The following is a 57671-nucleotide window of genomic DNA, read 5'->3' as shown; positions in this document are numbered from 1 at the left end:
CTTTGGCGACTTGCCGCCTAGCGGTTACTTCGGCCAAGCCGCGCAGCTCCGCGTCCGCTATCGATGACCACATGGTGGCCTTGCGCAGCAGTCCATGCACCTGACGAATACGAGCCGTAAATACTAAGCTCTCATGAAAAAGAGGACTTGTTTTCGCCAGATGATAAAATGGAGCGGAGCCCAGCCTCAGAACGGTGAGCTCGCCAAGTGCTTTAATGTCTGCCGTGCGCTTCTCCTTCAATAATAAAGCGATTTCGCCAACCAGCGCGCCTTCTCCGAGGACGCCAAGAAGAACGGGGCGACCAATCAGATTGCGCGAAGAAACGACGGCTTCGCCGCTCATAATAAAGTAGCAGCAGTCGCCGAACTCTCCCTCGGTGATGAAAACCTCACCATCCTGCAAGTGTAAAACCTCCATTGCGGCAGCGACGTTTTCCAGCTCAGGCAAGGGCACGCCGCGGAGCAATGGATTGCTTCTCAAAAAGGATACGATATCCGCCATAATCATCTCTCCATAAAAAAACGGAATTTGCCCGATAGACAAATTCCGCGCTATTTTGCCACAGATAGTCAGCCTGATTATAACAGAATTTCGTTGTTTAGAGAGAAAAAACTAACGCATATTGCCGATGATTGAGCTCCTGGAATCCTGCATTTTTTTGATGGTGTTGTTCAGCAGTTCAGTGGATTCCGTTCTTTTGTTGGCCAAGCTTTGTAGGCGCAGCATGTCCATTTGCTGAGCGCTATTGTTGGAATCGATAATAGATTTAAGCCTTTCGATAATTACGTACATATCGTTTTGGTCAAATGCGCTTTTTCTTTCGAATTGAACTCCATTTGCCTGTAGTTCATTTTGGGTAGCTTCGTCCAAAATAAACTTTTTATCGACAGGGTTTATCAAGGAGTTATTTACTTTGCCCAGGAGAAGATTCTGTTGCGAAATGAGCTCATTTCGTTTTTGAATGACTTCCAGTTGGGATTGCACCTGTTGCTCCAAAAGCTGGGCGCGCTGCTGCTGCACCGCAAGCATTGCGGATTCGATATCGATCGAAGCTGAGCTGCCGAAAGCAGCCGAGGTGCCAACCGTGTTTTTTGTGCCTCCGTCGTTGAAAACCCCTTTTACAGCGGTATAGGCTTGATCGTTCATCATAATCCCGGTTCCGATCACAACGCCAAGCATCGTCAATCCCATAGTGGATAGAATCTTTTTCTTTTGTGTCTTTTTTCTCTGCATGTTTATCGGCCCCAACTTTCGCATCGGTAATATAACATTCATTATATCGTCAAAAGGGTGAACGTTCTGTAATGCGAATTACATTTTGGGTGACAAAATGCACAGGTGGTTGAGGGTAGCCCTTGAATCATGAAAATCCGCCGCCCAGTGGTGGTCAGCAAACTCATGCTTGACAGGCATATCCCCATGGCGCGCAAAAAGAGCCTTCTGCACCCACGAATAAGTGGTTGCGGAAGGCCCTTGTGTTGTTATTTTTCCCATTCTTGCCCGTTTATAGGCAGTCATGTAGCGGGGCTGTGCCCGGCAGCTCTAGAACGCCCAGTTGCCTTTGCGGAATACCGGCTCGACTTGGCCGTCTTCGGTAATTCCGTCGATATCCATTTCGGCTGAGCCGATCATGAAGTCGACATGCAGGAAGCTTTGGTTTAATCCGGCCTGCTCCAGCTCTTCTTTGGACATGGCCGCGCCGCCTTCCACGCAGGTTGGGTACGCATTGCCCAGAGCCAAGTGATTGGATGCATTTTCATCAAACAACGTATTGAAGAAAATGATGTTGGCATCCGAAATCGGGGAACGATGCGGAACAAGCGCGGCTTCCCCGAGATAACGGGACGTGCCGTCCAGATCGATCATTTCCTTCAGGGAGTCGTAGCCTTTTTCGGCTTTGAAATCCACAACCCGGCCGTTTTCGAAAGTGAGGCTGAAGTTTTCAATCAGGTTGCCCTGGTAGCTGAGCGGTTTAGTGCTGCTCACAACGCCGTTTGTGCCGTCCTTATGCGGGGCAGTGTAAACTTCCTCCGTCGGAATATTGGGGTTAAACGTGCCGCCGCGCTCATTTTTGGAAATGCCGCCGTTCCAATTGTGATTTTTGGGAAGTCCAATAACAAGATCCGTACCCGGAGCGCGATAATGAAGCTTCGTGTATTGCTTGGCATTCAGATAAGCGCGTTTGGCGAGCAGTGTGTTGTTGTGCTCCTCCCAAGCCGCGACAGGGTCATCCAGTTTGACGCGAACCGCTTTGAAAATGGCTTCCCACAGGGCTTCGACGGCGTCTGCTGTCTCCAGCTCCGGGAAAACCAGCTTGGCCCAGTTGTCCGATGGCGCTGCAACGATGGACCAGGAAACTCTTTTGGAAGACGTATATTTCCGCCAATTAACGAGTGCTGCCGAGGAAATGCGGGAATAATCCGCGATGCGTTTTGGATCGACGCCTTTGAGCAGCTCGGGATCGTCGGATTTGATCAACAGGTAGGCGCCGCCGCGCTCCGCGATTTCGTTCATGCCCTGTACGCGCCAGGAAGGGTATTCCTGGAATGCTTCGTCGGGCGCCAGATTGTACATCAATTTGGTTACTTCCTCGTCGCGCCATTCTACATGGACGTGTTTTGCTCCTACCTCGTAAGCGCGTTTTACGATCAGGCGGACAAGCTCCGGAATATGAATGGGGGCATTGACCCAAAGCTCTTGTCCCGGCTGGATATTAACCGCCGTCCTCACGACTAAATCCGCGTATTTTTCCAAATCTGCAGTTGCTGGCATATGTTTAACTCCTCCTAATCTCTATAAGTTGAACGAAAAATGGCGTATGGCGTTTATGCAATGAGTCAAAAAATCACTGAATCCTTCCGCTAACTGTTTGATCGAACAAGCATGGCTATTACATATCTTGTACAGTTCTTTCGTTCAACTTGCATAGGTTAGAGTGTAACACTTTAGCGCTGAAGAAAAAAGAACGACCGTCACACTTGTGCTTGGAAGCGGCTTAGTTTAGCTTGGAGTGAAGCATCAGGCAAAGCACTGTGCTTCGCTTGGCGCACCGCATCCGGTCAGGTGCTTAGCTTCGCTTGGCGCACCGCATCCGGTCAGGTGCTTAGCTTCGGTCGCGTAACGTATCCGAACAAGTGCTTAACTTCGTTCGGCGTACCGCATTAGACCAATCACTTAGCTTTGGTTGCGTAACGTATCCGAACAAGTGCTTAACTTCGTTCGGCGTACCGCATTAGACCAATTACTTAGCTTTGGTTGGCGTACCGCATTAGACCAATTACTTAGCTTTGGTTGGCGTGCCGCATTAGACCAATCACTTAGCTTTGGTTGGCGTGCCGCATTAGACCAATCACTTAGCTTTGGTTGGCGTGCCGCATTAGACCAATTACTTAGCTTTGGTTGGCGTGCTCATCCGGTTAAGTCTTTAGCTTCGTTCGATGTACCGCATCCGGATCAGCAGATCCTGCTCGTAGTTGCCGAAACCTCGTCCGTATAGCGTTAAGCCGCCACGCCCTTTTTTTAAATCCTCTGCACTGATGCGCAGCGTCCAATAGGGGGCTCCGGCATCCAGCATGTTTACAGTAACCTCCGATATTTTCATGCCGTCGATAAAGGTGCCGTGTTTGTTCAGACGCAGAACCTTCAGCATTCCATATTGATTGACGTCGGATTTCCACCATAGTGGAGTTAACCTGCCGCGCTGCTCGCCGAAGTCGCCCGGGCTGGTCCAAATGCCGACAGGTCTGCCGTCCAGAGAGAAAGAAATATCCGACGGCCAATGCTCATTGACTTGAGGAGCTTCCGAGCCAATTTCCATGGATATTTCCAGTTCCTTCACCGTTTGATCGCCTAGCAGGTAATTAGGAATGCGGTATTCAACATAACCCCGAGCAAACCACAAAATGCCTGCATGGACCCGTTCGGGATCAAGGAAGGTGACGGGATCGTCGTAATGTCCAATCAATCGTTCCGTTGTAGCAAGTCCGCAAGTCGGCGACGCCTCAAGCTCGGAGTAGTGGCCGACCGGGATGGACAGCTCTTTGACATTGATTTCTTTTGCCGGCGGAGAAAGCTTGATTTGCATAAATTCGGTCGTAACGAAGCAGAATTTATAGGTGCCGCCATTGATACGCCTCATGGCGCTGCCCACGATGCCTGCCTTCTCCAGCTTGCTGACGTGGCTGCTGACAACCGCGTTGCTGAGGTAGAGCTCAGTCGCCAACTCCTTAATGTGCATTTCTTTCATGTAAAGCAGATCGATAATTTTGAGGCGGATTTCGCTAGCCAGCGCTTCATAGACGGCCAGCGATTCCGAGTTTGTTGTCAGATACATAATGATCTCCTTCGTATGGATTGTAGGTTTAGGCGCAATCAAAGTGACTTTGCAGTTAGTATGAACTCTAATGGACATCCATTGTCCGCTTGGCGCAAACGTTCATCAATAGCCGTTAACCGTTTGGGTTTACATTAGAAGAACTCTTCGGAAGAACTCTTCGGAAGAACTCTAATGCACATCAATGACCGCTCGCCGTTTGAGGCTCATTTGCCAAGCGTAGCTACTTCGGATGAATTTTAATGGTCATCCATGTCCATTAGCGCCTACTTTTTAAGTAAATCCAAATTGTAACGGCCGCCGATGTCCGTTAGAGAGGTTTTTTGGCCCCAATATTGGTTGTTTGAGCTTCTAACGGTCATTTACTTCCGTTAGAAATCAAAAACCCTGCTTTTTTGAGCGCTAACGGTCATCCGTGACCGCTAGCGGTTTGGGGGAGCTGCGTAGGACGAAATCTATTGGACATCGATGGCCGTTAGCCGTTTGAGACTCATTTGCCAAGCGTAACTACAAAGTAATGAGCAAGTTAATCAGTGTTGCATGGGTACTGAATGAGCGTTGCAGCAACATTGAACTAGAATTGCATCCATGCTGAAATTGCATCCGTGCTGAATTGCATCCATGCTGAAGTTGAATCCGTGCTGAATTGCATCCGTGCTGAATTGCATCCGTGCTGAATTGCATCCATGCTGAAATTGAATCCGTGCTGGTGCTGAAATTGAATTCAAGGTGTAATGGAATCAATGTTGAGTTAGCAATCAAAACTAAATTGGTTTTCTGAGTTGAATTAGTTATTTACCGAATCCTAAGCAATTCGTGTTGTTTAGGTATCCCTATTATGATACAAATAGAGTGAAGTTATCAATATCAGGATTTTGCTTTTACCGAATTCAAAGAAAAAGAAAAGAGGCTGAAGCGATGACTGTCAAATCGACCATGTTAATTGATAAGAACTATGTTATTTCATCCGTAGACAAGCGGATTTACGGCTCGTTTATCGAGCATTTGGGCCGCGCTGTGTACGGCGGCATTTATGAACCGGGACATCCTACGGCTGACGCCAACGGCTTTCGGCAGGATGCTATTGAAGCAATCAAAGCGCTGAACGTGCCGATTATCCGTTATCCCGGCGGAAACTTCGTATCCGGTTACAACTGGGAGGACGGCGTTGGTCCCAAGGAGCAGCGCAGACGTTTGCTGGAGCTGGCTTGGTGGACGACCGAAACCAACGAAGTAGGCACAAACGAATTTGCGGATTGGGCCAAGCTGGTTGGCACCGAAGTGATGATGGCGGTTAACCTGGGTACTCGAGGCATCGACGAAGCGCGCAACCTGGTGGAATATTGCAACCATCCATCCGGCTCTTACTACAGCGACCTGCGTATTTCCCACGGCTACAAGGAGCCGCATCGCTTCAAAACGTGGTGTTTGGGCAACGAGATGGACGGGCCTTGGCAGATCGGCGCCAAAACGGCAGTTGAGTACGGACGTCTAGCAAATGAAACGGCCAAGGTGATGAGGTGGGTTGACCCCACAATCGAGCTTGTAGCATGCGGCAGCTCCAGCAGCGGCATGGACACCTTTGCATATTGGGAATCCACTGTGCTTGATCTGTGCTACGATCAGGTGGATTACCTGTCACTGCATACCTACTACAACAACAATAACAACGATGCAGGAAACTTCCTGGCGTCGTCTCTGAATCTGGACCATTTTATCGGCAGCGTGGCTTCCATCTGTGATGCGACACAAGCCAAGAAGCGCAGCAAGAAAAAGCTGATGCTTTCCCTGGACGAGTGGAATGTATGGAAAACGATCGGAACGAGCCGCATGGAAGAGCGTTGGGGCATCGCGCCGCCTGAATTTGAGGATGTGTACAACCATGAGGACGCTCTGGCTGTCGGCTGCTACCTGATTACGATCCTGAAGCATGCGGACCGTGTCAAAATGGCATGTCTGGCACAGCTCATCAACGTTATCGCACCAATCATGACGGAGAATGATGGTTCCCTGTGGCTGCAAACCACTTATTATCCGTTCCTGCATGCGTCCAACTTCGGCAGAGGCAACGTGATTCAATCCATCGTCAACTCGCCGAAATACGATGCCAAGGACTTTACAGATGTCCCTTATCTGGAGTCGACGGCGGTACATGATGAAGAAAACGGCTATGTGACCATTTTTGCCGTCAATCGCCACCTGAGCGAAGCAATGGAGCTGGACATTGATGTGCGCAGCTTCGGCAATGTAAGCCTTGACCGCCATATCGTGCTGGAGCATGATGATCTAAAAGCCTTCAATTCCAAAACAGCGCCAAATAACGTCGTGCCACACGAAGGCGGCAAAACGACAGTGGACGGCTCCCGCGTAACAGCTCGCTTGTCCAAAGCATCGTGGAACGTAATTCGTTTGAAAGTAAACTGATTAACCTAAACGCAAGTTGATCAACTTGAACTTGAAGTGAATCGCTTGAAATTCAACCTCAATTTCTGGGAAAATGTTCCTCATGAACATTCCAGGAATTGAGGTTTTTTATGCTGCAGAATATTGATTCCTACGACAAGCAGCCATGTCGGAACAGAAAGCAGCTTGTCCATTGCAAAACGGCCATGTCGGAACAGAAAGCAGCTTGTCCATTGCAAAACGGCCATGTCGGAACAGAAAGCAGCTTGTCCATTGCAAAACGGTCATGTCAAAACAAAAAGCCACATTGTTCAAAATAAAAAGCTACTTTGTTCAAAATAGAAAGTCGCAAGTTCACTACGGAAAGTTTCCGTGTTCACTAGGTGACGTCGTGTTGTTCACACGCTTTAGCCCGTTGTTCACATGCCTTGCCACTTTGTTCACTCGGGATATCGGCGCTGTTCACTGTTAAGCCAAAAGCCCTTGTCTACGCTGAATGTACTATGAACAAATTCAGCTAAAGTGAAGTTTCTTGCGTTTTTGTCCAAAAAATCCCCGGTTTGATTCAGTTCAGTCACGTTGATATTCTTCAGTTGCGAGAGGAAAAAGGATTCGTTATCATTCGTTGTGACGTTCCGAAATCCAACATGGAAGCGCATACAAGACAAGGGCGATCATTTTTGCAAAAGGAGGCAATACATTGCTGAAAAACAAAAAATGGATCTCGTTGGCGTTAAGCTGCATGCTGCTTGCGACGTTGTGGACGCCGTTTGGTCCAGCCTTTGCAGATGGAGGCGACAGCGCGTCTGTCTCGAACTGGACGGAGCAGGAATTGAAGGCTAACGACTATATTTTGTATTTCGTAAATGCGGGCGATTCGACGCCTGCTACAGTTGAAGGCAATGATAAGTTTGGTCTGTACGCCTCGGTGACGGAGCAGGTATATGGCCCTGACCCCGTTACGGGCAAGCAGTGGGGGCTCGTGACGACAACTACCGGTACAGCCGGCGCAGGAGCAGCCACCAAGGAAGGCAGTCTGAGATATTACAGCGGCTCTCAAGTCAGAGACAAAGCGCTGGAATACCGGTTTGAGCTGCCTGCCGGCGATTACGATGTAACCTTTGGTTTTCAAAACCCGTGGAGCGCCCGCAGCGTAAACCTGCTGCTTGAAGGCTCTAACGTATCCGGGGGCGATTTGGCCATTGGAGCTGATGGGGCTTTTAAGGAGGTTACCTATCGCAAAATCGCGGTGAGCGACGGCATGCTGGATTTGCGGGTACAAGGACCGGCGACGGGGACTTTGAGTCAATATAATGATCCTCTGGTCAACTACCTGATCATTCGGAAGTCGGTTATCGTGCCGGTTTCTGACCTGCAGGAGAAAGTAACGGAAGCCGAAGCTGCCATAAACGGCGGTGATTTCTCTCCTTACAGCGTTGGCATACTGAATGAATCCATTGCCTCTGCAAACACGCTGTTGAATCAGCTGGCGGAGCAAGGACAAGACTACGCAAGCCCGGATAATCAGGAGAAAATACGGGCTGCTATTGCAGATCTTGGCGCTGGAATCGCAGGTTTGGCTGCCAAGGAAGTGTATACGTCCTTTAAACCGGGCGCTGTTTGGAACGACACGAACGGGGCCTTGATTCAAGCTCATGGCGCCGGCGTGATCTATGATGAAAAAACAGAAAAATTTTATTGGTATGGCGAGGATAAAACCCACGGCTACTTGCCTGCAAGGGGCGTGCGCGTTTACTCTTCAACCGACTTGTACAACTGGCAGGATGAAGGTTTGGCTTTGACCGCGATCAAGGATATGGATGCATTCACCAATGATCCGCTGATCTCGTCTCTGTACGCCGGACGCCAGGACAAAGCCGACATACTTAACGATATCGGCATTGACCGGATTATTGAAAGACCAAAAGTCATTTACAATGATAAAAACGACAATTACGTCATGTGGATGCATACCGACGGGCCTTCGGCCACCTCCACGGCCAACTATGCCAAGGCGGAGGCGGGTTACGCAATCAGCGATTCCCCGACAGGACCGTTTGTATATGGCAAAAGCGAGCGGATGGACCGTGCGCCTGCGGGAGCCACAGACAACGGACAGCCGGATCAGCCGGGCATGGCCCGCGACATGACGCTGTTCAAGGATGATGATGGCACGGCTTATCTGGTGTATTCCAGCGAAGAAAATTTGACGATGTATATCTCCAGGCTGAACGAGGATTATACGGATGTTGTGGGCTGGCATAAGGATGGCAACGTGGAGCGGGATACGGAATACAAGGCCGTATACGGCGAGGACTATGTGCGCGTATTCCCGCTTGCCCAACGTGAAGCGCCTGCGTTGTTCAAATATCAGGGACTCTATTACATGATTACTTCAGGAGCAACGGGCTGGGATCCCAACGTCGGGAAATATACAGTAGCCGAGGATCTGATGGGTCCGTGGAGACCGATGCGCGATGTAGCGCCGGGAAGCTCCACGACTTTTGGGTCGCAGAGCACCCATGTTATCCCCGTGGATGCTGCCAACGGCAAGTTCATTTATATGGGCGACCGCTGGAACAAAAATGATCTGAAAAACTCCCGTTACGTTTGGCTGCCCATTGAGTTCGGGCAAGGCGACGAAATCGTGCTGCGCTGGCACGATGAATGGACGCTGGAGGAATTAAACGGCATGGGCCGGGTAGAGGTCAAAACGGCGCTTCCGGAGAGCACAACGGTCGGGATGTTGCCGCAGCTTCCGCAAAATCTCGTGGTGGAGCAAGGCGACGGCACGGAAGTAACAACGCCTGTGACGTGGACATCCACGGCGGCAACCTTTGCCAAGCCGGGGCCAGCCATTCTTACAGGAACGTTGCCTCAATTTAATAACAAAAAGATTCAGCATACGCTTTATGTCATTCCGGAAGGCAAGGCTTATTTTGTTCATGCGGGCGGCGCCAATACGGCGGATTATAGAGAAATGATCGAGCTGATGGGGACGGAAAACGTCCTGAACGGAAGCGTAATCGATCAGGCCTATAATGCGGCCGCTGCTCCCACATGGGGTCATGTAGGAGGAAATACCAATTCAAATGGCACGGACAGCGGCGACTTGTTCAGTTCGCTTCGCTACCTGTTGAGCAGTAGAGGCGATGATCTGACTTATCGCTTTGATGTGGAGGATGGCAAGTATGACGTTTATGTCGGCTTGTACGATCCTTGGGCTCAATATTCCAATGGCAACCGGAAGGCCAACATTGTGCTGAACGGGAACGTTGTAACGTCGGGTTATGTATTCACCTCTGCGCGAGACGTGTTGGGATACAATAATGTAACGGTATCCGACGGGAAGCTGGAGCTGACCGTGCGTCGCGCGGCAAGCGGCAACGCAGATCCGCAGATCAGCTGGATTATGATTGCCGAATCTGACGGGACGGTTGTTGTGCCGCCGCGTGAAACCCCCGAGCTGAAGCTGCATTATGATTTCGGCAAAGTGGAAGACAACACTGTAGTAGACCAAGCGGGCGATTTTGACGGCTCCTGGAAGAACAAAAACAAAGCTCGCCACATCGAAGCCGCAGGCAATGGGGTGGCGGAATTTGCGGGAGGCGCAAGCGATTCCTATATCGAAATTCCGCAAGGCGTTCTCGACGGCTTGCAGGATGTAACGGTATCCTCGCTCGTAAGCTGGAACAGCGCTCGTCCGGCGGAGTGGGTGTTTGCTCTGGGGCAAAGCAATACCCATTATCTCTACTTGACGCCAAAATACAACAATAACAACAATGCAACCAGCGGGACTCGCGCCGGTATAGCAACCAACGGCTGGATGAATGAGCAAAGCGCGATTGCTTCCTCGGTGCTGCCGACCAACACATGGAAGCTGGTGACGGTGGTAGTGCAAGGGCAGGAAGGAAAGCTTGCCTTGTACATTGACGGCCAGCCGGCCGGAACCGGCTCGACGGGCGGTTTTACGCTGGAGCAGATCAAACGCGCGACAGGGCCAAGCGGCTATATTGGCAAGTCATTTTATAGCGCAGACCCTTATTTTGGCGGGATGATCGCCGATTTCCAAATCTATGACGGCGCGCTGAACGCAGCCGAAGTAGAGGCTTTGTACAGCGGGTTTTCAACCAAGCTGACCGCACTGGAAGGACTTTTTGTATCGGAAGCGGCGGAGAAGCTTCAAGTATCCGCATTGCTTGGGTCCAACCAATCCAAGGATGAGGTGCGTGGAAATCTGACGTTGCCGGCAACTGCGGGGCAAGGCCTGACGGTTGCCTGGACCTCCTCGGATCCAGCTGTTATTAGCGTAAACGGGGCGGTTAACCGACCTGCGTATGGCGGACCTCCCGCAATCGTTACATTGACGGCGGAAGTATCCGATGGCACGCATCAGGCGAGCAAAAGCTTTACATTTACCGTGCTGCCGATGGAAAATGACCGTCAGCTGGCAGAATGGGATGCCGCGGCATTGAAGGTGCACAACATCGGTGATGTGAGAGGCAATCTGACGCTGCCGACGAAAGGCGAACATGGCGCCGTTATATCATGGGCGACAGGTGACGGCTCTATCGTAACCTCTACGGGAGAAGTGAGCCGGCCAACGCATGGAAGCGGGGATCAAAGCGTTGCTTTGACGGCAACGATCACCAAAGGGTCCGTTTCCTTGACGAAGGCGTTTGCCGCCGTCGTTCGCGAGCTTCCGCAACAGGAAGAGCTGGCGGGATATCTGTTCAGCTACTTCAAGGGTGAAAGCAGCGCAAGCGGCGAGCAAATCTATATGGCGCTCAGCAATGGGAACACGGCATTGGATTGGCGCGAATTAAACAACAGCCAGCCTGTGTTAACCTCTGTATTGGGCGAAAAGGGTCTGCGCGATCCTTCCATTATCGCCTCGCCTGAAGGCGACAAGTTTTACTTGATCGCGACCGACCTGAAAATTTACGGCAATAATGACTGGAATCGTGCTCAACGCTCCGGCAGCCGCTCCATCATGGTGTGGGAATCGACCGATCTGGTAAACTGGTCTCAGCAGCGCATGGTCGAGGTAGCGCCGGAAAATGCAGGCAATACCTGGGCTCCGGAGATTGTGTATGACGATGTCAACGGCCAATATGTTGTCCTGTGGGCATCCAAGCTGTACAATACTCCGGATCACAGTGATGCCAGTCAACAACGAATCCTGTATGCAACGACGAGGGATTTCTATACCTTCTCGGAACCGCAGGTTTATATGGACTACGGATATTCCATTATTGATACAACTGTGGTTCAGCATGATGGCAGCGTGTACCGCTTTACAAAGGATGAGCGGGACAACAGCCAGCAGGCGCCATCCGGCAAGTTTGTTTTCCAGGAAAAAGGAAGCAGCATTTTTGCCGATGATTTCGAGCTTGTGAAGGAAGGTATCGGAAAAGGACAGATTGAACGCGGAGAAGGTCCAACCGTTGTTAAATCCAATACAGAGAACAAATGGTATCTGTTCATCGACGAATTTGGCAGAAAAGGATACGTGCCGTTTGAAACGACGGACCTGAGCTCCGGAAACTGGATAATGTCAAGTAATTATAATCTGCCTTCCAATCCGCGCCACGGTACAGTCATTCCTGTTACCTCATCTCAATATGCGGCTTTGTCGGCTCAAGTGCCGGGCGTAACGGCGCCTGGTCAAGGCGTGCCGGTAACGGGAGTGGAGTTGGAAAGCGGCTCTGCCAGCTTGAAGGTGGGCGATCAATTGACGCTTAACGCTGTTGTATCCCCGGCAGATGCCACTAACAAGGCACTCCTGTGGTCCAGCAATGCTAGCGATGTGGCTGCTGTAGACGCAGCTGGCAAGGTAACGGCATTAAAGGCAGGAACGGCTGTAATCAGCGTAACGACAGCAGACGGCGGTTTTAGCGACTGGTTTAGTGTCGCGGTGGAAGAAGCCCCGGCTCCATCGACGGGACCAACTCCTACGCCGACATCGACAAGTCCAAATCCGACACCGGCGCCAACGACTACAAGTGGTCCAAATCCGACGCCGTCGCCAACATCGTCAACGGGCCCAAGCGCGACGCCATCGCCAACAACGTCCGCTAGTCCAAGTCCGACGCCTGCGCCAACGACATTTGTCGATACGGGCAGCCACTGGGCAAAAGAAAATATCTCGAAGCTGGTCTCCAGCGGTGTGCTGACCGGGTTCCCGGATGGCAGCTTTAAGCCGGAGCGTCAGATGAATAGGGCGGAATTCGCCGCCGTTGCGTTCCGATTGCTTGGGTTGCAGCCAACCAATGAATCGGCTTCCTTCACGGATGTAGCTTCGGATGCCTGGTATGGTCCTTATATTTCAGGACTGCATTCCGCCGGTTTGGTGAACGGCTTCCCGAACGGTGAGTTCAAGCCGGGCAATCAGATGACTCGCGAAGAAGTGTTTGTGATTCTCTATCGGGGGCTTAAAGATAAGCTCAAACCGGTGGAGGATGGAGCAAGCGAACGCGTCTTTACCGATGGAGGTACAATCTCGGCTTGGGCAAGGGAAGCAATTGCAGCCTTGACGCAAGCGGGTATTATCTCCGGTTACGGAGATGGCTCCGTTCGTCCGCAAGGCTTCATTACGCGGGCGGAAGTAGCGGCCATCGTTGCCAAGTTGGTGGAGTAAATTAGACGCACATCTTTAAAGCAGCTCATGCAGCGGCCAAGGCAGACTAAGCCTTGGCCGCTTTTTTTTGCCAGAAAGACGGAGGCTTGTTAGATACGCTTTGCTGCTGCGAGACGGGAAGTGGACTTCTTTTGAATAAAACGAACAAATACGTAACGAACCAAGGGACCTACAATCAATAATTGCAGCGGAAGGGCAAACATGACGTTTTTGCCGAAGGTCTGCAGATAGCTAATAAACAGATGTTCCGCTCCTGGGCCATTACTCCAATAGGACATTGCCAGGCCGTACAATGACATACATGCCGCCATTCCGATAACCATGCAGGTTGAGATGGACAAAATGACATACACCTTTTTGGATTTGTTTATGGGGAGTTTAAACGCCACTTTTTTGGCAAGCGGGCCTATGAGGAAAAAATCCAGTAAAAAGGCTACGACAAAACCGAACAGAAACTCCACTACACCCTCTGCTGCCGTTAACTCCCACAGCCGATTGTTCAGCGCCAAATTATACGCCGTCATCACAACAACCATTCCAAAACACATCATTAAGCCAAAATAAAGACTTTCTTTCTTTGTTGCGGGCATTCTCTCTCAACCTTCCACTTTTGGTATGGGGTTAATTATAGAGATCAAAAATGCCGCACATAAGTGAACATTTGATGACGATTGCCAACCATTTCATAACGGTTAAATTTGGATGAGTATGATATATTTATATATATATTTAATGATGTGAATGATTAAAGACATTATAAAAATGTGAAAGAGGTTGTGGTTGGAAGAAAAAGGTTAAGGCTATAATCGCAGGCATGCTTTCGGTAATGCTGCTTGTACCCTCTATCGCGTTTGCGGAAGAGGTGGAGAAGGCGTCATCGCTATCCTATTTATCGGAATCCGATTACGAATTCGTAATTGAAATGGCAGAGCTGCCGCGCGATACTCGGAATCATTGGGCGCGGGAACTCTTTTTGTGGGCCGAGAACAATAACATCATTCATGGGTACGACGATTATAGTTTCCGTCCTGATCGTTATGCCAGCGAAGCCGAACTGCTCAAAATGATTTACAAGCTGTTCGGTGCCGCCCTTCCAGGAAGTCTAGGTCTGAATTGGTCAGACGGCCCTTATCTATTGGCAAAAAGCGATAAGCTTCCAATAAAAGCAGTAAAAGATGAATCCGCAAAATTCAAGCCGATTGAAGGAAATGCCTTTTTGAGCAGGGCCGAGGCGCTGGATTGGCTCCGAGTTGTTTCGCTCAAAGGCATTATGTCCTTTTATGAATTTTATGAAAAACCAATGGAGTCGCTACCTCTTGAAGAGCTAAGAGAAATTTCGGTAAATCCCGTTTCTGCGGCGTCCAATTTCACTTATGTCCCCATTACAAGTGCGGATTTGAATTTGTATAATGCCGATTTAACAGCATTTGCAACCGTGCGTGGCGCAAACGCAACCTGAAATACATAGATTCGGCAGGGGTGTTTTTCTATAATTCAGGTAACAAATTGCAAAGGAGATCAAGTCTATGTCATTTAGCGACAAACTATTACGACTACGAAAAGAAAAAGGATATTCGCAAGAAATGCTGGCCGAAAAACTGGGTACGACCAGACAGGCGGTCAGCAAATGGGAAAACGGGCAAGGCTTTCCCGAAACGGAAAAGCTGCTGATGATCGGCAACCTCTTCGAGGTGTCCATGGATTATTTGTTAAAGGAAACCGAAGAAAAAGGCGGGCGCGAGGAGCTTGGATTTTATGTCAGCCAAGAGATGGCGGAAGGGTATTTAAGTTATCAGCAAAAACTGTCCAACCGAATTGGGCTGGGCGCTGTTCTATTGATTCTGGCCACCCTGCCGTATTTGATATTTACAGGGCAACCCGCTATCTATTCATTACTGATTATTCTGATCGCGGCTGTGGGCATTGTAGTTATTGCGTCCGTTATAATGGGAGACGAGGAACGTTACCATGTGCTGGGGAAGGAAGCTCTATTGCTTGATCAAGGATACGTTAAGCAGCTTTCGGATCGTTTGAGCCGATTGAAAAAAAGGTACCGCGTCGTCTTGACCATCAGTATTGCCATGGTAGCGATGGGTGCGGTCGCTTTTTTGCTGGAGAGAAAGGGGATTTCCGGAGGCGCATTGGTGCCGTATTACCCGGTGTGCGTCGTGTTGATCGCGATCGGCGCTTATCCCAGCATCCGGGCCATTACGATGTGGTCGGCTTATAGCTTGCTGATTAACAACGAACGCCATGTCCAAGAGCGCAACTCCAGCTTTTGGAGAAAAGTTAGAAAAAAGCTGACTGACTAATTGGAAGCCGTACCGAATAAAGCATCAGCACGACCGATAGTTGAAGGCCAGCAGGGTGATTTTGCGAAAAAAAGCCGTTTTGCCATTTGGCGTTTACGGCTTTTCGTGAGTTAATCAGTGACGTATCGGCGGTTAATCTAACACAATCAGGCCAAAATCGATGCTGCGATGGAAACTAGGGGTCTCTGATGTGACGGGTGACCAGCTGCCATAGTGGGGACTTGGCGTCTCATCCCCGCATTTGTAGAAGTTTCCGCGAAGGCTAACCCCGGGAGTTGTCCTGAAGCCGGGAAAATGCTCCGCTACCCACGCCGTTGGAATTCGGAAGCGGGCCGTCCAGTAAAGCGAATCCGTATCCCCGTCCCGCAGCTGCGTTTCCGTGGAAATGTGCAGCTGCGGGCTTTCTTGCTCCGTTAAATAAACGCGGTCCGCCAAACCTTTACCTAATCCAAGCGTCAGAGTGCCTGCCGCATTGAGCTCGAAATTGAGATAACGCTCGTCCAGTTCCGGCATCGGCTGAACAAAAAATTCAACGCAGCTGTCCCGGTGTACGGGATCATTTTGCTCTGTAAAACGGACAAGCGGATCCCCTTCATACACGCGAAAACGCACCTGAATCTCCTCCGCCGTATACGACAATGAAACCAATACCGTCGGCGTATACCCATTCTCCGTTTCCCATTGATAATGATCTATGGCGATTTGGTTGCCATCCTGCTCGTCGGCCCACGCTCCGTGCAGACTCTTTGCGGCTCTTGGAACCAACACCCGTTTTTCTTCTGACTTCATTACAGTTCACTCCTACTCTTTTATCCTATCTATCATTCATTCCTTATTCAATTCCCGGCCTTTTAACGATATATGAGGTTTAGCCCGCTGTCCAGAATTTGTGGAAGCATGCCTCCGTCTGCTTCCGGCAGCCCCGCCTTCAACGCCGAAAATATCGATTTATGCTGAAATTTTGGATTGCATGAAAAAAATAGTAAACGTAAAATGATTGAGATAGACAAAAAATGTGAGATTTCGCACTGGAGGTAGATTATTTTGGATTCAAAACGGAAATTCCGAATATCAACATTCCTTGTCGCGCTGCTTCTTGTATGGCACATAGCCCCATTCGGCTTGGCATTCGGAGCGGGTTCCACAACATCCACAACATCCACAACGGGGTTAGGGCCGTTGTATGAAGCAACCAGTTACAGCAGCTGGCCCGATAATCATCAAATGTATTATTCAATGTTTGCACAGGGGGTGTATGACGGAAAGGGAAAGGTCTGGATGATACCGGCGGAAACCAATCAGGTTGTCGCTGCGGATACCGTTACGGGAGAGCTGACCGGATATAGCAGCTGGCCGACTGGATTCACAAAGGGCAACGGTGCGTTTAGCGGGGGTGTTTTTGATGGACAGTCCGTATGGATGATCCCTGCTCTGGCCGACCGTCTGATTAAGGTGGATACGGATACGGGAGAGATGTCCGGTTATAACGATTGGCCGGCGGGCGTTACGTTTGAAAATGCCAAATTTACCGGAGGCGTCTATGACAATGAATTCATCTGGCTCATCCCTTCTTCTACAAGCCATGTCATTCGGGTGAATCCGGCCACGGGCGACATGACAAGCTACAATAATTGGCCAGCAGGCTACACGCATGGAAATTATTCGTTTTCGGGCGGTGCGTATGACGGAGAATCGATTTGGCTCATTCCAAGCCGGGCGGATAGGGTGATCCGTTTGAATCCCGAAACAGGTGAAATGGAAGGTTTTAATGATTGGCCCCCAGGACTTCAGCTAGCTTCATACAAATTTAACGGCGGCGTCTACGACGGCCAGTCCCTGTGGATGCTTCCGTACAGTTCAAATCAAGTCGTTAGGCTGGATACGCTGACGGGCGAAATGACGGGGTATGAAAACTGGCCCGAGGGATTTAATAAGTCCACGGAAATATTAAATAAAGGTGACTTTGACGGCAGGTATGTATGGTCAAAACCTTCCTCAGATGGTCGATTGATTCGGATTGATACTGAAAACGGCGTGATGGAAGGGATTGATTTCGGAAATCCGGGCGGCTCTTATTCGGCGACATTCGACGGGACCGATCTCTGGATGGTTCCTTCCTCAAGCAGCCAGGTTATTCGGATTAGCAGTGTGCCCGTCATGAATTCGCCTGTAGCGGGAGATTCCGAGGCGACATTGTCATGGGAGCCTGTCAATGGAGCATCAGGATATGTGCTTTACCAAAGCGAGACGCCAGATTCCCAAGGCGTATCCATTGCGACAGTTGGCGCTTCGGAGCATTTCAGCACCGTAACGGGGCTAACCAACGGCACCGCCTATTATTTTTCGGTTAAAGCTGTGTACCCGGCGCGAGAAAGCGTATTGTCCAACCAGGTTGGCGCTACTCCGCAATCTTCAAATGCCGAGCTTGGAGCGTTAACATTGTCGGCTGGAGAGCTTGATCCCGTCTTTTCAAGCGGGGAGACGCGGTATTCGGCGAGTGTGGGTCATGATATAACCGAAATTTCGGTAACGGCACAAGCTATCGCAAGCGACACAACGTTGGTCATCAATGGAAGTCAGGCAGACAGCGCTGCGTCGCACGGTCCAATTCCCCTGACTGTCGGAGAAAATGAACTATCGATTATAGCGACGGCTGCTAATGGCAACACCTTAACCTATTCAATTGTCGTAACGAGAGCAGAGGCTCCGTCAAGCGGTGGAACGGTCTGGTATCCGCCCCTGCTGCCTGCTCCCGGTATAGACCTGAATGGCCAATTTATACCTTTAAGCACTATTGATGCGACAAAGCCATCTGCAACTCTTCGGGCACAGCCAAACCAAGGCGCCATCTATGCAAACATTCCTTTTGTTGTCCTAAATGAGCTGGAGGAAATCAACAAGGATTTCTACCTTGAGCTTCAAGCGCCTTTTGGAGGGTATAGGATTCCAGCAGGACTGGCATCTCTTCTCCCGGAATTGCCGAAAGCTCTGGAAGAAGCCAAACTCGGCAAAAAGGACTTGACCTTCCGCTTTACGCTGGTTGATAAATCTTCGGATGACGCCATTCGGGAGGCGCTTGAGGAAGTCTTTCCGGGGGGCAAAAGATTAGGTTCCGCCTTGGAATACCGTATCGATTTGGTAAATAGTCGAACGGGAATGGTGCTGCAAACGGTAAATCAAATCAGCGCAGAGTCGTCCAAGCTGCTGTATATGCCCCTCGAAGCAGCCCAAAAGACCTCCTACTGGGGCGTTTTCCGCTATGATGCCCAGAAGGATGGAACGAACTCCGTATATTATGGGTTGGATTTTAATGGATTTGCGTTTGCTCCGGCTGTCCTGCAACATCATGACAATCAGATAACCGCCTTTATCGATGCGGCTCCCGGAAGCATCTATCTGGCTGTGCAGAATGAAAACGACTTTGTGGACATTAACGGGCATTGGGGAGCTTCATATATTAAGCTGGGCGCTGCAAAAGGACTGGTTAATGGGGTGGGAGGAGACTATTATTCCCCCAATCGCACCGTAACCAACTCGGAGTTTGCGCTTATGCTGGCAAGGGCTTTCGGAGTTGATCCGGCTTCCATTAGCGTGGGAGAAGCAGGCAAGCCGCTTGCCCGACAAGAAATGGCGGCGATGCTGGCGAAAGTTATTCCGGCCGGGAGCCTTGCCGGAGCAAGCCATGAATCGGGCGTAAATCCGGATGACTTCAGAGATATGGACGAGGTAGAGCAAGCTTACGAGGAAGCGGTGCGGAGCATGGCCATTTACGGCATCATGACGGGGACCGGAGCGGATCGATACCAGCCGCAAGGCCTTACGACGAGAGCACAGGCGGCGACTGTATTGATTCGTGGATTGGCAATGCTGGGGAAATTGGAAATTCCAATCCAATAGAGTTACGAGGGTATGCTATGGTCTGTGAGTAGTGGTATATTATGGACATGCATATTCTTTCTACAAGGAGTGATAGGAATTGACTTACCGCAATCCTGTAATTAGCGGCTTTCATCCCGATCCCAGCATTTGCAGATGGGGCGACGACTATTATTTGGTTACCAGTTCGTTTGAGTACTATCCCGGAGTTCCGTTGTTCCATAGCAAGGATCTCGTCAATTGGGAGCAAATCGGGCATTGCCTGACGCGGCCGGAGCAATTGGATTTAAGCCGGGCGGGTAGCTCCCTCGGTATCTTTGCCCCAACGATTCGCGTGAATAATGGCATCTTCTATATGACAACGACTAATGTAACGGGCGGCGGAAACTTCTTTGTTTATACCGATAATCCGCGCGGAGAGTGGTCGGATCCGATTTTCGTAGATCAAGGCGGCATCGACCCCGATCTGTTTTTTGACGAAGACGGCTCCGTCTATTATACGACCTCCCTGGACATGAGCATCTGTCAAAGCCGAATCGATCTGGCAACAGGGAAAAGGCTTTCCGAATGCGTATCCATTTGGGCCGGGACCGGGGGGCAATATCCGGAGGCGCCGCATGTTTACCGAATCGGCGACTGGTATTACCTGATGGTAGCGGAAGGCGGCACGGAATACGGCCATATGGAAACGATCGCGAGAAGCCGGAAGCCGGGCGGACCTTACGAAAGCAATCCGCATAATCCCATCCTGACCCATCGCAGCTTGAACAAAACCATTCATGCTACGGGTCACGCCGATCTGGTGCAAACGCCTGAAGGCGCATGGTGGGCCGTATTTCTGGGCGTACGCCCGGCGTGTTATCCCAACAAGCATCATCTGGGGCGGGAAACTTTTCTTGCGCCTGTTGCCTGGAGCGAGGATGGATGGCCAACGATTGGGGACAACGGAACGATTGGCGAAATGATGGCCTCCGACGGCTTGAAACTTCAACCGGTTGCGGCAAAGCCGGAGAGAGATGATTTTAACGGCAAAACGCTGGACCCCAGCTGGAATTTTCTGCGGAAATCCGATTCACAGCTTTGGTCGCTGACGCAACGGGACGGCGCTCTTTCGCTTAATGGCTCGTCGGCGACTCTTAACGATGTCGCTGCTCCGGCATTTGTTGGCAGAAGGCAGCAGCATTTTGATTGCGAAGTCTCTACTCTTATGACATTTGCGCCGGAACGGAATGGCGATGAAGCCGGAGTGACGGTTTTCATGAATGAGAGGTTTCACTATGAAATCGCCGTTGCCCGCATCGTGGGCCAAACAAAGCTGATCCTGAGAAGACGCATCGGCAGCTTGTGGAAGATCGAAAATGAAATTCCGTGGACTTCGGAATCCGTTGTGCTTGCCGTGAAAGCCAATCGCGACCTGTACACCTTTGGGTATGTTGACGGCAACGGACAATTTGTTTCTTTTGGAAGCGGGGAGTGCAGTCTGCTTTCGACGGAGGTTGCAGGCGGATTTACGGGCGTTTATATCGCGATGTACGCCACGGGCAATGGCGCATCATCGCAGACGGCGGCACATTTCGACTGGTTTGACTACAAGGCGGGAGAATAGCTCGCGCTCGCTTTAACAACCAAATCATCGACGGCGTGCTGGAAAGCTTGGGGCTTTCATGCGGCTAACCCGTACGATGTAATGATGTTCATAAACGCAAGCATTGAGGGAGGGGTTCCCTTGGCGCTTGCGTTTTTGCTGTTTTTGACCCCAAAACAATACTTTCGTCCTGCAACCTGCATAGCTGCTTTGGGGATGAGTCTACCTGTTAGCCGCTAGGACTTGATCGTATTGCGGAACTGTTTGGGCGTCATGCCCATGTATTTTTTGAATACCTGAAAAAAGTATTTTTCATCGTTATACCCCACCTGAAGCGCGATATCCGCGATGCGCAGGCTTTGATCCTTCAGCAGCAGACAAGCCTGCTCCATGCGTACCTTATGCAGAAAATCGAGAAAGCTGCTCCTGAGCTGCTGCTTGAACAGCAAACTCAGGTAACCTGGCGTGATGAACACTTCTTTAGCGACGGTTTCTCGGCTGATGTCCTGATTGTAGTGCTCGCGGATATAGTCCAGGATGGATTCGAACAGCTTGTTGCTTTGTTTTTTCTCGTTTAACTGGCGGCCGATACACAATGCGGTGTTCAACAACTCGGCATAGATGCTATCGATGTTCAGCTTGGCCAGCTTTTTTGTTATTTCCTCCAGGTCTTGGCCAAAAATAGTGTTAACGTCCAGTTCCTTTTCGATGCAAAGCCGGTAGAGTGCAAAATAAAGCGCGAATGCAAATTTGAGCACCAAAGGTTTCGACTGTTTTTCGTGATCCAGAGACTTCTGAAACAACGTCAGACCGGAAGTGATATGCCCTTCGTCGCCCGATAATACCGACTGGAGGATCAGCCTTTCCAGTTCGATGGGATAGGCCGTTTTCAACGGCTCTTCCTCCAAAGCCTCCTCATAATGAATCAGCTTCCCGTGGCCCAAATAAAAGGCCGTATCCAATGCGTTTGCCGCTAGTTGGCCGGCGGTCCGAAGCTGGTTGATTCCTTTGTCCGCGGGGCCGATGGCGACGGACAAGCTGAGGTGCAGATAAGCGTCTGCGTTGGCGATAAGCTTTTCCGCGAGCGGCTTCAGGGATGAGACCGGCGTTTCCCGTTCCACATTCAGAATGACGGTAATGTCGTCCTGATCCTCTACGGCTGCGCAAATGCCAACCTCAGATAACGTTTCCTCGCATATATTTTTCAAGCCGTATTTCAGCAATTCGAAATCGAAGGTGCCAAACCGGTTTTGATGCTGGAGATAATCGTCGATTTGGACGCGGACGACGCCAAAATAGGGATAGGGAAAGACCAGGCCGCTTAGCTTGAGGTTGCCCAGCAGCTTGGTGTAAGGCGCATCCTCGGACGACATCAGACGGCTCAACGCCTTGTCGCGCATAAGCGGCAAGCTCTCCCGGAAGCCCTCCTTCAGCCGCTCCATATGTCTAGACTGCTCCCGTTCTGCTGCGATTTCGCCCGACAGCTTCAGTACGGTATCCAGTATTTCCTGACGCCGGCTCGGCTTGAGCAAATAGTTGCTGGCGCCCAAGGTTAACGCCTTTTTGGCGTAATTAAAGTCGTCGTAACCGCTCATAATGACCGATTTGATATGAGGGAAGCGTCTTTTGACGTTGTCGATAAGTTGAAGCCCGTCCATCTCCGGCATGCGGATATCGGTTAGCAATATATCTACATGTCTGCTTTCGAGCAGCTCCAGCGCTTCGGCCCCGTCGCGGGCTTCTCCGACGATGGAGATATTATGCTCCTCCCAATCAATCAAAGTTTTGATGCCGTTTCTCGCACGCTCTTCGTCGTCCACAATGAGCAGATCAACCATGTTCTTCTTCCTCCCGGTTTTCCGTCATAGCAGGGATGTCCAGTTCAACCCGCGTTCCTTTTCCCAGCTCGCTAACATAGGTCAATCTGTACTCATCCTTATAGTAGTGTCGCAATCGCTGAATGACGTTTTGGATGGCGTACCCGCCCGTTTCCTGAGCCGTATAGACGTCAGAGTCGGGTTGAAGCTCGGTAATTTTTTTAATCATGTCCTCATCCATGCCAACTCCGTTATCCTCGATCACAAAAGAGAGATGTCCCCCGTTCAGGCTGGCACTGACATGCACGTATCCTCCTTCGCGCTTGCGCTCGATACCGTGAATCAGCGCGTTTTCAATAAACGGCTGCAGCAGCAGCTTCAGGATAACGTATTGCTCCAGCTCCTCGGGGATATCGATTTTGCAGGTCAGCTTGTCCGCAAATCTCATTTGCTGCAGCTTCAAATATTGCAGGATCAAATCCTTCTCCTTGCCCAGGCTGGTGAAGCTTTTGCCGCGGTTCAAGCTAAGCCTGAACAGCCTCGACAGCGTAATGACCATTTCGCTGATCCGGTCCTGGCCTGCTTTTTCGGCCTCCCAAAAAATCATGTCCAGCATGTTGTACAGAAAATGAGGGTTGATTTGCGACTGCAGCGCCTTCAGCTCAGCCTCCTTTTCCTTAAGCCGCAGGACGTAAGCCTCGTCCACCAGTGTTTTGATGTTTAGCACCATATTGTTGTAGCCTTGGCTGAGCAGTCCGATTTCATCCTGGTATTTGACCTCGACGCGTTCGCCGAAATGACCGTTCTGAAAACGCCGCATGGAAATGAGCAGCTTCTTGATCGGCGCAGTCAAAAAGGAAGTCAGAAGCGTTGTCAGCGGTATGGTCAACACGATGATGGCCAGAATGGCCAGCATAACAAATAATTTAATGGCGTTTAGTTCCTTCGTCAGCAGATCAAGCGGCACTGCGTAATAAATGCGCCATCCGTTGTTCATCACGCTGTAAGAAAGCAGCAGCTCTTCGCCGCCGATCTGCGTGACGCGGGAGCCGGCGGTTTTCTCCAAATCGCCATCCTGCGGCCCGAAGAAGTCCAGGTTCGACTCGTAAAAAGCTTTGCCGGCCGTCAGCAGCGACTCTCCATTTTGGTCCAGAATCAGAATGCCGTGATCCTGATCGTACAGGTTTTTCAGATAGTGGTTCCGGATCGTCTGATGATTGACGCCAACAAAGATAAAACCAAGCTTTTCGCCGTTCAGGGTGCTGCGGACAATGCGGCTCATTCCCATTTTGCCCTGCCGGTTGTATTCAATGAACGCGTTGTTCTCTTGGGTGAGAGGAAACCAGTGGGGCGCTCCGTTCAGCAGCTCCGTTTGACGGTAAACCTCGCTGCCCGTTATAGCTTCCTGCTTGGCCGGGCCGCTGCTGTCATCGGTTGCGACCTGATAGAGAGGGTCGCTGCTGTTTTCGCCATACAGGGCTAAATAGTCAAAATTGCCCGTTACCAGCATCTGGTCCATAAGGGAAGCCGCCGGACCCGAATAAAGCGCGGATTCCAGCACATTTTGCCCCGTGGCGGTCTCTTGCAAGCCCTGCTGAACCGTGGACGACAGAATAAACACAGTGGCCCAGTCGGAGATGGAGCGCTGCATGCGCGTAATATTATTGTCGATTACCGTAATAACGGACTGGTTTGAAACGCTGACCTTGTTGACGATTTGGGTTTTGGACGTTTCAAACGAATAATAACCCAGCGTAACGGCGACTAGCGTCGTAATAAATTGAATAATTAGAATCAGCTTCGTTTTCAGGCTCCAATGATAAAAGGATTTGCCCATTTCAGCTTCCAACTCTCTATGAAAGGCTTGTTGGCTCATGATGCGCAAAGGTCGCGCACTTTCAGTTTAGCCTGCCCCGGCGAAGTTAACAATAAGCGAGAAACGTCATGATATAAATCTCAACCTTACGCGATTTTTCTCTACTTACAGGGAACGGTCCGCTTGATATGATACAGACATGAACCGGCTGACACCGGATTCTAACAGAGGGGGAACTGAAATGTTGAAGAAAAAGACAGCATTTTCACTGATGGCGACTACGGTTGCGCTGACCACCGTTTTGACTGCCTGCGGCGGCAATGCCGAAACTAATCAAGGCGCGGCGCCGTCCGGAGGCAATTCGTCCGACGGGGGCAGCCAAGTGACGCTTCGTTTCTTCTCCAACCTGCCCGACCGCAAATCCGGTCAGGGACTGGCGGAGCAGACGGTCATCGACAATTATGTAAAAGAAAATCCCAACGTAAAAATCGAGGTTGAGGCGCTGGCCGAGGAGCCGTTCAAAAACAAGCTGAAGGCATACATGGCCTCCAATGAGCCAATCGACATTACGATGGTCCATAACGGCGCTGAGTTGGACACGCTGGTAGCCGCAGGTTACGTTTCCGAGTTGAATCCGCAGGACTACGAAGGCGAACAATTTAACTTCCTGCCGGGCGTATTTACCGGATTTACGTTTAACGACAAAATTTACGGATTGCCGCGCAACAGCGACTACGCCGTTCTCTATTACAACAAAGCCTTGTTCCAAGACAACGGCATCAAGGTTCCATCAACAGTGGACGAGCTGATTGCGGCATCCAAAGCGTTCCGCGAGAAAAAAATCGAGCCGATTTCGATGAACGGCAAAGACCTGTGGAATATCGGCGTAATGTTCCAAAACCTGCATCAGCGGATCAGCGGTGAACAAAGCTTTTTGAAAGAAGCGGCAAAAGGAGAAAAGAAATTTTCCGACGATCCAAACGTGCTGGAAACCGCAACGCTTCTGCAGCAAATGGTGAAAGACGGCATTTACAATACGGCTTACATGACCATGGACTACGGCGCGTCGCAAAACCTGTTCACTCAAGGCAAAGCCGCCATGTGGTACATGGGCTCTTGGGAAGCCGGCATGGCCTCCAATGAAAGCTTGCCTCAATCGTTCCGCGACAACCTTGGCGTTATCCGCTTCCCGGTAATCGATGGCGGAAAAGGACAGACAAACGATTTGATCGGCTGGAACGGCGGCGGTTATTCCTTGGTGGAAGCGTCCAAAAACAAAGAAGAAGCCAAAAAGTTCTTTGACTATATGATGAGCGCCGATCAATGGGCGAAGGTAGCATGGGAGACCGGAGCAGCCGTTCCCGCGCAGAAATACGAGCTGACCGGCAATGAGACGGAAGTTCAGAAGGAATTGGCTGACATCCTGCTGGAAGCAACGTCGACAACGGGTATCCTGTTCATTGATGCCAACACCGCGTCCTTCAAGGACGAAGTTCAGACGGCTTTGGGCAAGCTGGCAATCGGCAATATTACGCCTGAAGCTTTTGTAGCGGAACTCGACAAAGCGGCAAGCAAATAAGAAATAGAAAAAACCGAAAAGGGCGGACCATTGCGATCTGCCCTTTTTGTCTCTCTTGGGAGGAGTGGCATCATGCATAAAGTATTAAGCGATCGGATGGCGATTTTTCTATTCGTCTTCCCGGGATTGGCCTTTTTTATCCTGACCTTTGTAGCCCCCATTATTCTTAGCGGATATTATTCCCTGACGAATACAATCGCCCCTGGAACTAACGTGGAGATGGTCGGCCTCGGCAATTTCAAGGAGCTCCTGCTGCACGACGAGCGCTTCTGGGTATCACTTCGCAACGCGCTGCTGCTGGGACTTGGCTTTGTATTCATACAGCATCCGATCTGTATTTTCTTCGCGATCATGCTGGACCGGATCGGCGGCAAAGCGGAAAAATGGTTCCGCACCATCTTTTTTATCCCTTGCGTCATCTCGGTTGTTGTTATCTCAAGAATGTGGCTGTCGCTGCTTGATCCTACCTTTGGCTTGTTGAACAAAGTATTGGGCTTTCTGGGATTGGAAGCTTTGCAGCATGTCTGGCTGGGCGACTCCAGCACGGCGCTGGGCTCTCTCTTGTCCATTCTGATCTGGTCCGGGTTTGGCTGGGGCCTTCTGTTCTACTATGCGGGCGTTAAAGGCATTCCCGAGGAGCTTTATGAGGCGGCGCGGCTGGATGGAGCAACGGGCTTCAGACTGCATTGGCGCATTACGGTTCCTTTGCTTTCCCCGGTTATTACGGTACAAGTGACATTGGCTATGATTACGGCTTTGAAGCAGATGGAAACCGTATTCCTGACCACCAACGGCGGTCCTGGCGATTCCACTCAGTTTCTTGCGGTATACCTATATAATCAGGCGTTTTCGGCCAGCAACTACGGCTACGCCAACGCGATTTCGATCATGTTTATTATCGTCTGTCTGCTGGTTACCTTCCTGCTTAACAAAATCATGAAAAACAAAAATCTGGACTACTAAGGAGAGAACAAGATGTCAAAAGCAAACCGCAGCATCCTCTGGGTCTTTTTTCTCCTGGTCGCATGCGTTCAATTATTCCCGCTGGTCTGGCTGATCGACTTTTCGCTGGTCGATTCCAACGCCTTTTTCTCCGATAGCGTTTTGGTTTGGCCCGATATTATCAAATGGCAAAATTACATCAACGCTTGGGTGGACGGGCAGTTTGTCCGATACCTCTTCAACAGCATCATCGTATCGGGCGCAACCATTATTCTGACAACGATCATCTCGTTGTCGATGGCATATGCGTTTACGCGGATGGAGTGGAAATGGCGCGCATTCTTTTTCGGAGTTATTTTGCTGGGTATTATGATTCCGATTCACGCTACGCTGCTTCCGAACTTCGCCATCTTCAAGTCGCTGGGCCTGACGAATTCCTATTGGGGACTTATTCTTCCCTATACGGCGGTATCGGTTCCGTTCAGTACCTTCATTCTGACAGGCTTTATGCGCAGCATTCCGCGCGCGGTTGAGGAATCCGCCGTCATGGACGGCGCCAGTATCTACCGTACCGTATTCCAGATCATTCTGCCGCTGACCATGCCGGCCGTCGTGACGGTTGCGGTAACGACCTTCCTGAACTGCTGGAATGAATTTATTATGGCGTATACCTTCATCAGCAATAACAGTCTGAAGACGCTGCCGTTTTCCGTCATGAATTTTGCGGGGCAATATGCTTCCGACTACGGCTCCCAATTTGCTGTTATGGTTCTGACCTCGATTCCTGCGATCGTGATTTATGCCATCTTTAATGAAAAGATCACGAAAGGCGTAACGGCTGGCGCGGTTAAAGGTTAAGGCCGCCAACCGATGGCGCCGGCTTCAGACATGGTATTTGCATGCTGTGTCGGCGTTACGGCGTTGAAGCTTTATTTTGGAGGGAATATGCATGATACAAAATCCGATTTTGCCCGGTTTTAATCCCGATCCGTCCATTATACGGGTGGGCGAGGACTACTACATCGCTACGTCTACGTTTGAGTGGTTTCCCGGCGTTCAAATCCATCATTCCCGCGATCTGGTCCATTGGCGGGTGCTTGGTTATGCGCTGGACCGTCCGTCGCAGCTGGATCTGAAGGGCATTGAAGCCTCCGGCGGCGTTTGGGCGCCTTGTCTGTCGTACAATGAGCAGGAAGAAACCTTCTATTTGATCTACACCATCATGCGCAGCACAAACGGCGGCGCCTTTGATCTGGACAACTACCTTGTGACGGCGGACAACATCGAAGGACCGTGGTCGGAGCGCATTTATTTGAACAGCTCCGGCTTTGACCCGTCGCTGTTCCATGATGAAGACGGCCGCAAATGGCTGCTTAATCTGGAATGGGATTTCCGCCAAGGCTACGAGCATCCCGGCTCTATCGTGATTCAGGAATACGATGCCGATAGGCAAACGCTGATAGGCGAAGCGCGCTCCATCTCGCGAGGAGCGACGGATATGGGTTGTCTGGAAGCTCCCCATATTTACAAAAGAAACGGGTATTATTATTTGGTGACGGCGGAAGGCGGAACGGGTTTTGGGCATGGCGTCGTGATTTCGCGTTCGCGCGACTTATTTGGTCCCTATGAATCCGATCCATGTAATCCGATCATTACGTCTGCCCGGGAAATGAATCTAAATCGCCGAGGCATCGACGATTATTTGAAGCCGTATCAGTATAATCCGGAATCCATTCTTCAGAAGAGCGGACACGGCTCGTTGGTGGAGACCCAGACCGGCGAGTGGTACATCGCCCACCTGTGCGCGAGACCGCTTAAATCCGAGGTCCGCAGCATGCTGGGGCGGGAAACGGCTCTTCAACGCTGCAAGTGGACTGAAGATGGCTGGATTCGAATGGCGAATGGCGGCAACCGGGCGGAAATGACGGTTGAAGCGCCATCCCTGGAACCGCATCCCTTCCCGGAGGAAGCAGCCCGCGACGATTTTGACACCGGAAAATGGAATCTGCATTTGAACTCTCTCCGTGTTCCGCTAGAGGAGTCTTGGGCGTCGCTTGAAGCAAGAGCGGGTTATCTGAGATTGCGCGGACGGGAATCGCTGTTTTCCCTCCATGAGCAAAGCTTGGTGGCGCGTCGGCTGCAGCATTTCCGGGCGACGGTGGAGACCTGCCTGGAATTCCAGCCGGAGAACTTCCACGAGATGGCGGGGCTGACGCTCTTTTACGACCAAAACATGTTTTATTACCTGCGGGTTTATTACAGCGAGACGTTTGGCTGCAAATGCATCGGCATCTTGAGCGCGGACAACGGCAATCGGACGGAATGGCTGGAATCCCGCATCCCGATTCCGGAATGGGAGAGAATTTATCTTCGCGCCGTCATTCATGACGGGACGTTGAACTTTTATTGCTCGTCTGATGGCGAGTTATGGTGGCAGGTCGGCACGGAGCTGGACGCCAGCAAATGCTCCGACGAATATTCCGCGTCGGGCCACTTCACGGGCGCTTTTGTCGGCATCTGCTGCCAGGACTCGTACCGGAAGACGAAACACGCCGATTTTGATTATTTCCAATACGAGGAGTCGGAATAGCGGTGGTGTAACCCATTTGCCCGTGAAGCAGGTGGCAGTGCGGCTCGCTGACTAAAGAGCGCGTTTCATTCCATCCGCATATAGCCAAAAAATGCGCAAGTAACGGAGCCGAAAGGCTGGTTGCTTGCGTTTTTATATTTAGTTCTGCGTATATGCGTTTTGTTTTTTTAGGTTTTTTTATCGGGAATGATACTTTTCTCCGGCTTCATTCGTTTGATGTGTTATAAGGGAGAGTTGGAGCATGAGGATGACATTTGAAGACTTGTACAACCAATACTTTGACGATGTGTACCGGTTTGTGCTTTTCAAGACGGGAAGCGCTTGGGATACGGATGATCTCGTTAGCGACATTTTTCGGAAGGCTTTCCAAAGTCTCGGAAAATCGAAGGTCGAGTCGCCGGGAGCCAAGGCATGGTTGTTTGTTATTGCAAGGAATACGGTCATAGATTATTACAGGCGAAAAAAGGAAGTGGCTTACGGCGACGATCCCGAGGTGTACGGCTATACGGAATCCACATTGTTCGCGGATCAAGGGGATGCCCGGGGAGAATGTCTGGAGCAATCGCTGAAGGAGCTTTCGGCGCTGGAAAGAGAACTGCTGAATTTAAAGTACATAGCCGGCCTGAAATATGCCGATATCGCCGAGTTGACGGGCAAAGCGGAGGAATGGCTAAAGGTCAGAACCCATCGTCTCAAACAAAAGATGGCCCGATTAATTACGGTTTGCATGGAGGGAAAACAATGAGCGAGGTCATGTGGGAAAAAACGATGGAACAGCTTAAAGAAAGATTGCCCGTTAATGAGGAATTGAAGCAAAAGCTGCATGCTTCCTTGCTCCGCAAGCGTAGGCAAGGCAGAATATGGCGCGGAATTTTAGCGGGAATTACGGCAGCGGGGCTCCTGCTGGGGAGCTTTGTCTTAAAGCCTTGGGAGCAGGAGGCGCATGTATTGGCGGCGTCACTTCATATAGCGGGTCAATTTACGGTCACCCAGCAGCTGGGCAAGGAAAATAGCGTGTCGGTTGCGGAATATGGAGACAGTACCTATTTTGCCGTGGAAAAGGAAGGGATTTACGCGCAGCATGACAATGGGCTAGAGCTGCTTCTGCCGGGAGGAGCCGAGGCGGTAGCCGTTTCGCCGGATGGCAACAAGCTGGCGTACATTCGGAGCGGGGATGTGTATGTGTACGATATGGAGCAGAACCAAAATCGGCTTTTGCTTCAATCGGAAGGGGCAGAAAGGTATGTTTCCCCGGTCTGGGGGCCGGATGGAGAGCGGATTGCCGTTGTAAAGCTGGCTGGAAATAGGGCTGAGGCTGGAACTAAGCGCGATGCGGAAGGTGAAGCCGATGCCTTGGATCTGTTGGATGCTGATGGGAAAAGCGATGCCGGAGATATGAGCGATGCCGGAGATATGATGGAAGTAGAGATTAAGGGTGGAGCGACACATTATGTTGGCGTTGGAGCTTCCCCCTCTTATGTTCCCGGACAACACGCGTTATTGTTTGAGCGGGAAGGCGCTATTATGTCGGTAAATCTGAAAAGCGGAGAGGAACGGAAGCTTGCGGAAGGGCGGTATCCCAGCGTATCGCCGGATGGCGCTTATGTCGCTTTTGTTGTGGCCAGGGGGAACCCGGAAATGGAGGACCTGTGGATTGCCGACATCGATTTTCAAACCCGGAAACGATTGATCGAAAATCAATTGGCTGACGCCTGGGACCGGAATACAGGAGAGGTGATTGAAGGGAAGCAGCAAGCCCGGTTTACCTTGGAGCAGCCCGTTTGGAGCCAGACTGGCAGCCGCTTGTTTGTCTATAAAACCTTTTATACCAATGAGATATGGAGGAACCTGGTAAGACTTAACGTGGCTGATCAAGAGCCAACGCCGGAAGAGATTGTGGCAGGTTCGATTGAGGCGCTTATTTATCGGGATGAGGAATATGCACACTCCTTCTTTAGCTATGATCCCGGCTATTTGAAAGGCACAAGTCCGAGGCAGGTGGGGTATTCCATCATCGCTAGCGGCGAAAAAGAAGGTGTGCCGTATGTCGACGCAGAGACGTATTTGTCCTATGCCGATCCGTATTATGCCATTCAGAAAACCCGATATTTTCTGTCCAAAGGAGAGATGGGCTATCGGATAAGCGACATGCTGGGGCTGAGCTATACGGAGATAAGCACGTGGGATGACGGGATTTATCGGAGCATGGACGGGGTTCGGGAAGAGGAGCCGTTGCTGAAGCTTTCCGAGCTGCCGCAAGCGGAGGGATGGCGCAATGGCGGTATTGATAATCTGGTCTATCGGGAATCGGCCAAAACCTTGTGGCTGACCTTGAAGAGAGAGAAGGAGGGGCAAGCGTCGTTAAGCCTGATCAGCTACGATTTCACAAACGGGAAATGGACGGAATGGTCTAGCTATGAGGATGCCAGATCCCATATGCTGCTGGTTGATGATGGCGGAGAGTATGTTTCGATGGATCTTACCATAAACGAGAGGGCTGAGGTCGCTGTTTATGATGCAGCGAAAAGGCGGGAAACGTTGCTGTCCAAAGGTATTGAGGGCATTCCTCCAGACGACGTGAATACCCGGTTCTGGAAGGATGGTGTTCTTGTCTACTTTGCAGAGGTAGGTGGACGGGATATGTTTTTAAGCTATAAGGCGGGGTAACCCCTCAACCGTTCGGCGATCATTGCCGGTTACGCGGTTCGGTTGCTATTACCGGATATACGGCTTGATGCGAATTGCCGTATAATTCGTATGATGCGAATGATGCGAATGATGCGAATGATGCGTATGGTCTTACTAAAAGTCTGACACGTATTAGCGTATAAAAGTCTGTCTGATACCTATTGAGTTACAAACGGCATGATGTGCATAGACGACGTCGAAAAGCTTGATACGCGTTGTTGTACGAATAGTTTGATTCGCATTGTTTTGCAAATAGTCTGATACGCATTGCTATACACAGTCTGGCGCTTGTCGCCGGGCTGTTTTTTTAAAGAAGGCTCACCAGACGTGTCAGTAAAGGATCGGGCGGAGCTCGGACGGAGCATTGCTGCTTTTGGATATGGTCACTTAGGCTTTAGGAGGGAGAGGCTGGATAAGGCGATGCTTGACAAATTCTGAGAATGGTTTTAAATTAGTATCATGTAGTTAATATCATTTAGATAATAACAAATGGTAGTTAACATGATTATTTGTTAATCATAGAAACAAGTGTGAAAGGATGACGATTATGAGTGTTAAAGACCGGAACGGCCTAACCGAAGAGGAGTTTTTGCAGCAATACGACGCGGGGGACTACGCGCGTCCTTCGGTAGCCGCGGATATGGTCATTTTCACCATTATGAACAGCGAGACGGACAACTATCGAAAACTGCCCGAGAAAACATTGAAGCTGCTTTTGATACGAAGAGCCGGACACCCCTATATCGGACATTGGGCGCTGCCGGGCGGTTTTGTCAGACCGCATGAAACAACGGAGCAGGCCGCAAGGCGGGAGCTGCGGGAGGAAACCGGGCTGGATTCAGTGTATATGGAACAGCTACAGACCTTCAGCGAGCCGGAACGGGATCCCCGAACCTGGGTTATGAGCTGCACATACATGGCGCTAATCGACGGAAGCGCTGTTGAGGTAGAAGGCGGGGACGATGCGGATCAAGCCGCATGGTTCGAAATCTCGTACCGGCTGGTGAGAGAGTCAAAGGAGCTGCAGGAGGAAGGGTTCACGCGCAGCTGGCAATACGAGCTTGTGCTTCGCCACGAGCAAATCGTGTTGAAGGCCGTTGTGGAGAAACGGACAGTGTATACCAACTCGGCTGCACAAACGGACTATGCGCTGATTGAAAATGAAGGCCTTGCATTTGACCACGCCAAGCTGATCGCCTGCGGAATCGAACGGCTGAGAGGAAAACTGGATGAAACGAGCATCGCGCTGCATCTGATGCCGGAGCTGTTCACTTTGACGCAGCTGCAGCAGGTGTACGAGGTTATTGGCGGGAAGGAACTGTTAAAAGCGGCGTTTCGGAGAAAGATAGCCCATTTGGTCGTGGAAACTGATCATTATACGGAGCCAGCGGGACATCGGCCGTCGCGACTATATCGAAGGAATTGGGAGAACTTATCATGATTTACGATGTGGAGGCGTTGCGCAAGGCTTATCAGGCCGGCGGACGTTTTAAATATTTGTTTTTTTGGGGACATACGCCCCCGGCGGACGGAGTCATCAACCAGAGCTGCTTGAGTCAGTGGTGGATGAGCCGCTTTGAGGTAAACGGTGTTGCCTACAGCTGCACGGAGCAATATATGATGGCTGAAAAAGCTCGTTTGTTTGGAGATAACGAGATGCTTGAGGCAATCATGAAGGCCAAACACCCCAAGGAAATGAAGGCTTACGGCAGAGCCGTTGCGGGATATGACGATGAAAAATGGAATGAGGCGAGCTACGGAATCGTTAAAGAGGGCAATATCGCCAAGTTCGGCCAAAATGAAGAGTTGAAACGGTATTTGCTAGGCACCGGGAAGCGGATTTTGGTCGAAGCCAGTCCGAGGGATCGAATCTGGGGCATCGGCATGGGCAAAAGCAATCCCGACGCGGAATGCCCGCCCAAATGGCGGGGCAAAAACAAGCTGGGCTTTGCGCTGACGGAAGTACGCGATGAATTGTTGTTGCGTGGGCAAGCGCACGAATGAGCAGGCTGTGCCGCACGTGGGCAAGCGCACGAATGAGCGGGCTGTGCCGCGCGTGGGTAAGCGCCTGTATGAGCAGGCTGTGCCGCACGTGGGTAAGCGCACGAATGAGCAGGCTGTGCCGCACGTGGGCAAGCGCACGAATGAGCAGGCTGTGCCGCACGTGGGCAAGCGCATGAATGAGCAGGCTGTGCTGCACGTGGGTAAGCGCCTGTATGAGCGGGCTGTGCCGCGCGTGGGTAAGCGCCTGTATGAGCAGGCTGTGCCGCACGTGGGCAAGCGCCTGTATGAGCAGGCTGTGCTGCACGTGGGCAAGCGCCTGTATGAGCGGGCTGTGCCGCGCGTGGGCAAGCGCCTGTATGAGCGGGCTGTGCCGCGCGTGGGCAAGCGCCTGTATGAGCAGGCTGTGCCGCACGTGGGCAAGCGCCTGTATGAGCAGGCTGTGCCGCACGTGGGCAAGCGCCTGTATGAGCGGGCTGTGCCGCGCGTGGGCAACATTCACGCATCTGAACAATCTGTAATGGACAAATCTGTCCATTAGCAGTGATTTTGAGGATTTTTTGAGTTCTAATGGTCATAAATGGCCATTAGGATTGCATTTTGGTGAAAAATCACCATTTTTTATCCCTAATGGACAAAAGTGGCCGTTAGAATTCAAATTTCTGTTTTTTAGGCATGTAATGGACAGATATGTCCATTAGGTGGAAAGAAGCCGACCACTTTCCCATTCGATTGAACTCTGGCTACACCGGCGTAACTCTGCTTGTAACCGATGAAGAAAGCTTAAAGCTCATACTAATTGTTCAACCAGAAAATATGTGGAGTAAGCCGGCAAGTGAGCAGCACAGAGTGGGTAATAGTGGGCGGCAAGTAAGGATAGTGAGTAGGGCGGGCAAGAGAGCAAGCTTGAGTAAGAGAGCGAGTAGGGCGGGCAAGAGAGCAAGTTTGAGTAAGAGAGTGAGTAGGGCGGGTAAGAGAGCAAGTTGAGTAAATGAGTAAGGTAGCAAGAGAGTAAGTTTGCGTACGTGAGTAAGGCTGCGTGAGAGTAAGTTTGCGTACGTGAGTAAGGCTGCGTGAGAGTAAGTCCGGGTAAGTGAGCAAGGTGGCATGAGAGGGTATGGAGAGTAGTATGAAGCTGAGAGTAAGGAGCGCAAGTAAGTAATGGAATAAGCGCACAAGACAGCAAGTGAGTATAGCCGTAAGGTGAGGAAGAGGAAGGGAAAATGATGAGCAAGAAGGGAAATGACTTGAAGTTTGCCGGGGGGATAAGGGAAACCGGGGCAAGGGTGAATCGCAAGCAAGTGGCGGAGCAAACGCTCGCAATCATTGAACGGGGATGTTATGAGCGGGATGGCTGTTTGATCGACATATCCTCTATGCAAAAGCAGTCCGTCAAGGGCAGCCGTCTGCTTGCTCCGAAGGAAGCGCTGGCATTATTGGAGCGGGTGAAGCAGCGCTTGAATGGACCAGCGTCCATACGCGAATATGTTGGCGACGAAGCAACGAAAGCGTCCATACGCGAATATGTTGGCGACGAAGCAACGAAAGCGTCCATACGCGAATATGTTGGCGACGAAGCAACGAAAGCGTCCATACGCCAATATGTCCGCGACGAAGCGACAATAGCGGCCATTCTGTCTTGTCCGCCTGAGGAGCGAAGCCACCTGGGCGTATTGAATTTTGCCAGCGCCAAAAATCCGGGCGGCGGTTTCCTGGGCGGAGCCATGGCGCAGGAGGAAAGTCTGGCGGCTTCCAGCGGATTGTATGCGACCTTGCTGCCGCATGAGCGATACTACGTGTTTAACCGGAAGTGCGGGACGATGATGTACAGCCATCATTCTATTTTTTCGCCGGATGTCGTATTTTTCCGGGACGCCCATTTTCATTTGCTGGCCGAGCCCGCTACGGCTTCCGTTTTGACGCTGCCTGCAGTCAACTTTGGCCAAGTCGTCTTAAAAGGCGAAAATATCGAAGAAGCTGACCGGGTGATGAAGGAACGGATGGAGCTGGCACTAGCCATTTTTGCCGAAGCAGGCATGAAAAGATTAGTGCTTGGCGCGTACGGCTGTGGCGTATTTCGCAACGATCCCGCCAAAATCGCCGCATGGTGGAACGAGCTGTTGACGGAGCGGGGATATGGGTACTTGTTTGATGAGGTCGTTTACGCCGTTTTGGACCGGAGCCGGGATCAGGCATGTATGAAAGCATTCCAGAAGGAATTTAGCAGATAGAGGTTGTTTAAAAGCCAAAACAGAAATAATTGAAAAGGAAGGCAAGAAGTGAATGAAAAATAAAAACGATGATGTAAAAATAGGCAAGTTCCTAAGTTTGGTGCTTCGGCATCAACCGCAAGCTGCGGGCATTACGCTGGATGCCAACGGATGGGCATCCGTAGACGAATTGATTCGGGGTGTTAACCGCTCCGGCAGAAGGCTGGATCAATCGACTCTGGAACGGATCGTGGCGGAAAACAATAAGAAGAGATACAGCTTTAACGAGGATCGTACCAAAATCAGGGCAAATCAGGGCCATTCCTTATCGGTTGACGTTGAGCTGAAAGCACAGAAGCCGCCGGAAGTGCTTTATCATGGCACAGCGCGCCATCTAGTCCCGTCAATCCAACTTTTGGGGATTAAAAAGGGAACCCGGCAGCACGTCCATCTGACAGACGATCCGGCATTGGCGATGAAGGTTGGTTCCCGGCATGGCATGCCTGCCCTGCTTGAGATCGAAGCATGCGCGATGCATGAGTTGGGCCATACATTCTACAAGTCGGAAAACGACGTATGGCTGGTTGAATTTGTTCCCTCTGTATTTCTAAAGGCAAAAAATGACTAGGGAGTATCGTTTAAAATACCGCCTAATGCGTGTATGCAAACTCCGAATGGAGCATACTCTGCTGGATCTGCACAAAAACACAGCCGTCACCATGGTTCGCGTGGACGTTTAATAACGCCCGGCGGACTGCATAGTGGCGGCTGTATTCTTTTTGAACCCGTATGATTATAGGCTTAGGAATTAAAAGTTATTGTAGATCTTTTCTGCTGTTACTTTGCCGCTGGCGATATCGCCGGAGGTAAAGCCGGAAACGGCGTTGCCTACTTTAAAATCTTCGCTTACGAGCTGCTCGGAAAGAGCGGGCGCGTTTGGACCGGTAATTCCGTACTCCGTTGCATCCGTTACCGTTACCCACAGATCGCCGATGCGGAAGCTTTGGCCGTCTGCGGAAACCTCTTCGATCACGCCGTCGATATTAACAGCGCCTTTAGCGGCTGGCGGCGCTTGCGTTGCCGAGGAACCCGGGTTTTGGGCCTCTACGACGCCGGTTGGCGACGGGGCCGGAACCGTTCCGTCCGGACTTTGGTTAAAAGCGAATACGCCTACGGCGAGCACGGCGCATGCAGCGACACCTGTTGCCCATGCAAATGTTTTGTTTTGTTTTTTACGGTTTGTATTTGTCATATAAATCTCTCCTTTTGTATGTGGGTTCATAAATTGCTGTTCCCGGTCCAGGCGCTTGAGGGTCCGTTCCTGAAAATCCTCGCTTGTCCTCAGTTTGGAGAAAGCTTTTTTATAGTCTGAGTCTGAATGTTTCAATCCTGCCAACCTCCTAACAGGCCTTTTAACTGCGAGCGTCCACGCGCCAGCCACGTCCCTATCGTCGCGGGTTTGGAATGAAGAATATCCGCGATCTCCTCCAGGGAATAACCTTCAAAATAAAACAAATGAATCGGAATCCGGTATTTTGGAGCAAGAGACAAAACCGCCTGCAGCACGGTATGGTCTTCTCCGGGCATATACGACAGGTTGTCCGGAAGGGGGCTCCGGCGTTTAAACCAGCCTGCTTTCAGCATGTTTTTGCTTTTATTGATGGCTGTTCGAATCAGCCATGCTTTTTCATGCTCGCTGCTCTCGAAGACGGGAGCTTTTTGAAGATACGCCACAAATACGTCCTGGGCGACCTCCTCGGCGTCAGCCACGTTTTTGAGATAAGCAAAAGCGATTTTGATCAAGTTGTCGGAATAAAGGCCGACGGCTTCGCGAATTCGTTCATTGAGCTCAGATGAAGCTTGCACCCTCGGGTCCCCCTTTCACTATAAATACAACCGAAAGCCGCCCAATTTTTCAAACCGCCCAAAAAAACTTTTATACACCCAGAATACCCATTTTGCAAGAGAAGGAACATTTTTTAAAAATAGAATCAGTATCAGCCCATTCCGCAAAGGCGATAGCAGTACGAGGGCATAGGGCAATGAACTTTCCTTTAGAAGAAAGATAGGATTATAATGGAAAAAAGTGGGGGTGTATAAAATGATTTTGATACAGGGAAACGAGGTTGGGATTAGAACATTGGAGGCGGAGGATGCGCCGCTGTTGTGGAAATGGCTTAATGATCCTGATGTATTGACTTATTATGAAGGCCGAGATCGGCCGCAAAGCCATGAGAACATTAGAGAAAGCTTTTATGAAGAAATCGGCGAAGCTACTCTCTGCATCATTCAGTTTATGGGAAACGACATTGGCTATCTGCAGTTTTATCCGCTGGAGGATGAAGACAGGCAGCCTTACGGGTACGGGGAAAACGATGGCATCATCTATGGAATGGATCAGTTTATCGGAGAGACGGATTATTGGAATCGGGGAATCGGCACAAAGCTGATTGGAGAGGTAACCCGTTATTTGTTCAGCTTTCATGGGGCGGACAAAATTGTAATGGACCCGCAGACATGGAACGAGAGGGCAATTAAGGTTTACGAAAAAAACGGGTTTATTAAAAAAAGACTGCTGCCCCGGCATGAGTTTCATGAGGGAGAACATAGGGATTGCTGGCTGATCGAGCTGGACAAGGACAGCTGCTCTTTCCCCGCCTAGCGGTCACAGATGACCGCTAGAACCCCAATTGGATGCATTGGCTTCAGCTAACGGTCATCGGTGTCTTTTAGACGCTCAAAAGCCGCGTTTTGGGGATGAATGTAAGCTTTAACGGTCATGAATGACCTTTAAACATGGACATTCCATCAAAACAGGGCTTTAACGGTCATGGATGTCCATAACGTATAGGATATCCATAGTGTACAGGATGTCCATAACGTATAGGATATCCATAGTGTACAGGATGTCCATAACGTATAGGATATCCATAGTGTACAGGATGTCCATAACGTATAGGATATCCATAGTGTACAGGATATCCGTAGCGAACAGGATGTCCATAGTGTACAGGATATCCGTAGCGAACAGGATGTCCATAGTGTACAGGATGTCCATAACGTATAGGATATCCATAGTGTACAGTAAGTCCATAGTGTACAGGATATCCGTAGCGAACAGGATGTCCATAGTGTACAGGATATCCGTAGCGAACAGGATATCCGTAGCGAACAGGATGTCCATAACGTATAGGATATCCATAGTGTACAGGATATCCGTAATGTACAGTAAGTCTATAGAGCGTAGCTAGCTTCCGGCCCTGACACTCCACAAAGACGCCGGATACCGGTTACAAGCTGATTTTTTTGCCTGTACGCGCGCTTTCGATAGCTCCGAATACCATGGACATGCTCTTCAAGTTGTCCGCGCTGTCCGTTTCCGCAGGACGTCCTTCCTCCAGAGCCGCAAACATTTCGTCAAGGCAGCCATAGTGGCCTTCCCGTCCGGTCCACACATCTTCGCCCTGGACGTTTAACTGCTCGCGGATAAAACCTTCCGATTTTTCGGCGTTAACGGCTTCGCCATAAGGCATGGATTGCCCGTCCCACCGCACGGTGCCGCGGCTTCCGATCACTCGCCAGTCGGCTTCCCACGAAGTGTTCAGTCCTTCCGAGCACCAGGAGCCGCGATAGCTGAAGACAGACCCGTCGCTCATTTCAAAAATACAAATGGCCGAGGCATTCCCCCTGTACCAGGAGCCAGGAGGGTTGAATTCATGGCAATAGACGGACACGGGATCTGCGCCGCTAATAAATCTGGCTTGGTCAAACGTATGGATCGCCATATCGATGACGAGCGGACTGTCCATGACATCGCGGAACCCGCCAAAATGCGCGCCGATATAAAAATCGGCATTTAGCGTTCCGATTGTGCCGATGGAGCCGGCATCCAGCAGGCTTCTCAAGGAGCGGATTTGCTTCAGATAGCGGCGGTTTTGCATGACGGAATACCGTTTGCCGGTTGCTTGGCTAAGCGCCGCGATTTCGCGTGCGTCCTCCAGGGATTCCGCCATCGGTTTTTCGCCAAAAACATTGCAGCCCGCGTTCATCGCCGCAGTAACGACCGCCTTATGGCTGGCCGGAACGGTGACGTCAAATACAAGGTTAGCGCCTGTTTCAGCCAATGCCGCTCCAAAATCAGTAAACACCGGCACGTTCAAGCCGCGCTTTTTCGCCATCGCTATGGCTGTTTCTTCATATAGATCGACAAGGCCTACGATTTCCGCATTATGGCGCTCGGCGGCATAATCCAGCCAAGTGTTGGACATGCCACCGCAGCCCGCTACCAGTATTTGATGTTTCATTGAATGCTACAGCTCCCCGTTATTAGTGTTGGAATCGTATCAGGAATCATATCGAATAGTATCATATCGTGAAACGCTCTGCTACTCCACCGGATTAGGCACAAAGTCGCCGCCGCGGCAGCGCTTCAGATAGTTAAGTCCATGAACCTGTCCCGTCATTTCCAGCTCGCCCCTGTAGACGGGATCATGCCAGCCTTCGATATCGATGCTGCCGCTGTAGCCGGCTTGTCTGAGGATGGAGATAATGTCGGTCCAGTTGGTGTCGCCAAAACCCGGCGTGCGGTGCCAGACAAATTCGCGCGGCCCGTAAATCCCGTATTCCTTAACAATATCCCAGGCAATTGTAGCATCCTTGCCGTGAACATTAAAGATTTTGCCCACCCACTTGCGCAGCTGCGGGATTGGATCGATCAGGCTGACCATCTGGTGGCAAGGCTCCCATTGAAGGCCGATGTTATCGCTTGGCACGGCGTTAAACATCATCTCCCAGGCAGTGGGATTATGCGCGATATTCCAGTCGCCGGTTTTCCAGGTTCCGTCCATGCTGCAGTTTTCAAAAGCAAGGCGGATGCCGCGGTCCTCCGCGCGTTTTGCCAACTCTCCGAAAACTTCTCCGAAGCGGTCCATCGATTGGTCAATGCTGCCCGGCATCCGTCCCGTAAAGCCTGCTACCGTATTGCAGCCAAAAGCCTCCGCCGCATCGATGAGCCGCTCCCAGCTCGCCAACGTATCCCCGTTGCCGCCTTCTCCTGTCAGCGGGTTGCCGAAAATGCCAAGCGTTGAAATGGGAATCCCGTGTTGGTCAGTGTGCTCCCGAACCTGCTTCGCCAGCTCCTGCAATTGCGTATCGCCCGTCGATTGCCAGAAGGTCAGGGAGAACGACTCAAAGCCGTGCGGAATGAGCTGCGGAATAATTTTGGCTGCGTTGTTGCCGCCAACAAGTGTACCGATTTTTATACTGTTCATAGTGATGTCCCTCACTTTTTTTGTCATATACAACATCTTCATCATAAGGTATCATGACTAGCATAACTAGCTACGATCTAATGATCCATTCGCACAATCTTACGCTTATAGAGATTGTTCAAAAGTCCGCTTTCCATTACGCAACATGCCTTGCGACATAAGACGCGAAACCAGATTTTTGAACTCGCATTTGGTGTAGAATCTGCTGGTTTTCGGTAGCGCTGTCATTATATAATCACCGTAAAATCGTATCCCCAAGGAGGGCTTGGCATGACGGTAAGTCCGATGAAGGAAAATACGAATATACCGGACCGCACCTTTCCGATCAACGTGTTTCGGGTGGGCGGCATTTATCCGCATTGGCATGATCATATCGAGTGGGTGTACGTGAAGGAAGGACTGGCCAAAATCCAGATCGACGGCAGCTTCGAGCAAATCGGCAAAGGGGAGCTTGCGTTTATCAATTCGAGGCAACTGCATAGCGCGGCTACGCTGAGTCCCGATACGGAGCTGATCTGCATCGTGTTTAACGAAGCGCTTGTCCGGGGCAGCGGGCTGGATATAACGGAGTATCATTATTTTGTGCCTTATTTGCAGCAGCAGCAGAGATGGCCGAGCTGGATGCGGAAGGATGCGCCAAACATGGACGAGCTTGGTGACGCCTTCGAGCGCCTGCTGTCGGAATTCGGGCAAAAACGCCCCGGCTACGAGCTGCTGGTAAAGGCGGAGCTGCTGCGTATATTCGGCCTTTATTTTCGCTATGCGGAGCAGTTTATGTCGGAGTCTCCGCCGCGGGCTTTTAATCCCCACGACTTTACCAGCCTGCTCCAAACGTTGAGAGAACGTTACTGCGAGCCGATCAGCATCGGCGAAGCGGCGGGTCTGGTCAACCTGAGCCCGAATCATTTTTGCAAGCTGTTCAAGAAGGTAACGGGTAAAACCTTTATCGACTACCTTCATACGCTGCGGATTCAGGAGGCGGAACGGTTGCTGCTGGAGAGCGATTTGCCGGTCACCGAAATTGCCGAGCGCGTCGGCTTTTCCACCATCACCTACTTCGGGCGGGTATTCCGCAAAATCCGCAGCCAGTCGCCGTCTTCCATCCGGCGGGACCGAGCGGAAGCGCCGGTCCATGCAAAAGCGGGCAACCGAGGCGAATGAGCGCTGCCTGGTCAGGCAGGGACTTTTGGCTGCTGCTTCGGCTTCTGGCCCTTTTTCTTCTTGCTGCGAATAGATCCGACAATCCATAGCAGGAGCGGCAGCAATATAAAATGGACGGGCAGGTTGAACGGTACGGCGACAAGCTTTGGATAGAGAATGGAGCTGTCTACAAAGTTGCGGGGCAGCATGGCGAGCACAAGAGCAATAGGAGCGGCGATAAAAATGACGATGCGCCAACGCTTGACGCCGAACCATTGGGCGCTGCCGTAGGAGGCCGCAAACAAATATAGCGACACCTTGATAAAAATCCCCATGATCCAGATGGCGACGACGATCGAATCCAGATTTTGAAGAAAGCCAAAGGAGATAAAACGGACCAGATTAAGAAACGGATAGGTTTGTCTCGACGCAGTCGAAAAGCCGAAGATGGCGATGCACTGCATCGCGGACAGCAGCGTGAAGAGGCCGGCAACAACTGATCCGAGCACGGCTCCCTTCATGCCTTCTCGAGGTCGGGCGAGAAAGGGGAGAATCATCATAAGCATAATGTTGTCCCCCAGAAACGATGCGGTCGGCAGCGCTCCCTGCAGCAGCACGAGCGGGGTGTTGTCCGCCATGAACGGCATCAGATTGTGGATTTTGATTTGCGAAATATTAAGCAGCAGCGGCACCATAATGCCAAGCAGGATAAGCGGCCCCAGCACCTCGCTGCATCTTGCCAGCACCTCGATACCGGCAAACGATACATAAGCCGCCACAAGGAGCATGCCGATAATGGGGATGATGACGGGCGTCAGCTGCAGAATCGTGCCAATCATAAAATCGGCATATTGCCTCAAAATAATCGCCAGCACCGTGTACCAGTAAATGACATACAGCAAAATGACAACATGCCCGAGAAACTTGCCCAGAATTTTTGGCGCATAGCTGACGAGTGTGTCATTGGGATACATGATGCTGATGCGAGTCAGCACGTAGGCCAGTCCTACCGAGAACAAGCTGGAGAGCAGGATAGATATCCAGGCGTCCTGCTTGGCGACGGCTATGGACGGATTGATGGTAAGCAGAATGGTCATGCCGATCTGCATGGTAGAAATCATCCAAAAAATTTGATTGCCGTTTATTTTCTCCTTGCTCATGCAGGCTGCCGCTCCTCTCTAGCCGGATTGTTGGGTGTTGAACATGCCGGGACGCAATATTTCCGCTTTTGCTTTAACCGTGACCTTGATTTTAGGGAATATATCGTCCCAATCTTTCTGATGTTTCTTCCATATATCCGGATATTTGCGGTGAAAGGCGCCGGCAAAGTTGAAAATGTCAGCTTTGTATTTATTTTTGGCATCGTTGACTGCTTGATTAATGCGCTGCTCGATATTTTTTTCAAGCTGCTGCTCAATGGCGTGCAAGCTTGCGCTGCTCTGGTTGATGTTGATTTCCGACGTATTTTGGATCAATTGATTTTTGCATTCGACTTCGATCGTGACGGACCATTCGCCGTTTTTGATGCTTGGTTCTACTCGGGAGCGATTACGCAAAAGTTTAACCGATAAAGTACCCTTCGAATCCTCCGGACGTATGGTGAGGGTCGCACTCTCCATTTCATTGATGGTCCACAGAATGCCTCTCGTCTCCCCGTTATCGGCCACGCCGACCAGCTTGTCGTTATGGAGGATGGCCGTTCCGTTAATGTAACCGACGCCTCGGGTAGGGTCTTTCTGGTTAGGGGCCTGCAGGAGCTCAACCCAGGGCAGCAGCGCCGTTTTGCTTTCGTTATCCAGCATTTCATTCAAATGAGCAATCGATGAGGTGATGCTCATTTTGTTATTAGCCATCTCCCGCAAAACCTCGGACGTATTGCGCTCCAAAATAGAATGTTTCTCCAATACCTTTTTTCCCTTGCCTTTGCTTACGAAAACGAATGCGCGCTCGCGCGGCTCTGAATCCCGCATTAAAAAATCCAGGTCTTCTCTTACGCCGTGTTTCACTTTATCCGCGCCAAATATGTAAACCTCGGAATGCCCCCAAAAAATTTTGCGCGAAAACTTCATCTGCAGCTGGGACAACGCATCGGCAATATTTTCGCCATAGGCGGATTGAACGAAGGTTGTCCCCGATCCGCTTGATGCTTTCCCGATCGATTCGCCCCCCTGCATTGAGGCTTGGGGAATATAGATTTGGATGCTTACTTCAATGTTCTTATCGTCCCATTGGTCAATGGCTACCCCAGTGACAAGGGCAAGGTCATTAATTTCCTTGCGATCCCAACAGCCGCCGAGCAGGGGACAAACCAGCAGGGCTGCTAACAAAAGCGCAGGCAAGCGGGTTCGCCGGCTCATGAGGAGGCTCCTTCTTCCCCTTGATCGGAACGATTGAAGGGGGACTGCCGGATTGTATTTTTTCGCCCGGTGAGGCTTGGCCGTTTGAGATTGCTCCAGATGGGCCCGCGCATGAACGTATCCAGCATCTCGCTCCATTTCATTGGCGCAAGGGGCTGCAAGTAAGGGACGCCAAGCGAGCGGATGGAGCATAAATGGATGATGATGGCGATTACGCCAAGCATCAGGCCGAGCAAACCAAACATTCCCGACAAAAACATAATGGGAAAACGCAGGACGCGAATGGCGATGCCGGCGCTGTATTGCGGGAGCAGAAAGGAGGCGATTCCGGTAATGGCAACGACCATAACCATTGGCGATGAGACAAGACCGGCCGAGGTGGCCGCTTGTCCGATGACGAGCGCGCCAACGATGCTGACGGCTGAGCCTACCTGCTTGGGCAGGCGAACGCCGGCTTCCCGCAGCGCCTCGAAGGAAACCTCCATCAGCAACGCTTCAACAAGCGCGGGGAAAGGAATTTCTTCCCGCGACTTCGCAATGCTGAGCAGCAGCGAGGTAGGCACCATCTCCTGATGGAATGTCAGCACCGCAACATAAAGGGAAGGCAGCAGCAGCGAAATCAGCAGGAACAGAAACCGCAGCCAACGAATGAAGCTGCTGATCATAAAGCGCTGATAATAGTCCTCCGGCGATTGCAGCATGGAAAAAAAGGTGGTTGGCGCAATGAGGCAAAAAGGCGTGCCGTCTACCATAATGCCGATCTTGCCCTCCAGCAGAGAGGCGCTGACAACGTCGGGACGTTCGGTGACCTGAATTTGCGGGAACGGTGAATACGGATGATCTTCGATTAAACCTTCGATATAGCCGCTTTCCAGCACGCCGTCGATATCTATTTTATCAATACGGCTTCTGACTTCCTCAACCAGCGAATGATTGGCGATCCCATCGATATGGGCAAGGATAATTTCCGTTTGCGTATACCGCCCGACCTGAATCCGGCTTAGCTTCAGGGCAGGATCTTTAATTTTGCGCCGCAGCATGGACGTGTTGACGCTGAGCGTTTCGGTAAAACCTTCACGCGGACCGCGGATGATGGATTCCGCAGCAGGCTCCTCGATGCCGCGCTGCTGCCATCCGGGCAAACTGACGGCAATGCCGAACGGCAGGTGATCGACGAGCAGCGCGACGCTGCCGTTTGAAATAAAGCGCAGCAGATCGTCAAAGCTGGCGGCGATGACCAACTGGCTTGTAGCGACAATAGAGCTTATGTAAGCGAAATCGATTTTGGAGGCATCAGCGCGGGCTTGCAGAAGCGGGGCCAGTACATGCAGGTCAAGAAGCTGCTCATTGATCATACCGTCAATAAACAGCAGAAAGGCATCCCTGCTACCGGCTAGCGGAAACGTTCTTGTTTTAATGTCCACGGAATCGTTATAAATCGCCTTAATGATTTCGACATTGTCCGCCAGCTCGCTGCTGAAGGGCATATGCCGGTATTCCATTATGTCGACCATCGAAAGGCTCCTTAAAATTGAAGAGTAGTTGCGCAAGTATAAGTTAAGGATATATTTTCCGATGGGGGCTTTTTTATTCTTTATTGGGAGAATTGTTTTTTCGACGGGGGAAGCCCAAAGTTGGAGGAACCACAAATGTTTCTCCAGCTTTGGGGCTTAATAAATTGACCTTTGAGAAGTTCCATGCTTCCGGTTACGCTAAATGCTCAGAGCATGGTGCTAATAAATGAGATTACAGAGTAGAAGAGAGGGTTTAGAATTTAGTGGCTCAAAAAATAGTAAAGCTTCCGGTTTACAGGCATTACGGGACGGCTTTAAATGTTGTCACTGTGGAATAAGAAGTATGCATCTTCTTATCTTTAATCGTAACCAAAACTCTCATGTTATGATCTGCCGCATACAATACTTCCGTATTGGATTGCGCGTTAGCGGAAAGAGCTGCCGCAGCAGCTGCTATTGCTGGACCCGGTCCTAAAAAGCCGATCAAAAGTCCGGCGATGGTTGCTCCGCCGCTGGTTGTGGCTCTCATTGTTTTGGCCATCGATTTAACTTGTTCCTTTGACAGATAATAGGAACCGAGCACGATATATTCGTCGTTTTTTGAATTTCCGCTCCCAATATAGCTGCTGGCATGCGCATTCGTATTTGCGATATTAGCTATAGGTAAAAAAACACCAATTGCAAGAGATAGAGAGAGTACAGTAGCAGTTCTTTTTATGAATTTTCCCATTTTAAACCTCCTGTTATTGTATTTTTTTGAATTCAACAGAATACTTCTGTGCTCTCTTCTAATCTGAATCTCAGTATTAATGGTAACATCCACAAATTAACAATACAAATACATTAAAAATTGTTAATAAATAGGACGTATGAACTAGTCGGTTTTTCCTCTACCAATTCATGCCGCTCAGCCTATGGTTGGATAACCATCGTTTCATTTCATCCTTATTTCGTATTTCGCCCAGCCGGGGCAATTGTAATACCGCGGTTGCTGGCTAGAGTGATTCTTTAATGACTTTTTTGCCATAGAAAACGGACAATACGCCGAAGATCGAGTAAAGCCCCCCGTAGACAGCCACCACGATCAGCATGGGCGTCCACAATTCGGTGCCGAAGAAAAACCAGCCGGAACGGACGGCATAGTAGCTATGACCAAGCCCAACAATCAGTGGAATGCCAAAGCCGAATAACTGCTTCAGGATAATGCCCGATAACATATCTCCCCTGCTGAAGCCTAGCTTGCGCAGGATGGTGAAGCTTGGTTTCTCTCCCTGGCTTTCCTCCATTTGCTTAAAGTACAGGATACAGCCGGAGGTCATCAGGAAGGCGAGCCCCAGAAAACCGACAACAAACAGAAGAAGGCCGAAGTTTTGCAAGGATGTTCTTTCGCTATCCAACTGAGAGCCATTGTAACGATTCTTGCTAAGCTCCAATGCCATAAACAGTTCATTTGCTTCCTCAATCTTCTCTTTGTCCGTTATACCGATTCCGATATAGGTGGAGGAGCCGAGCTGAAGCTCGGGATTTGCATCCTCTTTCAGACGCTGGAAAACCGCTTCGTCGACAATAGCGACGGGAAAATTGCCGTTAGAGAAGTATAGGGACACTAACGATTTCTTTTGAATGCCCTTGATATCCAGCGGGATCGTTTCCTTTATGCCGGTCAGCTCCATCCGACCTTCAAAATATCCCGGAAACAGGATTTTTAAAGCGTCGCTGTACCCTGAAAGAAACGTTTCGTGCTCGGAAAGATCCATGCCTTCAACCGAAGAATCGCTGATGACGCCAAGCGGTGTTTCTTTCGGCTCATCGCCTGATTTATCCACGCTGCCCAGCAGTCTTGCGTTGATCTGAAGCACGCCGATGCTGTTTTGTTCAAAGGAAATGCCACTTGCCGCGAGCTTATCACTGAAAGCATTGGCGTCTTCTTCATAGATAAAGGCAAAGTCGTCCGGAACAGTCGCTTCCGCCATTTTGCCCGCCGAGTAATAGGAAATGTAGCTCAAGGAAAGAAGACCAATCGCCAGCGCGGATACCGTTGTGATGATTGTCAGCAGCAGCGCATTGGACTGGATTCGAAACATGATGGAGGATAGCGACAGCACCTCCTTGACGGTCAAATAGCCGTTTTTGCGCTTGCGGGCCAGATGAAAGATGCAGCGAACTGAACCTTTATAGAACAAATAGGTGCCTGCGATGACGGAACCCAGAATCAGCACCATGGTTACCATCAATTCATTGACAGATCCCAAATTGGAGACGTTGAACAGCTGGGACGACGAGTAATAGCCGTAAATGATCAAGCCAAGGCCCGCAATTCCGGAAAACACCTCCAGAAACGTAAGCTTTCGTCCCTTATCTTCCGTCGAAGCCATCGTCTCAAATAAACCCAGGATGGTTTGCTGCTTAATAAAAAGGTAGTTGGACAGCATAATCAGCACGTAGATGGCCATGAAGACAAGAAGCGTCTGAATCAACGCTTGTATGGAAAAGTCCAGAGAGGCAGAAGCCTGAACCCCCGTCAGGTTCAGCAGTATGTTCATTAACAAACGCGACGAAAACAGACCGATTCCAACGCCAATGAGCAGAGAAACAAAATACAGCAGGAAGTTTTCCACCGTCAGGATGCGGAAAATACGGTTTTTGGTCATTCCGACAAGCTGGAACAGCGCGATCTCCTTGCCGCGCCGGCGGATAAACAGATTATTGGCGTATAAGAGGAAAATGCCGACGATGGCGACCAGAAGTATGGAGCTTGCGCCAATTGCAGCCGCTCCTTTGATTCCGCCCTTGAGCCGATCCACCGCAGGGTCGTATTGCAGAGTCACGAATGAAAAATACAAGGACGCGCTGAACACCAGCGCAAAGACGTACAAAAAGTAATGCTTCATATTTTCAATAAGGTTATGAAAAATAATACTTCTAATACTCAACCGGACGACCCCCCGCCAGGGCTTGGCTGCTCAGAATATCGCCGTAAAACGCCTCGCGCGTTTTGGAGCCCTTATGAACTTCGCTGTAAATCAGTCCATCCTTGATGAGGATAACCCGTCCGCTATAGCTGGCGGCTTCGACGTCATGCGTTACCATGGCGATGGTGCTGCCCATGGATTGATTGAGCTGGCTGAGCTTGTTCAGCAAATAATACGCGGATTTGGAATCCAGGGCGCCCGTCGGCTCGTCCGCAAACAGAAGGCTTGGGCGATGGATAAAAGCTCTCGCCGATGCAACGCGCTGCTTTTGTCCGCCGGATATCTCCCTTGGATATTTGTTCTTCAGCTCAAAAATGCCCAGCTCCGAAGCGATCATCCGAAAACGCTGCTCGGCTTCCTTGCGCGGCAGTTTGGTAACGGTGAGCGGAAGCATAATGTTTTCCTTGACCGTCAGCGTATCCAGCAGATGGTATTCTTGAAAAATAAAGCCCAAGTTCCGTTTGCGGAATTCCGCGATCCCTTTTTCGCTCATCCCGGTAATATCCTGTCCCGCAATGACAACGCTGCCGGAGCTAACCTTGTCGATGGAGGACAGCACGTTCAGCAGTGTTGTTTTGCCGGAACCCGATGCCCCCATAATGCTGACGAATTCGCCTTCATGGATGCTGAGGTCGATTCCCTTCAAGACGTCCTGACGATTATATTTATTGCCGTAAACCTTTTGGATTCCCGTTGCCTTCAAAATAGGCATGTCATTCACTCCTTAACCTTTATATCCCCAATTATAGAAAGGGCGGCTTCGAAGTGCCTTCGATTTGCCTTACAATTTAAAAGGCCCAAGGTGACAATGTTGTCACCTTGGGCCTGTGGAGGGAGCGGGCATTTGAGAGAATTTGTTGGTTCAGGTGCAGAAGCGCTAGTTCAGAAGCTTCAATTCCTTAGCTTGAGCGATCGCTTTTGTGCGCCGGTTTACTTTGAGCTTGGCAAACAGATTTTTGATATGGACCTTGACGGTGCCGGTTGCAATGACGAGATGTTCCGCAATTTCCTTATTGGACAGTCCGGCGGCGAGCAGGGCCAACACTTCAAGCTCGCGCTCTGTGAGAGGTTCCTCCAACGCTTCGGTTTGCTGCGACGCCGGTTTTTCAGAGGCGTTTTGGAGAGTCCCGGGTTTGTCGTCGGTATTTTGCAGGGCGCACAGGAACAAAGCGTGAGCGGCCATGGCGAGCAGAACCGGCTGGTGCCGGGAGGAAAAGACGCCAGTAGCATGCCGGTTTTCCAAATAAAGAGCGCCTTGCATTGTGCCGTGTACAGTAACGGGCAAGCATAACACCGACTGGGGCTTGTGCTCGGCAATATAGGGATTATGGTCCAGCCAGCTTTCTCCATCGGGTGAATAGCGAATCTCCTCTTGCGTCAGCAGCGTATAACGGATTACGCCTTCCGGCAAGGGGAGGGTGTCGTTCATTTCCGCCGGAGTGAAGGACTCGGGGAAATCCAAACAATAAAAGGACTGCGCGTAAAGCGTCTCGCCGTTGCCTGTCAGCAGGGCTCCCGTTGTGGCCCCGGCATAAGTAACAATGGTGGAAAGAATATTTCGCAAGGCCGTAGGCGTATCGTCCCTGCCGCCGATCATTTCGGCGGTTTTCAGGATCGCGTCCAGATCAAGCTGATGGCCATAGGGAGCATCGCCCATAAGCGGAGCCTCTGCGGCGGAAGACGGGCCCCGCGCAACGCCTGAAGCTTGATGCTCGGCAGACGTCGCGGGATTCGGCTCGTCTTGCCGGGCCCAAAGCGTCTCCAGCGCCTTCAGCTGCGTTACCTTGACGGCAAGCTCCCACCGGCTGTAGCCTTGAAGCGCCAGCTCCAGATAGTAGGAAGCGCTGTTGCGCTTGCCCTTTTCCCGGAAATGGCGAGCCGCCAGCTCCGCCGCGATGCTGCCTGCGGCAATATCCTCACTCTCCCGCGCCTCGCGAATGGCCTGGTCATACAAGGCTTCCGCTTGCTCCGGCTTTTGGGAGGCTCTGGCGCATTCGGCTTCCAACACAATGGCTCTCGACAAATATCTCGCGGGCGCAATGGACGCCCAATGCCGGTATCGCTCAAGGCCGCCCGCAATACTTCCCGCGTTGTGTCCGTCCGGCTCGTCCCATTCCAATGAAGCATTTCCAGGCTTGAGCGCAAGCCGTGCAAGCAGTTCGTAGAACAGCCCTTCCGCCAGATGCGGCAGATGAGTGGCGTAAGCCTCATGATTTCTGCCTTGGCGGGCCCACTCCGCCGCCTCCCGATAATACCCCAGCAGGAAACAGAGCTGCGTTTTGTAAGCGCAGTATTGAAACATCGTTGTTGTGGCCGTTTCGCCGTCTGAAATCCGGGACAAAAATTCATCCTCGTCGAATTCCCCGCTAGTGAAGCTTTGTGGCGAAGAAGTGGCTCCTTGCAGAGCAAGCGCGAGCTGCCGGTACAGGTAAAGATTTTGCAGCACAAAATCATCCCGGGTTGTCTCCAGGACGGCCATATAATCACTGATCGTCCGGTTCAGCCGGCTGAGGGGCACTCTGGCATAGATGCTATTCACATGCGCCCCCACCGCATAACTGGCGAAAATATAGTCGCCGGATTCCATGCCGCTGGACAATGCCTGAGCCAGATAGGCCTCGGACTCGCGGGCGTCTCCCGCAAACTGGTTAAGCACGCCGCCATAGATGGTATAGGTTTTGCTTTTGACGGATGCCAGATTATAACGGACAGATAACTCCACGCCCACTTTGCCGACGGCTTGGCCAAGCCTGTAATTGCCCAGATCCATGCCAAGCAGCATGCCTGCGGCGGCATATACCGCCGCCGATACTGGCGTATTGCCATATTGCAGCGAAAGCTCCAGCGCTTTGCACATCAACTGGGCATATACATTTTTGTTTGTAAAAAAGGTGGAGGGCGTAATGGCAAAGATCAAATTCATGGTCAACATTTGTTCCGGGTCGGACATGTTGGGAAGATCTGCAAGCTGTTCCAGCCGCTCTGTCAGGACCTGTTCAATGCGGACTGCCTCCGCCTTTAGCTGGTTTTGCTCCAGCTGCGGCGAGATATCTATGCCATGCTCGCGCAGGCAGGTCAGGCCAAGCTCGGTCCCCTCCGCATATCTCCCTTGATTGATCAATTGCATAATACGGAGCATCTGCACACGAGCTCGTTCCGCCTTGTGGGCTGCGCGCTGCAGAAGCAGCTGTATTTCTCTCTCCGATTCGCCGTGGCTGCCGCACAAATAGAGACATTCGGCACGTTGAAGCCGCAGCTCGAATCCCAGCTCCGTGTCCCGTTCCGCCGGATAAGGCTGGAGCAGCTCTACGCCTTTGTCAAAATAGGACAAGGCCATATCGTACGCCGACGATGCTTTTGCACCGATCCCGGCATCCAGATTGCGGCGGGCAAGCTTTGCAGAAGCGGCTGAATCATGAATGGTGTCCGAGCCTTGATTCAGGTGGTTGATGGCATCAAACGGAATATCCCCGCTATCGCCATGCCGCGTGAGCAATATTTCTCCAATGGCTTGATGAAATGCCTGCTTGATCTCCTTGTCCAGCTCGCTGTAGATCAGCTTCTGTATGCTGTCATGAACAAAAAAGTATCGATCCGGCCGGGAAGCCTTGAGCAGTCCTTCCGTTTCCATCTCGGCCCATTCATTTATGGAAGGCGTCTCGCCAGATGCCTCGGCGATGACGGCAGGGTCAAATTCGCTTCCTATACATGACGCCATTTGCAGCAGTCTGCGCCCATTGTCCGAAAGCTTTTCCAAGCGATGGCGAATCAATGTTTGCACGGCGTAATGGGGAGAAAGGGTCATCATTTGCCCGATATCCCACTCCCAAGAGCGCTTTCCCTCATCGTAGCGAATAATGTGATCGTCGCGCAACCGGAGCAAAATTTGCCGGAAGTGAAAGGGATTCCCGCCCGACTCGCGATACAGCATTTCCGTCAAGGGATATGCAAAATCCGCATGGATATCCAGCGTTTCCGACATCATTCGACGTATATGCTCTCTATCAAGCGGGGCAAGGTTTAGATGGCGAACGGCAGCCTGATTGGAAATGATTCCGTTCTCCTCGTAGCCGGGCAAGGTTTCCTCGTTTAGCTCAAAGGGCCGATAAGCGCAAACAAATAATAAATACTGGCATTCCGGATCACACAGCAAGGCATGCACCAATTGAAGCGAGGAGGCGTCGGCCCACTGCAAATCGTCGATAAACAGCACAATGGGACAGTCTCTGGATGCCAGTGCTTGGGCAAATCGCCGAAACGTATAAATGAACCGTTTTTGCGACTCGTTGGCGGGCAGCTCCTCGGGGGAGGGGCAAATGCCCGTCAGCAGTTCCAGTTCCGGAATAATGGCAGTCATAATGGCGGCGTTGGCGCCAAGCGCAAGGAGAAGCCGGTTTTTCAATTGCTCCTTTTGTGGATTGCCTTCGCCCAGCATATGGCGGACAAGGCCGCGGAACGCCCCGATGACGGGCTGATAAGGCACGCCGGTGGCCAGCTGCTGGAACTTGCCGGCGATATAATAAAAGCGGTGCGATTGCCGCAATTCCCGGAACGCTGCCTGAATCAAGCTTGTTTTGCCAATGCCTGCATCGCCGGACACGTACACCATCTCGGTGGAACCAAAGCAGGCGGAATAGAACGCCTGTGTCAGCACGTTTATTTCGTATTCCCGTCCATAAAAGCTTTGCGCCTCCATAATGGCATTGCCGTTTGTGTCGGAATGGTCCAAATCATAAATGAGCTGGTCCGCTGTTTGATAACGTTGATCCGGATTTTTTGACAGTAGCTTCATGATAATCCGTGCAAACTGTTTCTCCGCCAATGGCGCTCCCGGCGCCGACAGCGGCGGCGGGGTTTGGGCCAGATGCATGTAGACCCATTCCAGGGGAGAAGAGGCGGAAAAAGGAGGCCGTCCGGCAATCAGCTCGTAAAGAATAGCGCCCAGCGAATATAGATCGCTCCGCTCGTCGACCCCCCGCTGCATTCTCCCCGTGCTCTCCGGCGCGCAGTAAGGCAAACCGTCCGGATGGCTGCCGTATTCTGGAGTCGGAGGAAGGTTATGATCGCTCTGATTCCTTATATTCCCGCGTCCGGGACCGGCAAGGCGAAGCCCTTCTCCATCGGCGCTGACGATGAACTGCTCCGGCCTCAAGTCCAGATGAAGCTGCTGCTTCAGGTGCAGCTCGCGGAGACATGAAGCTGCGGCTTTTGCCAGTTTGCGGAGCAACGATCCTTCCTTATAGGAAAGTCGGCGCATCCAGTCTCTTAATGTCATTTCCGACCCATAAAGCTGGTTGGTCATACCCGAACACCCCAAATTAGGGCGTGTTTGCAAACATCATGGGTCTGCAAACAGGCCCTAGATTAAATTAGCCGTTTTTTCTTTATTGTACTGGAAGCAAGGACGAAATTGTACCTCTATATGAATTGTCGAAAGATACTCCTTTTTAGGTATGGAGTAATGGCTTCGTTTGACCTATTTTTAGGAAGCCGATAAGTCGCGTGAAATCCATTGGAGAAGGATGGGGAGAAAGCATGAGCGATTCCATAATTGCTTCTATTATTGTGCTTATTGCGGGAGTGGGACTTTATATCAGCCTTTGGTATCATGCCATTTATACGGGCTGGAAGTTTGCCAGATGGTACTTTGGCATTGTGCTGGCTCTTGCCGTCATTGTTGGGGGCTGCTACGAGCTATTCCATATGACATGGCTGTCGGATTAAGAGTATAAGCGCAATTTCATATGATAGGAAGAGAGGGAAAGGTTCTGATGAACAAAAAAAGGATGTTGTTTTGGCTATCTGCGTTTGTTGTGCTGCTTCCATTAGTAGGTGCCTTGTTGACTCCCGTATTGACTGCGCCGATCAGAGCGGCAAGCATTGGCGGTCAAATATTAACCGGCTATACAACCTATACCAACAATACGTATGACGGATGGGCAACACATTATACCTACAGCATAAATGGTTCTATCCAAAACAGCACGACTCCCCCGGCGGATGTGGATTGGGTTACGCCGTCGGTTTTTTACGATAATGGTTGGGCGAGGTCTAGCTGGAATCCGGTGTTTACCTATAGCAACTATGATACCATCGGGCAAACAAGCGATCCGTCAGCCATTCCTGCAACAGCGACCTGGGCTACGATTACCTCCTTCCAGATCGAAGCAACAGGCATGAATAAATCAATCAGTGACACCGTTTTCCGCTATTCACTTGATGGAACAACCGTACTTACGACCAATAATGCGCTGAATATTCCTCCAAATGCGTTGTGGGCGACACTTCACTCCTTTACGGATGGCTGGAGCAGTACCTTCAATCACACCTATTGGACATATGAGCTGAGTCGCCCTGTTCCAAATGCGGCTTCATTGACCGTTTCTTCGGACAATGGTTATCCCGGTTATGCAAGAGCCGGAGATAGAGTGACCGTCCAGCTTGAAACGGATATTGCCATTCAAAGCCCTGTTATCAAAATTGCCGGAACGACGGTGGCGGCAACTGGAAGCGGGACAAGCTGGAGCGCCAGTTTGACGCTGACGGATGCGATTCCGGAAGGGGCTGTGTCTCTGTCGGCGGCTATGTTTTCAGAGAGAGGAGCGCCAGGCGCCATTCTTACCGCGACGACGGATCAGTCTACGATAATTTTCGACAAAACGGCTCCTCTGCTTGCTTCCTCGCTTTCGCCAAGCGGTCCAAGTAATGGAGATGTTGCGGTTCAAGCTTCGGCGACGGAAGCAAGAAGTTTAATCGCCAGTTTCAAGTGGGCGTCCGGGAATCGGAATGTCAATTATTTTGCGTCGCAGGGTCATGACCTTTTGGGAGGAAATGCCGGGGAGGCGGTAGCGACAGGCAGCTTCATGGCGACAGAGAACGGGGCTTTTACTCTATACGCCCGCGATATTTTAGGCAATGAAGCGGTGCTTCCGATTACGATCTCCTCCATTGATAGGGTCGCGCCGGTCATCACGTTGGCGGCTTCGGGGACGGGAGCTCCAACCAATACGGATGTTGAAATCAGGCTCGACGCATCGGATAATGTAGGCATTGCCAAGCGGCTATGGGCGACAGGGCTGCAAAACGCGGCTTATTTTCAGAGCGGAAACGGGACTTCGTTGAGTGATCGATTCTATGCAACACAAAATGGCGTTTATTCCGTATACGTGGAGGATACGGCGGGCAATGGCGCTCTGGAGACGATTGAAGTCTCCAATATATTCAGGCAGGCACCTGAACTGACATTAACACCTTCGCCGAGTGCCCCGACCAACGGTAACGTTGTGGTAGGCATTGAGGCTTCAGTTGCTGGCGAGGCAGCGGGCAATAGCCTTGCCGAGCTTCGTGCAGCGAAGGGTGATCAAGCTGCCGCCTATTTCATCGGCGGTGGCGGCGAGGATGTTTTGAGCGCAGCAGAGTTCATAGCTGATGAAAACGGCACATACTCTGTTTATGCGCGTGATGCTGCTGGCAATGACAAAGTGGAGACGATTGAAGTCTCCAATATATTCAGGCAGGCACCTGAGTTGACATTAACACCTTCGCCGAGTGCCCCGACCAACGGTAACGTTGTGGTAGGCATTGAGGCTTCTGTTGCTGGCGAGGCAGCAGGCAATAGCCTTGCC

Annotated in this window: 41 protein-coding genes (1 of these 41 running past the window's edge); 21 read left to right on the top strand and 20 right to left on the bottom strand. The window is 51.0% G+C overall.

From position 1 onward, the window contains the following. The 4 genes from ACX93W_RS15520 to ACX93W_RS15505 form a co-directional block, all read right to left on the bottom strand. Positions 1-502, bottom strand: partial view of a cyclic nucleotide-binding domain-containing protein gene (locus tag ACX93W_RS15520; RefSeq protein ID WP_459393287.1) — the start only. 1331 nt of this gene lie to the left of the window's left edge; 502 of the gene's 1833 nt are visible here — the first part of the coding sequence; the start codon lies at positions 500-502; its stop codon lies beyond the left edge, outside the window. 111 nt (positions 503-613) lie between these two features. Continuing rightward, the gene (locus ACX93W_RS15515; protein WP_459393286.1) at positions 614-1234 is read right to left on the bottom strand and encodes a hypothetical protein; all 621 of its coding nucleotides are present in this window, start codon (positions 1232-1234) and stop codon (positions 614-616) included. A gap of 309 nt (positions 1235-1543) precedes the next feature. After that, the gene (locus ACX93W_RS15510) at positions 1544-2773 is read right to left on the bottom strand and encodes an aminopeptidase (protein ID WP_459393285.1); all 1230 of its coding nucleotides are present in this window, start codon (positions 2771-2773) and stop codon (positions 1544-1546) included. A gap of 652 nt (positions 2774-3425) precedes the next feature. Next, positions 3426-4334: an ArsR/SmtB family transcription factor gene (locus ACX93W_RS15505; RefSeq protein ID WP_459393284.1), complete on the bottom strand. Its 909-nt coding sequence runs from the start codon at positions 4332-4334 to the stop codon at positions 3426-3428. Between the two features lie 918 nt (positions 4335-5252). Here ACX93W_RS15505 and arfA point away from each other — a divergent pair. Further along, positions 5253-6758: an arabinosylfuranosidase ArfA gene (gene arfA / locus ACX93W_RS15500; RefSeq protein WP_459393283.1), complete on the top strand. Its 1506-nt coding sequence runs from the start codon at positions 5253-5255 to the stop codon at positions 6756-6758. Positions 6759-7437: 679 nt separating this feature from the next. Beyond that, complete coding sequence (locus tag ACX93W_RS15495) at positions 7438-13377, top strand: S-layer homology domain-containing protein (protein ID WP_459393282.1); 5940 nt, start codon at positions 7438-7440, stop codon at positions 13375-13377. Positions 13378-13466: 89 nt separating this feature from the next. Here the strand turns inward: ACX93W_RS15495 and ACX93W_RS15490 are convergent, their stop codons facing one another. Beyond that, positions 13467-13967 (bottom strand): DUF2798 domain-containing protein, encoded by a 501-nt coding sequence (locus ACX93W_RS15490; RefSeq protein ID WP_459393281.1) that lies wholly within the window; start codon positions 13965-13967, stop codon positions 13467-13469. A 236-nt stretch (positions 13968-14203) separates the two neighbouring features. On the opposite strand from ACX93W_RS15490, the gene ACX93W_RS15485 reads away from it, so the two are divergent. Together ACX93W_RS15485 and ACX93W_RS15480 are read left to right on the top strand one after the other, a co-directional pair. Further along, positions 14204-14836: an S-layer homology domain-containing protein gene (locus ACX93W_RS15485; RefSeq protein ID WP_459393280.1), complete on the top strand. Its 633-nt coding sequence runs from the start codon at positions 14204-14206 to the stop codon at positions 14834-14836. A gap of 67 nt (positions 14837-14903) precedes the next feature. After that, positions 14904-15689 carry a helix-turn-helix domain-containing protein gene (locus ACX93W_RS15480; RefSeq protein ID WP_459393279.1) on the top strand — a complete coding sequence of 262 codons (786 nt, stop codon included), beginning with the start codon at positions 14904-14906 and terminating at the stop codon, positions 15687-15689. Positions 15690-15821: 132 nt separating this feature from the next. Here ACX93W_RS15480 and ACX93W_RS15475 read toward each other — a convergent pair whose 3' ends face one another. Beyond that, positions 15822-16478 (bottom strand): carbohydrate-binding family 9-like protein, encoded by a 657-nt coding sequence (locus tag ACX93W_RS15475; RefSeq protein WP_459393278.1) that lies wholly within the window; start codon positions 16476-16478, stop codon positions 15822-15824. A 255-nt stretch (positions 16479-16733) separates the two neighbouring features. On the opposite strand from ACX93W_RS15475, the gene ACX93W_RS15470 reads away from it, so the two are divergent. After that, positions 16734-19586 (top strand): cadherin-like beta sandwich domain-containing protein, encoded by a 2853-nt coding sequence (locus tag ACX93W_RS15470; protein WP_459393277.1) that lies wholly within the window; start codon positions 16734-16736, stop codon positions 19584-19586. A 79-nt stretch (positions 19587-19665) separates the two neighbouring features. Next, positions 19666-21171: a glycoside hydrolase family 43 protein gene (locus tag ACX93W_RS15465; RefSeq protein ID WP_459393276.1), complete on the top strand. Its 1506-nt coding sequence runs from the start codon at positions 19666-19668 to the stop codon at positions 21169-21171. 215 nt (positions 21172-21386) lie between these two features. Here ACX93W_RS15465 and ACX93W_RS15460 read toward each other — a convergent pair whose 3' ends face one another. Beyond that, positions 21387-22988 carry a response regulator transcription factor gene (locus tag ACX93W_RS15460; RefSeq protein WP_459393275.1) on the bottom strand — a complete coding sequence of 534 codons (1602 nt, stop codon included), beginning with the start codon at positions 22986-22988 and terminating at the stop codon, positions 21387-21389. Next, positions 22981-24804: a cache domain-containing sensor histidine kinase gene (locus ACX93W_RS15455; RefSeq protein WP_459393274.1), complete on the bottom strand. Its 1824-nt coding sequence runs from the start codon at positions 24802-24804 to the stop codon at positions 22981-22983. Before ACX93W_RS15455 ends, ACX93W_RS15460 begins: the two co-directional genes overlap by 8 nt. Positions 24805-25024: 220 nt before the next feature. Between ACX93W_RS15455 and ACX93W_RS15450 the strand changes: the two genes are divergently transcribed. From ACX93W_RS15450 to ACX93W_RS15400, 11 genes are all read left to right on the top strand, one after another. Beyond that, positions 25025-26362: an ABC transporter substrate-binding protein gene (locus ACX93W_RS15450; RefSeq protein WP_459393273.1), complete on the top strand. Its 1338-nt coding sequence runs from the start codon at positions 25025-25027 to the stop codon at positions 26360-26362. Between the two features lie 72 nt (positions 26363-26434). Continuing rightward, positions 26435-27325 (top strand): carbohydrate ABC transporter permease, encoded by an 891-nt coding sequence (locus ACX93W_RS15445; RefSeq protein WP_459393272.1) that lies wholly within the window; start codon positions 26435-26437, stop codon positions 27323-27325. A gap of 12 nt (positions 27326-27337) precedes the next feature. Beyond that, positions 27338-28162: a carbohydrate ABC transporter permease gene (locus ACX93W_RS15440; protein WP_459393271.1), complete on the top strand. Its 825-nt coding sequence runs from the start codon at positions 27338-27340 to the stop codon at positions 28160-28162. 85 nt (positions 28163-28247) lie between these two features. Next, positions 28248-29894 carry a glycoside hydrolase family 43 protein gene (locus ACX93W_RS15435; RefSeq protein WP_459393357.1) on the top strand — a complete coding sequence of 549 codons (1647 nt, stop codon included), beginning with the start codon at positions 28248-28250 and terminating at the stop codon, positions 29892-29894. Positions 29895-30135: 241 nt separating this feature from the next. Further along, entirely contained in the window at positions 30136-30639 is a 504-nt protein-coding gene (locus tag ACX93W_RS15430; RefSeq protein WP_459393270.1) for an RNA polymerase sigma factor, read from the top strand. Continuing rightward, positions 30636-32561 carry a hypothetical protein gene (locus ACX93W_RS15425; RefSeq protein ID WP_459393269.1) on the top strand — a complete coding sequence of 642 codons (1926 nt, stop codon included), beginning with the start codon at positions 30636-30638 and terminating at the stop codon, positions 32559-32561. Before ACX93W_RS15430 ends, ACX93W_RS15425 begins: the two co-directional genes overlap by 4 nt. Positions 32562-33129: 568 nt before the next feature. Beyond that, a complete protein-coding gene (locus tag ACX93W_RS15420; protein WP_459393268.1) occupies positions 33130-34023 on the top strand; it encodes an NUDIX hydrolase in 894 nt (297 codons plus the stop codon). Continuing rightward, entirely contained in the window at positions 34020-34586 is a 567-nt protein-coding gene (locus ACX93W_RS15415; RefSeq protein WP_459393267.1) for an NADAR family protein, read from the top strand. The genes ACX93W_RS15420 and ACX93W_RS15415 overlap by 4 nt, the downstream gene beginning before the upstream one ends. Positions 34587-34602: 16 nt before the next feature. After that, positions 34603-35124: a hypothetical protein gene (locus tag ACX93W_RS15410; protein ID WP_459393266.1), complete on the top strand. Its 522-nt coding sequence runs from the start codon at positions 34603-34605 to the stop codon at positions 35122-35124. Between the two features lie 682 nt (positions 35125-35806). Then, the gene (locus ACX93W_RS15405; protein ID WP_459393265.1) at positions 35807-36814 is read left to right on the top strand and encodes a TIGR02452 family protein; all 1008 of its coding nucleotides are present in this window, start codon (positions 35807-35809) and stop codon (positions 36812-36814) included. 52 nt (positions 36815-36866) lie between these two features. Further along, a complete protein-coding gene (locus ACX93W_RS15400; RefSeq protein ID WP_459393264.1) occupies positions 36867-37421 on the top strand; it encodes an RNA 2'-phosphotransferase in 555 nt (184 codons plus the stop codon). Between the two features lie 180 nt (positions 37422-37601). On the opposite strand, the gene ACX93W_RS15395 is transcribed toward ACX93W_RS15400, so the two are convergent. After that, on the bottom strand, positions 37602-38045 hold the full coding sequence (locus ACX93W_RS15395; protein WP_459393263.1) for a hypothetical protein: 444 nt from the start codon (positions 38043-38045) through the stop codon (positions 37602-37604). 131 nt (positions 38046-38176) lie between these two features. Further along, positions 38177-38659 (bottom strand): RNA polymerase sigma factor, encoded by a 483-nt coding sequence (locus tag ACX93W_RS15390; RefSeq protein ID WP_459393262.1) that lies wholly within the window; start codon positions 38657-38659, stop codon positions 38177-38179. Between the two features lie 235 nt (positions 38660-38894). On the opposite strand from ACX93W_RS15390, the gene ACX93W_RS15385 reads away from it, so the two are divergent. Beyond that, entirely contained in the window at positions 38895-39455 is a 561-nt protein-coding gene (locus ACX93W_RS15385) for a GNAT family N-acetyltransferase (RefSeq protein WP_459393261.1), read from the top strand. 159 nt (positions 39456-39614) lie between these two features. Here ACX93W_RS15385 and ACX93W_RS15380 read toward each other — a convergent pair whose 3' ends face one another. The 3 genes from ACX93W_RS15380 to ACX93W_RS15370 all read right to left on the bottom strand — a co-directional run bounded on the left by ACX93W_RS15380 (position 39615) and on the right by ACX93W_RS15370 (position 42063). Further along, the gene (locus ACX93W_RS15380; protein ID WP_459393260.1) at positions 39615-39995 is read right to left on the bottom strand and encodes a hypothetical protein; all 381 of its coding nucleotides are present in this window, start codon (positions 39993-39995) and stop codon (positions 39615-39617) included. Between the two features lie 88 nt (positions 39996-40083). Beyond that, positions 40084-41097: a Gfo/Idh/MocA family protein gene (locus ACX93W_RS15375; protein ID WP_459393259.1), complete on the bottom strand. Its 1014-nt coding sequence runs from the start codon at positions 41095-41097 to the stop codon at positions 40084-40086. An 81-nt stretch (positions 41098-41178) separates the two neighbouring features. Beyond that, entirely contained in the window at positions 41179-42063 is an 885-nt protein-coding gene (locus tag ACX93W_RS15370; protein ID WP_459393258.1) for a sugar phosphate isomerase/epimerase family protein, read from the bottom strand. Between the two features lie 270 nt (positions 42064-42333). Between ACX93W_RS15370 and ACX93W_RS15365 the strand changes: the two genes are divergently transcribed. Beyond that, complete coding sequence (locus ACX93W_RS15365) at positions 42334-43224, top strand: AraC family transcriptional regulator (protein ID WP_459393257.1); 891 nt, start codon at positions 42334-42336, stop codon at positions 43222-43224. Positions 43225-43235: 11 nt separating this feature from the next. Here the strand turns inward: ACX93W_RS15365 and ACX93W_RS15360 are convergent, their stop codons facing one another. The 7 genes from ACX93W_RS15360 to ACX93W_RS15330 all read right to left on the bottom strand — a co-directional run bounded on the left by ACX93W_RS15360 (position 43236) and on the right by ACX93W_RS15330 (position 55348). Further along, positions 43236-44363: a GerAB/ArcD/ProY family transporter gene (locus ACX93W_RS15360; RefSeq protein WP_459393256.1), complete on the bottom strand. Its 1128-nt coding sequence runs from the start codon at positions 44361-44363 to the stop codon at positions 43236-43238. Positions 44364-44381: 18 nt separating this feature from the next. Further along, positions 44382-45560: a Ger(x)C family spore germination protein gene (locus ACX93W_RS15355; protein ID WP_459393255.1), complete on the bottom strand. Its 1179-nt coding sequence runs from the start codon at positions 45558-45560 to the stop codon at positions 44382-44384. Then, the gene (locus ACX93W_RS15350; protein WP_459393254.1) at positions 45557-47074 is read right to left on the bottom strand and encodes a spore germination protein; all 1518 of its coding nucleotides are present in this window, start codon (positions 47072-47074) and stop codon (positions 45557-45559) included. Before ACX93W_RS15350 ends, ACX93W_RS15355 begins: the two co-directional genes overlap by 4 nt. Positions 47075-47375: 301 nt before the next feature. Further along, positions 47376-47804: a hypothetical protein gene (locus ACX93W_RS15345; protein WP_459393253.1), complete on the bottom strand. Its 429-nt coding sequence runs from the start codon at positions 47802-47804 to the stop codon at positions 47376-47378. A 265-nt stretch (positions 47805-48069) separates the two neighbouring features. Then, positions 48070-50007, bottom strand: a complete 1938-nt coding sequence (locus tag ACX93W_RS15340; protein ID WP_459393252.1) for an FtsX-like permease family protein — start codon at positions 50005-50007, stop codon at positions 48070-48072. Next, the gene (locus ACX93W_RS15335; RefSeq protein ID WP_459393251.1) at positions 49997-50758 is read right to left on the bottom strand and encodes an ABC transporter ATP-binding protein; all 762 of its coding nucleotides are present in this window, start codon (positions 50756-50758) and stop codon (positions 49997-49999) included. Before ACX93W_RS15335 ends, ACX93W_RS15340 begins: the two co-directional genes overlap by 11 nt. 165 nt (positions 50759-50923) lie before the next feature. After that, positions 50924-55348, bottom strand: coding sequence for an AAA family ATPase (locus ACX93W_RS15330; RefSeq protein ID WP_459393250.1), 4425 nt, complete (start codon positions 55346-55348; stop codon positions 50924-50926). A 233-nt stretch (positions 55349-55581) separates the two neighbouring features. On the opposite strand from ACX93W_RS15330, the gene ACX93W_RS15325 reads away from it, so the two are divergent. Both ACX93W_RS15325 and ACX93W_RS15320 read left to right on the top strand, forming a co-directional pair. Beyond that, positions 55582-55770 (top strand): hypothetical protein, encoded by a 189-nt coding sequence (locus tag ACX93W_RS15325; protein ID WP_459393249.1) that lies wholly within the window; start codon positions 55582-55584, stop codon positions 55768-55770. 47 nt (positions 55771-55817) lie between these two features. Further along, the coding region (locus tag ACX93W_RS15320; RefSeq protein WP_459393248.1) for a hypothetical protein at positions 55818-57671 on the top strand (1854 nt) is incomplete at its 3' end.

It is taken from the genome of Paenibacillus sp. CAU 1782 (assembly GCF_054551715.1).
This window is presented reverse-complemented; position numbering and strand designations above follow the sequence as displayed.

Bases quoted from the DNA above. Each gene is read 5' to 3' on its own strand.
- ACX93W_RS15460 (WP_459393275.1), bottom strand. From the start codon at position 22,988: ATGGTTGATCTGCTCATTGTGGACGACGAAGAGCGTGCGAGAAACGGC.
- arfA (WP_459393283.1), top strand. From the start codon at position 5,253: ATGACTGTCAAATCGACCATGTTAATTGATAAGAACTATGTTATTTCA.
- ACX93W_RS15490 (WP_459393281.1), bottom strand. From the start codon at position 13,967: ATGCCCGCAACAAAGAAAGAAAGTCTTTATTTTGGCTTAATGATGTGT.
- ACX93W_RS15450 (WP_459393273.1), top strand. From the start codon at position 25,025: ATGTTGAAGAAAAAGACAGCATTTTCACTGATGGCGACTACGGTTGCG.
- ACX93W_RS15385 (WP_459393261.1), top strand. From the start codon at position 38,895: ATGATTTTGATACAGGGAAACGAGGTTGGGATTAGAACATTGGAGGCG.
- ACX93W_RS15365 (WP_459393257.1), top strand. From the start codon at position 42,334: ATGACGGTAAGTCCGATGAAGGAAAATACGAATATACCGGACCGCACC.
- ACX93W_RS15380 (WP_459393260.1), bottom strand. From the start codon at position 39,995: ATGGATATCCTATACGTTATGGACATCCTGTTCGCTACGGATATCCTG.
- ACX93W_RS15345 (WP_459393253.1), bottom strand. From the start codon at position 47,804: ATGGGAAAATTCATAAAAAGAACTGCTACTGTACTCTCTCTATCTCTT.
- ACX93W_RS15440 (WP_459393271.1), top strand. From the start codon at position 27,338: ATGTCAAAAGCAAACCGCAGCATCCTCTGGGTCTTTTTTCTCCTGGTC.
- ACX93W_RS15480 (WP_459393279.1), top strand. From the start codon at position 14,904: ATGTCATTTAGCGACAAACTATTACGACTACGAAAAGAAAAAGGATAT.
- ACX93W_RS15430 (WP_459393270.1), top strand. From the start codon at position 30,136: ATGAGGATGACATTTGAAGACTTGTACAACCAATACTTTGACGATGTG.
- ACX93W_RS15350 (WP_459393254.1), bottom strand. From the start codon at position 47,074: ATGGTCGACATAATGGAATACCGGCATATGCCCTTCAGCAGCGAGCTG.
- ACX93W_RS15325 (WP_459393249.1), top strand. From the start codon at position 55,582: ATGAGCGATTCCATAATTGCTTCTATTATTGTGCTTATTGCGGGAGTG.
- ACX93W_RS15505 (WP_459393284.1), bottom strand. From the start codon at position 4,334: ATGTATCTGACAACAAACTCGGAATCGCTGGCCGTCTATGAAGCGCTG.
- ACX93W_RS15515 (WP_459393286.1), bottom strand. From the start codon at position 1,234: ATGCAGAGAAAAAAGACACAAAAGAAAAAGATTCTATCCACTATGGGA.
- ACX93W_RS15330 (WP_459393250.1), bottom strand. From the start codon at position 55,348: ATGACCAACCAGCTTTATGGGTCGGAAATGACATTAAGAGACTGGATG.
- ACX93W_RS15360 (WP_459393256.1), bottom strand. From the start codon at position 44,363: ATGAGCAAGGAGAAAATAAACGGCAATCAAATTTTTTGGATGATTTCT.
- ACX93W_RS15400 (WP_459393264.1), top strand. From the start codon at position 36,867: ATGAAAAATAAAAACGATGATGTAAAAATAGGCAAGTTCCTAAGTTTG.
- ACX93W_RS15375 (WP_459393259.1), bottom strand. From the start codon at position 41,097: ATGAAACATCAAATACTGGTAGCGGGCTGCGGTGGCATGTCCAACACT.
- ACX93W_RS15355 (WP_459393255.1), bottom strand. From the start codon at position 45,560: ATGAGCCGGCGAACCCGCTTGCCTGCGCTTTTGTTAGCAGCCCTGCTG.
- ACX93W_RS15370 (WP_459393258.1), bottom strand. From the start codon at position 42,063: ATGAACAGTATAAAAATCGGTACACTTGTTGGCGGCAACAACGCAGCC.
- ACX93W_RS15485 (WP_459393280.1), top strand. From the start codon at position 14,204: ATGCTGCTTGTACCCTCTATCGCGTTTGCGGAAGAGGTGGAGAAGGCG.
- ACX93W_RS15395 (WP_459393263.1), bottom strand. From the start codon at position 38,045: ATGACAAATACAAACCGTAAAAAACAAAACAAAACATTTGCATGGGCA.
- ACX93W_RS15405 (WP_459393265.1), top strand. From the start codon at position 35,807: ATGATGAGCAAGAAGGGAAATGACTTGAAGTTTGCCGGGGGGATAAGG.
- ACX93W_RS15425 (WP_459393269.1), top strand. From the start codon at position 30,636: ATGAGCGAGGTCATGTGGGAAAAAACGATGGAACAGCTTAAAGAAAGA.
- ACX93W_RS15510 (WP_459393285.1), bottom strand. From the start codon at position 2,773: ATGCCAGCAACTGCAGATTTGGAAAAATACGCGGATTTAGTCGTGAGG.
- ACX93W_RS15335 (WP_459393251.1), bottom strand. From the start codon at position 50,758: ATGCCTATTTTGAAGGCAACGGGAATCCAAAAGGTTTACGGCAATAAA.
- ACX93W_RS15420 (WP_459393268.1), top strand. From the start codon at position 33,130: ATGAGTGTTAAAGACCGGAACGGCCTAACCGAAGAGGAGTTTTTGCAG.
- ACX93W_RS15455 (WP_459393274.1), bottom strand. From the start codon at position 24,804: ATGGGCAAATCCTTTTATCATTGGAGCCTGAAAACGAAGCTGATTCTA.
- ACX93W_RS15445 (WP_459393272.1), top strand. From the start codon at position 26,435: ATGCATAAAGTATTAAGCGATCGGATGGCGATTTTTCTATTCGTCTTC.
- ACX93W_RS15415 (WP_459393267.1), top strand. From the start codon at position 34,020: ATGATTTACGATGTGGAGGCGTTGCGCAAGGCTTATCAGGCCGGCGGA.
- ACX93W_RS15475 (WP_459393278.1), bottom strand. From the start codon at position 16,478: ATGAAGTCAGAAGAAAAACGGGTGTTGGTTCCAAGAGCCGCAAAGAGT.